Origin of the sequence: Pseudomonas piscis (assembly GCF_009380155.1) — a bacterium.
Taxonomy (GTDB): Bacteria; Pseudomonadota; Gammaproteobacteria; order Pseudomonadales; family Pseudomonadaceae; genus Aquipseudomonas; species Aquipseudomonas piscis.
Genome location: NZ_WHUV01000006.1, coordinates 57672 through 112613 on the forward strand (window position 1 = coordinate 57672; position 54942 = coordinate 112613).

A 54942-nucleotide genomic window follows, 5' to 3' on the forward strand; every position below is an offset into this window, starting at 1 on the left:
TGGAATGCGGAAGACCTGACCATCAGTATCCGCGACCACGGCGCCGGAGTACCCTTGGCCATCGCCGAGCAGATTGGCAAACCGTTTTTTACCACCAAGGGCAAAGGTTTCGGCCTGGGCCTGTTCTTGAGCAAGGCCAGCGTGACCCGCGCTGGTGGCTCAGTAAAACTCTACAGTCATGAGGAAGGCGGTACGCTCACCGAGCTGCGCCTGCCCCGTGCCGCCCGAGGAGACGACCATGAGTGAAGAGAACCAAGTCGAAGGCGAGGAACTGCCGCACCTGTTGCTGGTGGATGATGACGCTACCTTTACCCGCGTGATGGCGCGAGCCATGAGCCGTCGAGGCTTTCGCGTCAGCACCGCGGGTTCCGCCGAAGAGGGCCTGGCGCTGGCCCAGCAGGACCTGCCGGACTATGCCGCGCTGGACCTGAAGATGGACGGCGATTCCGGCCTGGTGCTGCTGCCCAAGCTGCTGGAACTGGACCCGGAGATGCGAGTGCTGATCCTCACCGGCTACTCGAGCATCGCCACCGCGGTGGAGGCGATCAAGCGCGGCGCCTGCAATTACCTGTGCAAGCCGGCGGACGCCGACGATGTACTGGCGGCGCTGCTGTCCGAGCATGCCGACCTCGACACCCTGGTGCCGGAAAACCCGATGTCGGTGGACCGCCTGCAGTGGGAGCACATCCAGCGGGTGCTGACCGAGCACGAAGGCAACATCTCCGCCACTGCCCGGGCCCTGGGCATGCACCGCCGTACCTTGCAGCGCAAGCTGCAGAAGCGCCCCGTCCGCCGCTGATCCGCGCCGGGCGCCGTGTCCTCCAGGACAGGTGAAAAAGCGAGCCGATCGACTATGATCGGCTCGATGCTTTCCCCCCTCTCAATCGAGCTCCAATGATGAATCAGAACGCTGAATACTCTGCGGTCAACGATGCCGTGCGCGGGCAATTCTTCCGTCGGGTGTGGGCCATGACCGTGCCCTACTGGCGCAGCGAGGAAAAGGGCAAGGCCTGGCTGCTGCTGATCGCGGTGATCGGCTTGTCGCTGTTCAGCGTAGCCATCTCGGTGTGGATCAACAGCTGGTACAAGGATTTCTACAACGCCTTGCAGAAGAAGGACGAAGCGGCATTCTGGCACCTGATCCTGTATTTCTGCGGCATTGCCGCGGTGGCGATCCTGGGCGCGGTGTACCGCCTGTACCTGACCCAGATGCTGACCATCCGCTGGCGGGCCTGGCTCACCGAGAAGCACTTCGCCCGTTGGCTGGACAACAAGAACTACTACCAGCTGGAGCAGGGCGGTTATACCGACAACCCCGACCAGCGGATTTCCGAGGACCTCAACAGCTTCACCACCAACACCCTGGCGCTGGGCCTGGGGCTGATCCGCAACCTGGTCAGCCTGGTGTCCTTTTCCATCATCCTCTGGGGCGTGTCCGGCAGCATCGAGGTGCTGGGCTATACCATTCCCGGCTACATGTTCTGGTGCGCCCTGGTGTACGCCCTGGTCGGCAGCTGGCTGACCCACCTGATCGGGCGCCGGTTGATCGGCCTGAACAACCAGCAGCAACGTTTCGAGGCCGACCTGCGTTTCTCCATGGTGCGGGTCCGGGAAAACGCCGAGAGCATTGCCCTGTATGACGGCGAGAAGAATGAGAACCAGCGCCTGAGCAGTCGTTTCGGCAAGGTCTGGCACAACTTCTGGGACATCATGAAGGTATCCAAGCGCCTGACCTTCTTCACGGCCGGTTATGGCCAGATCGCGATCATCTTCCCGTTCATCGTCGCGGCCCCACGTTACTTCGCCGGCAAGATCGAGCTGGGCGAGCTGATGCAGATCAACTCGGCCTTCGGCAACGTCCAGGAGAACTTCAGCTGGTTCATCACGGCCTATTCCGACCTCGCAGCCTGGCGCGCCACCTGCGACCGTCTGCTGAGTTTCCGCCAGGCCATGAGCGACAACGAGGAACGCCCCCCGGCCATCGACGTGCAAACCGAGGGCAAGCAGCTGCAAGTGCATGACCTGGGCCTGGACCTGGCCGATGGCCGGCACCTGCTGGCCGGTGCGCAGATGACCGTGAGCCCGGGCGAGCGGCTGATGCTCAGCGGTCGCTCCGGCAGTGGCAAGAGCACCCTGCTGCGGGCCATGGGACGCCTGTGGCCGGCGGGCCACGGCAATATCCGCTTGCCGGACCAGCGTGCGCTGTTCCTGCCGCAAAAACCCTACCTGCCCATTGGCAGCCTGCGTGAGGCCCTGAGTTATCCACAAGCGGGCGACAGCTATGCCCAGGAGCGCTACGAGCAAGTGCTGGATACTTGCCGTTTGGCGCATCTGGTACCGCGCCTGGATGAGCCCAATCACTGGCAGCGCATGCTTTCTCCGGGCGAACAGCAGCGCCTGGCCTTTGCCCGGGCGCTGTTGTATGCACCGCAGTGGCTGTACATGGACGAGGCCACCTCGGCCATGGATGAAGAAGACGAAGCAGCGTTGTACCAGGCGTTGATCGACCAGCTGCCGGGGTTGAGCATCGTCAGTGTCGGCCACCGCAGCAGCCTCAAGCGTTTCCATCCGCGGCATGTTCGCATCGACCAGGGCCAGCTGGTGGAGCAGCCCCTGAGCGCCTGATCACCGTCCGGATGTAAGAAGGCCCGCCCGGCAGTAGCTGCCGGGCGGGCCTTTTTTTCGCGGGTGTCAGCCGTTCTTGAGGATAGTGCGGTCGACTCGCACCGCCAGCTGGCCGCTGCCCGGCTTGGCGTTGAAGGCCACGTTGCCGCGTTCGTCGACGCTGGCCCGGGCGATGGGCGCGCCGTTGAGCAGCAGCTCCAGCGGAGCGCCCTTGAGGGATTGGCCGGAGGCCAGTTGCAGGTTCAGATTGATAGCCATGGTGATGTCCTTGTCAGGCGTTGCGGTCGATGAAGCGGGTGGCGTTCTTGTCGATGGAGCCGATCAGCTCCGGTGAGCCGCCACGGAACTGGCGGAACACATTGCGCCCGCTGGCGCCGCTGTTGCTGGTGCCGGCCGGGATCGCCAGGGTCGGCTGGAAGCTGTCGCCGAGCTCGACATAGGCCGACCAGGGGCCGATGTACGACTCGTTCAAGCCATTGGTTTCGCTGACGGCGTAGCGCACCGCGTGGCCTGGCAGCCAGTTCGGTTCGCTGGGGGTGTGGCTCTGCCAGCCATCGGCGACGATCGAAGGCATCGCACCGGGGGTTTCCAGGTAGCCCGCCGGCTTGTTGGGGCTGTAGTTCTTGAGCAGCAGGTAGGTGCTCCAGCCCCACCAGTTGTCGATGGTCTTGCTGTCGTTGAGGTTGTTGACGTCGCTGCGACGCAGCACCTGGTCGCCCTTGGTGACGAACAGTGGCGAGAAGTTGCCGCTCTTGGCGGCGTTCAGGTCCGGCGCCACTTTCAGCGCCGCATAGCTGGCCGGGGCCGGCAGGCTGCCGCTGAGGTAGCTGGCGAAGATCTCGTCGGCCGAGCGTTGGACCGCCAGTTTCACCAGCTGGCGATTGCGGTGGTCGACGCTGTCGAAATAGCGCTTGTCGCCGTAGGAGTGCCAGCGATCGCCCTGGGCGTTGCTGACATTGAGGCCGAACTTGCTGTCCTCGTCATGCATGAAACGGGTGATCAACGAACCCAGGTCGCTGGGAGTGACCACAGCCGCTACTTGCTTGCGCGGCACTCGTACATGGCCGGCGGAGAACAGGTCGGTGAGGAAGTGGTCGGCGAAGGCGCTCATCGCATAGGCCAGTTCCAGTTGCTTGTCATCCGCGGTCTTGCCTGCCTGCACCGCTTGTTGCAGGGCGGCGGTATGGCCGGCGGTGTAGGCCGCCAGGGCCCATTCGCCGAAATGGTCGGCGTTGTTGGCGGCCAGCTTCAGGTAGCGGCCCAGGGGGAACAGCGCGGATACCGCGCTGCCACCGCCGGTGATCTTGTTCCATTCCTCGGACAGGCTGTCGCCGAGGGCGTCATAGGCCTCGTGGGGTTGCTTGCCGTCACGGATGGCCTGGTTGGCGGCGGCGATTTCCTTCTGCATCACGGCCAGGATCTGCCGGGCCTCGTCCTTGGAAGCGGGGAGCACAGCCAGGGAGTTGAACGCGGCGATGAAGCGTTGCACCCGTTCGGCCGGGGTCGCGCCATCGCAGATCGGCTGGTCGGGAATACCGTAGAAGTCACCGCCCAGGGCGACGACCTGGCCGTAGGTCAGGGCCAGGCCGTTGGGCAGGTGCAGTTCGACTTGCCAGGCAGGAATGGCGGGGGCGTCCTTGGCGAAACGCAGCAGGGTGCTGTCGCCGATGGCGGTGTGTTCGCCGCCTTCGAAACGCAGCGATGGCTTGCCCGGCGCTACGGGCTTTGGCTCACGGGGCAGGTGTTCCGGGCGGTGGTACTTGATGGTGTGGTGGCCGTCGGCGACCAGTACCAGGTTGTCGCCATCGCCGTTGATGGCGATGCCTTGTTCGGTGAACAGGCGGTCCAGGTCGGCGATGATCTTGCCGGCATGTTGCGGTTGCTGCTTCTGTGCAGAGATTCCTGACATTTCTAGCTCCTTGATATGTCATGGGTTATTTGAATTTAACTGTATGTATATACAGTTGAAATCGAGAATAAACGAAAACCATTTCCCGTCAAGATGGCAAGCATTCGAAGCAGGATGTTTTTTCGCGTCGGCCGGAGTGATGGTTTGGCGAGGCCTCTGGCCCAAGGGTTGGCGGCTCGCTCCTCGAGCGGCCGCGGAATGATTGGATTACCATTGGCCGCCTTACGACAGGCTCAAGGTCCACCCGCCCATGCTGGCCATCTTTTTCGAAACGCTGACGATCACCGCGCCCGTCTTCGCCATGCTGTTGCTGGGTCTGTTGCTCAAGCGGGTGGGCTGGATCAACGACAACTTCATCCATACCGCCTCGGCCCTGGTGTTCAACGTCACCATGCCGGCGTTGCTGTTCCTGGGTATCGTCCACGCCGACCTGCGTTCGTCGCTCAAGCCCGGGGTGCTGGTGTATTTTTCCCTGGCCACCCTGGCGTGCTTCGCCCTGGCCTGGCTCTGGGCGATCTGGCGTTGTCCGCGGGAGGATCGCGGCATCTATACCCAGGGCGCGTTTCGCGGCAACAACGCGATCATCGGCCTGGCCCTGGCGGCCAGCATGTATGGCAGCTACGGCATTTCCCTGGGGGCGGTGCTGGCGGCGCTGGTGATCCTTTTCTACAACACCCTGTCGACCATCGTCCTGGCGGTCTACAGCCCGGTGATCAAGTCCGACCCCTGGAGCATCTTCAAGAACGTGATCAGCAATCCGCTGATCGTCAGCGTGCTGGTGGCCGGGTCATTCGCCTACTGGCAGATCGGCCTGCCTGGCTGGTTGCAGACCTCGGGCCAGTACCTGGCGCAGATGACCCTGCCGCTGGCGCTGATCTGCATCGGCGGCACCCTGTCCATGGCGGCCTTGCGCAACAGCGGGCGGATGGCTATCAGTTCCAGCTTGATGAAGATGATCAGCCTGCCGGCGCTGGCGACTTTCGGCGCCTGGCTTTGCGGCTTTCGCGGGGCCGAACTGGGAATCCTGTTCCTGTACTTCGGCAGCCCCACCGCGGCGGCAAGCTTCGTCATGGCCCGGGCGGCCAACGGCAATCATGAACTGGCAGCGGCAATCATCGTCATCACCACGGTGATGGCGGCAGTGACCACCAATATCGGGATCTTCCTGCTGCAGTGGGGAGGCTGGATCTAGGGGGGGGCACGCCGGCGCGCAGGGGCGACCGGCGACGAGATATCACTGGTCTTGCTGGTAGGCGTCTATCACTTCCTGGGCGGCGCGAAAGGCATCGACGGCCGCCGGCACCCCGGCATACACCGCGCAGTGCAGCAGCGCTTCGCGAATCTCTTCGACAGTGCAGCCGTTGTTCAGCGCGCCGCGTACGTGGCCCTTGAGTTCCTGCGGGCACTTGAGGGCGGTCAGGGCCGCCAGGGTGATCAGGCTGCGGGTCTTGAGCGGCAGGCCTTCGCGGTTCCACACGCCTCCCCAGGCATGTTCGTTGACGAAGTCCTGCAAGGGTTGGCTGAACTCGGTGGCGTTGCCCAGGGCTCGGTCGACGAAGGCATCGCCCATCACCTGGCGACGCATCTGCAGACCGCTTTTATTGTTCTCGCTCATGGCGTTTCCCTCTTGTGTTGGCGGCGCCAGGCCCGTAGCGAACTGAACAGCAGGAACGCCACCAGCGCCGGCAGGATGAAAAACAGCATCAGGCGCTCCAGCTTGCCCGCCAGGGGCATGCCGGTCGTGAAGGACATCACGTGCAGCCCGTAGGCCAGGTACAGGCCGAGCAGCAGCAGGCCCTCGGCCCGAGTCACACGGTAGCCGGAATAGAACACCGGCAGGCACAGGGTCGCGACACCGAGCAGCACCGGCAGGTCGAAGTCCAGGGCATTGGGCGAGACCGACAGCGGCGTGGGCGCCACCAGGGCGGTGAACCCCAGGACCCCCAGCAGGTTGAACAGATTGCCGCCGATCACGTTGCCCACGGCGATATCGCGCTGGCCGCGCAGGGCGGCCAGCAGCGAGGTGGCCAGCTGGGGCAGCGAGGCGCTGACGGCGATCACCGTCAGGCCCATGACCCGCTCCGACAGGCCCAGGTCGTCGGCCACGGTGATCGCGGCGCCCAGCAACAAGTGCCCGGCGAATACCAGCAGGCCCAGGCCAAGGAGGATCAGCAGCAGGCTACTGAGCCAGGGCGCCGGGTGCTTGCGCGCGGGTGGCGCGGGGGAGTGCAGGCGCGTGGCGTGGCGTGACTGGCGCGACAGCAGGGCCAGGTACAGCACCAGCGCCGCCAGCAGGATCGCGCCGTCGAGCGGGCCCAGGTGCTCGTTGTAGGCCAGGGCGAATACCAGCAGGCTGGCGCCGATCATCAACGGGATGTCCAGGCGCACCAGTTGCCGGGAAACCCGTAGCGGAATGATCAGCGCCGAGAGGCCCAGGGTCACCAGGATGTTGAAGATGCTGCTGCCGATCACGCTACCCACGGCGATATCGGTGCTGCCGCCCAGCGTCGCTTGCAGGCTGATGGCCAGCTGCGGGGCACTGCTGCCGAAGGCGACGATGGTCAGGCCGATGATCAGCGGCCGCACATGCAGGCGGACCACCAGGCGCACGGCCGCGCGGACCAGCAGCTCGGCACCGGCGACCAGCATCAGCAGGCCGCTGATGAGCTGGATCAGGCTGAGCAGGGGCAGTTCGGCGAAGGCGGTAATGATGAACTCCGGGAATCAGTCGCTGAGGGCTTGGACACGTACTTTCGCGGTTCCGCTGCGCAGCATGTCCAACTGCTGGGCGGCACCGCGGGATAGGTCGATCAGGCGGCCACGGGTGTGCGGGCCTCGATCGGTGATACGGACCACGACGCGCTTGTCGTTGGCCAGGTTGGTGACTTGCACCCGGGTGCCGAAGGGCAGTTGGCGATGGGCGGCGGTAAGGCCGTTCTGGTCGAAGGCTTCGCCGCTGGCAGTGCGCTTGCCGTGATGCCGGGCACCATAGTAGGAGGCGGTTCCGGTCTCGTCATAACCCCGGGGGTCGACCAGTTGGCTACTGGCGCAGCCGCTGAGCAGTGCCAGCAGGGCGCAGGCGCCGAGCCAGGATTGCAGGGGCGAACGCATGGGGAAAAGGGGAGCGGGCATCGATGGGGAAGGAGGGCTTGCCAGCGAGAACGGCGGTACGCGGACCACGTTTCGACTGGCAAGCCACGGCTTCATGTCCCGGTCAGCCTTCGAGCTTGCTTTTCAGCAACTCGTTGACCTGTTGCGGGTTGGCCTTGCCCTTGGAGGCCTTCATCGCCTGGCCGACGAAGAAGCCGAACATCTTGCCGCGCTTGGCTTCGTCAGCGGCGCGATATTGTTCGACCTGCTCGGCGTTGGCCGCGAGCATTTCGTCCAGTACCGCCGAGATCGCGCCGGTGTCGGTGACCTGCTTGAGGCCGCGCTTGTCGATGATCTCGTCGGCGTTGCCTTCGCCGTTGGCCATGGCTTCGAACACGGTCTTGGCGATCTTGCCGGAGATGGTGTTGTCCTTGATGCGCAGGAGCATGCCGCCCAGTTGCTCGGCCGATACCGGGGCTTGGTCGATCTCCAGGCCCTGCTTGTTCAGCAGGCTGCCCAGCTCGACCATGACCCAGTTGGCCGCCAGCTTGGCGTCGCCGGCGATGTTGGCGACCTTCTCGAAGTAGTCCGCCTGCTCACGGCTGGAGGCCAGCACGCTGGCATCGTAGACCGACAGGCCGAACTGTTCCTGGAAGCGCTCGCGTTTCTGCGGTGGCAGCTCCGGCAGGGTCGCGCGCACCTGGGCGAGGAAGGCGTCCTCGATGACCACCGGCAGCAGGTCCGGATCGGGGAAGTAACGATAGTCGTTGGCTTCTTCCTTGCTGCGCATCGGACGGGTCTCGTCCTTGTTCGGATCGTACAGGCGAGTCTGCTGGATCACCTTGCCGCCGTCCTCGATCAGGTCGATCTGGCGCTGGATCTCGGAGTTGATCGCCTTCTCGATAAAGCGGAACGAGTTGACGTTCTTGATCTCGCAGCGGGTGCCGAACTCGGCCTGGCCCTTGGGCCGGATCGAGACGTTGCAGTCGCAGCGCAGGGAACCTTCGGCCATGTTGCCGTCGCAGATCCCCAGGTAGCGCACCAGGGCGTGGATCGACTTGACGTAGGCCACGGCTTCCTTGGCGCTGCGCAGGTCAGGCTCGGAAACGATTTCCAGCAGCGGCGTGCCGGCGCGGTTCAGGTCGATGCCGGTGGCGCCGTTGAACTCTTCGTGCAGGCTCTTGCCGGCATCTTCCTCCAGATGCGCACGGGTGATGCCGATGCGCTTGACGGTGCCGTCTTCCAGGGGGATGTCCAGGTGACCCTTGCCGACAATCGGCAGGTCCATCTGGCTGATCTGGTAGCCCTTGGGCAGGTCCGGGTAGAAGTAGTTCTTGCGGGCGAACACGTTGTGCTGGCCGATCTGGGCGTCTACCGCCAGGCCGAACATCACCGCCATGCGCACCGCTTCCTGGTTCAGCACCGGCAGCACGCCGGGCATGCCCAGGTCCACCAGGCTGGCCTGGGTGTTGGGCTCGGCGCCGAAGGCAGTGGAGCTACCGGAGAAAATCTTCGATTGAGTGGTGAGCTGGGTATGGATCTCCAGCCCGATCACGACTTCCCATTGCATGTGTGTCTCCTCAGAAGCCGGTTGGGGTGCGGGTGTGCCAGTCGGTGTGCAACTGGTACTGGTGCGCAACGTTGAGCAAGCGGCCTTCCTGGAAATACGGGGCAAGCAGTTGCACGCCCACCGGCAGGCCATCGACGAAACCTGCCGGCATGGACAGGCCCGGCAGACCGGCGAGGTTGGCGGTGATGGTGTAGACGTCTTCCAGGTACGCAGCGACCGGGTCGCTGTTCTTGGCGCCGAGTTTCCAGGCCGGGTTCGGCGTGGTCGGGCCGAGGATGACGTCGACTTCGTTGAAGGCGTTCATGAAGTCGTTCTTCACCAGGCGCCGGATCTTCTGCGCCTTGAGGTAGTAGGCGTCGTAGTAGCCGGCGGACAGCGCGTAGGCGCCGACCATGATCCGGCGCTGCACTTCGCTGCCGAAGCCTTCGCCACGGGAACGGGTGTACAGGTCTTCCAGATCCTTGGGGTTCTCGCACCGGTAGCCGAAGCGCACGCCATCGAAACGCGACAGGTTGGAGGAGGCTTCCGCCGGGGCGATCACGTAGTACGCCGGGATCGCGTGCTGCATGTTCGGCAGGCTGATTTCCTTGATCACCGCACCGAGCTTCTCCAGCTCCTTGATGCTGGCGTGGATCAGGTCGGCGATGCGCGGGTCGAGGCCGGCGCTGAAGTACTCCTTCGGCACGCCGATGCGCAGGCCCTGCAGCGAGCCGTTGAGGCTGGCGCTGTAGTCGGGCACGGGTTCATCGATGCTGGTGGAGTCGTTCGGATCGAAGCCGGCCATGCCTTGCAGCAGGAGCGCGCAGTCTTCGGCTGTGCGTGCCAGCGGGCCGCCCTGGTCGAGGCTGGAGGCGTAGGCGATCATGCCCCAGCGGGACACGCGACCATAGGTCGGCTTCAGGCCGGTGAGGTTGGTGAAGGCCGCAGGCTGGCGAATCGAGCCACCGGTATCGGTGGCCGTTGCGGCCGGCAGCAGGCGTGCGGCCACGGCTGCGGCGGAACCGCCGGACGAACCGCCCGGCACGTGCTCGAGGTTCCACGGGTTCTTCACCGCGCCATACCAGCTCGACTCGTTGGCCGAGCCCATGGCGAATTCGTCCATGTTGGTCTTGCCCAGGGTCACGGTACCGGCGGCGGCCAGCTTGGAGACCACGGTGGCGTCGTAGGGCGCCTTGAAGTTGTCGAGCATCTTCGAGCCACAGCTGGTGCGGATGCCCTGGGTACAGAACAGGTCCTTGTGGGCGATCGGCGCGCCCAGCAGGGCACCGCTCTCGCCATTTGCGCGACGGGCATCGGCGGCCTTGGCCTGGGTCAGCGCGAGGTCTTCGGTGAGGCTGATGAAGCTGTTGATCTGCGGGTCGAGCTGGGCGATGCGCGCCAGCAGGGTCCGGGTCAGTTCTTCGGAGGAGAATTTCTTGTCGGCGAGTCCGCGGGCGATCTCGGCCAGGGTCATGTGGTGCATTGCAGGCTCTTTCCCTTTAGTCGATGACTTTCGGAACCAGGTACAGGCCGTTTTCGACCGCTGGCGCGATGGACTGGTAGGCCTCGCGATGATTGGACTCGGTCACAACGTCTGCGCGCAGGCGCTGGCTGGCTTCCAGGGGGTGGGCCAGCGGCTCGATACCGTCGGTATCGACTGCCTGCATTTCATCTACCAGCCCCAGAATGCTGTTCAGGGCGGAGGTGATGTGTGGAAGATCGCCTTCATTGAGCTTGATGCTGGCCAAATGAGCGATTTTTTCCACATCGGAGCGTTCAAGCGCCATGGGATTCTCCAGTGGAAAACAAAAGCGGAAATCGTCCGCGTGTCAGATTGTCGGAACACTACCGTATTTCTACGGTCTTACGGCCGCGATTGTGGGGGTTGGTGCACAGAAAAGGCGCCAATTTAACATATTGGCGCCTTGCCCAAAATCCCTGTCGTTGTTAGAGTTTGCCGCACTTTTTTACCCACGCGTTGCCTAGGGTCCCTTTCCCATGTTCAAGAAACTGCGTGGCATGTTTTCCAGCGATCTTTCCATTGACCTGGGCACTGCCAACACCCTTATTTACGTGCGCGAGCGCGGTATTGTCCTGAATGAACCATCTGTCGTAGCCATCCGGACCCACGGTAATCAGAAAAGTGTTGTGGCGGTTGGTACCGAAGCCAAGCGCATGCTCGGTCGTACTCCGGGCAACATTGCTGCCATTCGTCCGATGAAAGATGGCGTGATCGCCGATTTCAGCGTCTGCGAAAAGATGCTGCAGTACTTCATCAACAAGGTTCATGAAAACAGCTTCCTGCAGCCCAGCCCTCGTGTGCTGATCTGCGTTCCATGCAAGTCCACCCAGGTTGAGCGTCGTGCCATCCGTGAATCGGCCCTTGGCGCCGGTGCCCGTGAAGTGTTCCTGATCGAAGAACCGATGTCCGCCGCTATCGGCGCCGGCCTGCCGGTCGAGGAAGCCCGTGGCTCGATGGTCGTGGATATCGGTGGCGGTACCACCGAGATCGCCCTGATCTCCCTGAACGGCGTGGTCTATGCCGAGTCCGTCCGTGTCGGCGGCGACCGCTTCGACGAAGCCATCGTCACCTACGTGCGCCGCAACTACGGCAGCCTGATCGGCGAATCCACCGCCGAGCGCATCAAGCAGGAAATCGGTACCGCCTACCCGGGCGGTGAAGTGCGCGAAGTCGACGTGCGCGGCCGTAACCTGGCCGAGGGCGTGCCACGTGCCTTCACCCTGAACTCCAATGAAGTGCTGGAGGCTCTGCAAGAGTCCCTGGCCGCCATCGTTCAGGCAGTGAAGAGCGCCCTGGAGCAGTCGCCTCCGGAGCTGGCTTCGGATATCGCCGAGCGTGGCCTGGTGCTGACCGGTGGTGGCGCGCTGCTGCGTGACCTGGACAAGCTGCTGGCCCAGGAAACCGGCCTGCCGGTGATCGTCGCCGAGGACCCGCTGACCTGTGTCGCCCGCGGCGGTGGCCGTGCATTGGAAATGATGGACAAACACACCATGGACCTGCTCTCCAGCGAATAACTTCGCTGTCGGCATCTATGCTGTTGCGCTCACAGGCAGCACTTTGCAGTGCTGCCTGTCGCGTTTATCTTCTGTCAATCTGCACCCAGGCCGGTTCGACGCCTTATGAATAGACACAACATTTGCCCGGGAGGAGCGGCTTATTAAACCGCTTTTCGCCAAAGGCCCCTCATTGGGCGTGCGCCTCCTCGTGCTGGTCGTGCTGTCGATCACGCTGATGGTGGTCGACGCGCGCTTCACACTGCTCAAGCCGGTGCGTAGCCAGATGTCGCTGGTGCTGATGCAGTCCTACTGGATCACCGATCTGCCGCAACGGCTATGGCAAGGCGTGGCCAGCCAATTCGGCAGTCGCACCGAACTGGCCGCTGAAAACGAAAAACTCAAGACCGAGAACCTGCTGTTGCAGGGGCGCCTGCAGAAGCTTGCTGCCCTGACCGAGCAGAACGTACGTCTGCGCGAGCTGCTCAATTCCTCGGCACTGGTCAACGAAAAGGTCGAAGTGGCCGAGTTGATCGGCATGGACCCCAATCCCTTCACCCACCGCATCCTGATCAACAAGGGTGAGCGCGACGGCGTGTTCCTCGGCCAACCGGTGCTCGATGCCCGGGGCCTGATGGGCCAGGTAGTGGAGCTGATGCCCTATACCTCGCGCGTCCTGTTGCTCACCGACACCACCCACAGCATTCCCGTGCAGGTCAATCGCAACGGCTTGCGCGCCATCGCCAGCGGCACCGGCAATCCGGAGCGCCTGGAACTGCGCCATGTGGCCGATACCGCAGACATCAAGGAAGGCGACCTGCTGGTCAGCTCCGGCCTGGGGCAGCGTTTCCCCGCCGGCTACCCGGTGGCCACCGTCAAGGAAGTGATCCACGACTCCGGCCAGCCGTTCGCTATCGTTCGCGCGGTGCCCACCGCGGCGTTGAACCGCAGTCGCTACCTGCTGCTGGTGTTCAGCGATTCGCGTACCGCCGAAGAGCGCGCCAATGATGCGGCCCAGGCCCAGGAGGCCCAGGACCAGCAAGGTGGCGTCGTTGTGCCGGCCACGGTCGCCAAGCCCGCGGCAGCGCCTGCACCTGCAGCGGCCGCACCGGCCAACGCTCCTGCGGCAACTCCGGCGACCCCGGTCAAGCCCGCGGCCCATGCTCCGGCCAAGCCGGTCCACAAACCCGTGGTGAAACCGGCAGCCGCCAAGCCGCCAGCCGCAGCGCCGGCCACCACCGGAGGAAGAGAATAATGGCGGGCACTACCTATTCGAATAACGGCTGGATCGTCTGGCTGACATTCCTGGTGGGCATGTTGCTCAGCGTGTCGCCGATGCCGCAGTTCATGGAGATCCTGCGGCCCCTGTGGCTGGCCTTGCTGCTGGCATTCTGGAGCCTGGCCCTGCCGCACAAGGTGGGCATGGTCACTGCCTGGTGCCTGGGGCTGGCCATGGATGTGCTGTATGGCACGTTGCTGGGACAGAACGCGTTGATCCTGACCCTGATCACCTTCCTGGTGCTGTCCTTGCAGCAGCGCCTGCGGATTTTCCCGATGTGGCAGCAGAGCCTGGTGATCCTGGTGATCTTCGGCCTGGCGCAGCTGGTGCAACTCTGGCTCAGTGCCCTGACCGGCAACCGCCAGCCGACCCTGGCGGTGGTCCTGCCAGCCCTGGTCAGCGCCCTGTTGTGGCCTTGGGTCAGCTTCGGCCTGCGCGGTTTGCGCCGGCGTTTCAAGATCAACTGAGCCGGTCAGGCATTGGCCCGCACCTCGACAGGGAGATGTCTTGATGAATCCGCTCTACCTCGCTTCTGGTTCACCGCGTCGGCGTGAACTGCTCACCCAGATCGGCGTGCCGTTCACTGTCATCGGCGCGGACATCGATGAAACCCCGCTGGCCGCCGAAGCCCCTGCCGCCTATGTCGAACGCCTGGCCCGTGGCAAGGCGGCGGCCGGTCGCGCGGCACTGGCCAGCGATTCCACGGCCTGTGTCCTGGGCGCCGATACCGCAGTGGTGCTCGATGGCCGCATCCTCGGCAAACCGCGGGACCAGGCCGACGCCCTGGAGATGCTCATGGCGCTTTCCGGGCGCGAGCACGAGGTACTGACGGCAGTCGCCCTGCTCGACGGTCAGCGCAGTCAGGCGCGGGTGGTGCGCAGCCTGGTGCGGTTGCGCTCGATCAGCGAACAGGAGGCGACGCGCTACTGGGCCAGCGGCGAACCCCGGGACAAAGCCGGCGGTTATGCGATCCAGGGGCTTGCAGCGGTGTTTGTGGCAGGGCTCAATGGCAGCTATTCCGCCGTGGTCGGCTTGCCAGTGTGCGAAACCGCAGAGCTGCTCGGTGATTTCGGCATTTCCTGCTGGCAAGACGTTCCAGCGCAATAAGGCATTCAATCCGACCCATGCGGCCCTCCATGAACACGTCCGAACGAGACCTTGCCATGAGTGAAGAGATCCTGATCAACATCACACCGATGGAGTCGCGGGTGGCGGTGGTCGAAAACGGCGTGCTGCAGGAGGTCCACGTCGAGCGTACCCAGCGTCGCGGAATCGTCGGCAATATCTACAAGGGCAAGGTGGTGCGGGTCCTGCCCGGCATGCAGGCGGCCTTCGTCGACATCGGCCTGGACCGCGCGGCCTTCATCCATGCCTCGGAAATCTCCAGCCGCGAGGGCACGGCGGTGGAGAGCATCAGCGCCCTGGTCCATGAGGGGCAGAGCCTGGTGGTACAGGTCACCAAGGACCCCATCGGCACCAAGGGCGCGCGCCTGACCACCCAGCTGTCAATCCCGTCGCGCTACCTGGTGTACATGCCGCGTACCGCCCATGTCGGCATTTCGCTGAAGATCGAGGACGAGGCCGAGCGCGAGCGCCTCAAGCAGGTGGTCAGCGATTGCGTGGCCCAGGAGGGAATCCAGGAGGCCGGCGGCTTCATCCTGCGCACCGCCGCCGAAGGCGCCGGCGCCGACGAGATCATGATGGACATCCGCTACCTGCGCAGGCTCTGGGACCAGATTGGCGCACAGATCAAGACCATCGGTGCACCCAACGTGATCTACGAGGACCTGGGCCTGGCCCTGCGTACCTTGCGTGACCTGGTGAGCCCGAAGATCGAGAAGATCCGTATCGACTCCCGGGAAACCTTCCAGAAGACCACGCAGTTCGTTGCCGAGTTGATGCCGGAAATCGCCGACCGCCTGGAGCACTATCCGGGCGAACGGCCGATCTTCGACCTGTACGGGGTCGAGGACGAAATCCAGAAGGCCCTGGAGCGCAAGGTACCGCTCAAGTCCGGCGGCTACCTGGTGGTGGACCCGGCCGAGGCCATGACCACCATCGACGTCAACACCGGTGCGTTCGTCGGCCATCGCAATCTGGAAGAGACCATCTTCAAGACCAACCTGGAGGCGGCGACAGCCATCGCCCGCCAGCTGCGCCTGCGCAACCTGGGTGGGATCATCATCATCGACTTCATCGACATGGAAGACGAAGAGCACCAGCGCCAGGTGTTGCGGACCCTGGAGAAACAGCTGGAGCGCGATCACGCCAAGACCAACATCATCGGCATCACCGAGCTGGGACTGGTGCAGATGACCCGCAAGCGCACTCGGGAAAGTCTGGAACAGGTACTCTGCGAGCCCTGCAGCAGCTGTCAGGGGCGGGGTAAGTTGAAAACCCCGGAAACCGTCTGTTACGAGATATTCCGCGAAATCCTCCGTGAGGCCCGGGCCTACCAGGCCGAAGGTTATCGGGTACTGGCCAACCAGAAGGTGGTCGACCGCCTGCTCGATGAAGAGTCGGGCAATGTCGCGGAGCTGGAAGGTTTCATCGGTCGCACCATCAGGTTCCAGGTCGAAACCATGTATTCCCAGGAACAATACGACGTGGTGCTGCTCTGATTCCGCGTGTTCTACATGATTGGAAACGGCTGGCTTCAGCTTTTTGCATGACATTTGCCATGGGAGCCAACTGACATGGAGCGGCTGATCCGCTTGTTCACCACACTGGTCCGCTGGGGACTGGGCCTCTGTACGCTGGCACTGGTGGCGACCGCCCTGTACGTCAGCCTGGGCCGGGAACTGACGCCGCTGGTAGCCGAGTACCAGGCCGAGGTCGAGGCCAAGGTCCAGGACGCCGTCGGCCTGCCGGTGCATATCGGCAGCCTGGAGGGGCGCTGGAGCGGCCTGTCGCCGATCCTCCTGGCCCATGACGTGATGGTGGGCGAGGGCGCCAATGCCCTGCGCCTGGATCGGGTCAGCGTCGCCCCGGACATGCTCGGTAGCCTCTTGGCCCGCGACTTGCGGATCGGCCACCTGGAGCTCAGCGGCCTGAGCCTGAGCTTCAAGGAAGGCGCGGACGGCCAATGGCAGCTCGAAGGCCTGCCGGTGCAGCAAGACCAGCCCATGGAGCCGGAGCAACTGTTGTCGCGCCTGCAGCAACTGGCGGAACTCTCGGTGCTGGACAGTCAGGTCACCCTGTTGCCCCGTGACCACCAGCCCATCGCCTTGTCGTATGTCGGCCTCAATTTGCGCAGCGGATCCAGCCGCCAACGCCTGGACCTGCGCCTGAACCTGCCGGACGGCCAGCCCCTGGCCCTGAGCTTGCGCACGCGGATCCGCGCCGAGGCCTGGCGCGATGCCCAGGCCGACCTGTACCTGAGCCTGCCGCAGAGCGACTGGGCGCGTTGGCTGCCACCGCGCCTGACCCAGCAATGGAAGTTCTCGGAGCTCAAGGCCGGCGGCGAGCTATGGCTCAGCTGGGGCCAGCGCACCGTGCAGAGCGCAGCGCTGCGCCTCAATGCACCGCAACTGACCGGTGCCTACGCCGCGCGTACCCCGGTGACCCTGAAGAACCTGGCGCTCAACGCCAATCTGCAGCGCAATGCCCAGGGCCTCGAGGTGCAGTTGGACTCCCTGGCCTTGAACCTGGGCCAGACCCGCTGGGAGTCGCGCCTGCAATTGCAACAGCGCAATACCGGCGAGCAGAACGAAGAACTCTGGCACCTGCAGGCCGACCGCCTGGACCTGGCGCCCATCACCCCGATCCTCGATGCGCTGGCACCTTTGCCCGAGGGCGTAGCCACGGCTGTCGACCACCTGAAGGTCACGGGCGGGCTGCGCAATGTACTGCTGGACTACCGGCCCCAGGCCACGGGCGATGAGCGCCTGAGTTTCGCCGCCAACCTCGATCGTGTCGGTTTCGATGCCTATCACGGCGCTCCTGCTGCACGTAACGTCAGCGGCAGCATCAGCGGCAACCTGGGCAAGGGCGAGCTGCGCATGGACAGCAAGGACTTCTCCTTGCACCTGTACCCGATCTTCGCCAAGCCTTGGCAGTACATCCAGGCCAACGCGACGCTGACCTGGAAGCTCGACCAGGAAGGCTTCACCCTGATCGCTCCGTATCTCAAGGTGCTGGGCGAGGAAGGCAAGATCGCCGGCGACTTCCTGATCCGCCTGCACTTCGATCATGCCCAGGAAGACTACATGGACCTGCGGGTCGGCCTGGTGGACGGCGATGGGCGCTATACCGCCAAGTACCTGCCCCAGGTGCTCAACCCGGCGGTGGATGAATGGCTGCGCACGGCGATCCTCAAGGGTGCGGTGGACCAGGGGTTCTTCCAGTACCAGGGCTCGCTGAACCACGACGCCATCGAGGCCGCGCGCAGCATCAGCCTGTTCTTCAAGGTGCATGATGCCGAGCTGGCCTTCCAGCCGGGCTGGCCGCACCTGACCAAGGTCAACGGCGACGTGTTCATCGAAGGCAGCCGGGTGCGCATCGTCGCCAGCAAGGGCCAGTTGCTCGATACCAAGGTGCACGATGTGTTCGTCAACATCCCCCATGCGCCGGACGGGCAAAGCTCGCACATGTACATCGACGGCGATTTTGCCGGTGGCCTGGGCGATGGCCTGAAGATCCTCCAGCAGGCTCCGATCGGCACCGCCTCGACCTTCGCAGGGTGGCAGGGCGAGGGCGACCTGCAAGGCAAGGTGGACCTGGATATCCCCCTGGCCAAGGGCGAAGAGCCGAAGATCGTGGTGGATTTCAAGACCGACAAGGCCCGTCTCAAGCTCAGCGAACCGCCGCTGGAGCTGACCCAGCTCAAGGGCGACTTCCGCTTCGACAGCGCCAAGGGCTTGAGTGGCGAAGGGATCAGTGCCCAGGCATTCGAGCGGCCGCTGACGGCGCAGATCTTCGCCGATGGCCGCGCCGGCAAGCTCAATACCCGGGTGGTGGCCAAGGGACAGGTGGCGGTCAAGAAGCTTACCGACTGGTTGCAGGTCAGCCAGCCATTACCGGTGTCTGGCGAGTTGCCGTTCCAGTTGCAGCTGAACCTCGATGGCGCCGATAGCCAGCTGATGGTCAGTTCCAGCCTCAAGGGCGCCGCGGTGGACCTGCCGGCACCATTCGGCATGTCCGCCAATACCGGGCGCAACAGCGTGTTTCGCATGACCTTGCAAGGTGCCGAGCGTCGCTACTGGTTCAGTTACGGCGACCTGGCGGGCTTCACCTTCGCCGCCCCCAATGGCAAGTTCGCCGAAGGCCGGGGGGAGTTGTTCCTCGGTGGCAGCGAAGCCCAGTTGCCGACGGTCAAGGGCCTGCGGGTGCGAGGCGTGTTGTCGGAGCTGGATGTCGAGCCCTGGAAGGCCCTGGCCGACCGCTATGCCGGGCAAGACCCAGGAGGCAGCGCCAAGCAGCTGCTCAGCAGTGCGGACTTCAAGGTCGGCAAGCTCACGGCCTTCGGCAGCACCCTGGACCAGGTCAACTTGTTGCTGACCCGCAAGTCCAGCGCCTGGGAGCTGCAGATCGATAGCCAGCAGGCCAAGGGCAATGTCGGTATTCCCGATGCCAAGGCGGCGCCCATGGCCATCGACATGCAGTACGTCCGCCTGCCGGCTGTCGACCCGACGGTCCAGGCCGATGAAAACGCCCCTGACCCCCTGGCATCGGTGGATCCCAAGAATGTGCCGCCGCTGGACATCTCCATTGCCCAGCTGTTCCAGGGCCCGGACCTGATTGGCCGTTGGGCGCTCAAGGTCCGGCCTACACCCAAGGGCATGTCGTTCAATGGCTTGAACCTTGGACTCAAGGGTATGTTGCTCGAAGGCGAGGGTGGCTGGGAGGGGCAGGCGGGTGCCAGCAGCAGTTGGTACCGGGGACGCATCGGCGGCAAGAACCTGGCTGATGTACTCAAGGGCTGGGGCTTTGCCCCTACCGTCACCAGCGAGGACTTTCACTTGGACGTCGATGGCCGTTGGCCCGGTTCGCCGGCCTGGGTTGGCTTGAAGCGTTTCTCCGGCAGCCTCGATGCGACCCTGAACAAGGGGCAGTTCGTCGAGGTCGAGGGCGGCGCCCAGGCCCTGCGGGTATTCGGCTTGCTCAATTTCAACTCCATTGGCCGGCGCTTGCGCCTGGACTTCTCCGACCTGTTCGGCAAGGGCCTGAGCTACGACCGGGTACGGGGCGTGCTGGCGGCCAGCAACGGGGTGTATGTCACCCGTGAGCCCATCGCGCTCACCGGGCCATCGAGCAACCTGGAGCTCAACGGCACCCTGGACATGGTGGCCGACCGGGTGGACGCCAAGCTGCTGGTGACCCTGCCGGTGACCAACAACCTGCCGATCGCCGCCCTGATCGTCGGGGCGCCGGCGGTGGGTGGCGCGCTGTTCCTGATCGACAAGCTGATCGGCGATCGCGTGGCGCGGTTCGCCAGCGTCAAGTACAACGTCAAGGGGCCGTGGAAAGAGCCGAAGATCACCTTCGACAAGCCGTTTTGAGCATCTGCGGCTTGCGTCCATGGAGTAGCATGGCGCTCTACCCAATATGGAGTTCGCCATGTCCCTTGCGGTGATTCAAATGGTCAGCCAGAGCGATGTGCTGGCCAATCTGGCACAGGCTCGCGGCCTGTTGGAGCGAGCCGCTGCCGGCGGGGCGAAGCTGGCGGTGCTGCCGGAAAACTTCGCCGCCATGGGCCGCCGGGACATGGCCGCCGTCGGGCGTGCCGAAGCCCTGGGCGAAGGTCCGATCCTGCCCTGGTTGAAACAGGCCGCCCGCGACCTCAGGTTATGGATAGTCGCCGGTACCTTGCCGTTGCCACCCCAGGACCAGCCCGAGGCCAAATCCAATGCCTGCTCGCTACTGGTGGATGACCAGGGGCAAGTGGTGGCTCGCTACGACAAGCTGCACCTGTTCGATGTCGACGTGGCGGACAATCGCGGGCGCTATCGCGAATCCGATGACTATGCTCATGGGAACCGGGTGGTGGTGGCGGATACGCCGGTGGGGCGTTTGGGGCTGACAGTCTGCTACGACCTGCGTTTTCCCGAGCTCTACAGCGAATTGCGCGCTGCCGGGGCAGAGCTGATCACCGCACCCTCGGCCTTTACCGCCGTGACCGGGGCCGCCCATTGGGAGGTGCTGGTACGAGCCCGGGCCATCGAGACCCAGTGCTACGTGCTGGCGGCGGCCCAGGGCGGAGTGCACCCCGGCCCCCGCGAGACCTACGGGCATGCGGCGATCGTCGACCCTTGGGGGCGGGTGCTGGCCGAGCAGGAGCAGGGCGAAGGCGTGCTGCTGGCCGAGCGTGACAGCAGCGAACAGGCGTCCATCCGGGCGCGGATGCCGGTGTTCAGCCACCGGCGCATTTTCTCGCAAGGCGTTCAACGGCTTGCATAAGTACGACGAATTTAAGGCCAAAGCATATGAGCGGGTTGTTGTCCTCAGTCAGTGAACATCTTCTAGCCCCTGGCGGCGTGACCATCGAAAGCCTGCAAGGCGTGCTGGGCGACCTGGCAGGTCCGGGCATCGATGCTGCCGACCTGTACTTCCAGGGGCAGATCTCCGAGTCCTGGTCCCTGGAGGACGGGATCGTCAAGGAAGGCAGCTTCAACCTCGACCAGGGTGTCGGGGTGCGCGCCCAGTCCGGCGAGAAGACCGGTTTTGCCTATAGCAACGCCATCACCCTGGAGGCCCTGGGCCAGGCCGCTCGCGCGGCGCGTTCGATTTCCCGGGCCGGGCAGAACGGCAAGGTGCAGGCGTTTTCTACCCAGGACGTGGCACAACTGTATGCCCCGGACAATCCGCTGGAGGTCATCAGTCGTGCCGAGAAGGTCGAACTGCTCAAGCGCGTTGACGCTGCGACCCGAGCCCTGGACCCACGTATCCAGCAGGTCAGCGTGAGCATGGCCGGGGTCTGGGAACGGATCCTGGTGGCTTCCACCGATGGTGGTTTGGCGGCGGACGTACGGCCGCTGGTGCGCTTCAACGTCAGCGTCATCGTCGAGCAGAACGGCCGGCGCGAGCGCGGTGGCCATGGCGGTGGCGGGCGTACCGACTACCGTTATTTCCTCAGCGAGGACCGGGCCATGGGTTACGCCCGCGAGGCGCTGCGCCAGGCGCTGGTCAACCTGGAAGCGATTCCGGCTCCAGCCGGCACCTTGCCCGTGGTACTGGGCTCCGGTTGGTCCGGGGTGCTGCTGCACGAAGCCGTGGGCCACGGCCTGGAGGGCGACTTCAACCGCAAGGGCAGTTCGGCCTACAGCGGCCGGATTGGCGAGATGGTCGCCTCCAAGCTGTGCACCATCGTCGACGACGGCACCCTGGCCGAGCGCCGTGGCTCGCTTAGCGTGGACGATGAAGGCACTCCCACCCAGTGCACCACGTTGATCGAGAACGGCGTGCTCAAGGGCTACATGCAGGACAAGCTCAACGCGCGCTTGATGGGCGTGGCGCGCACCGGCAACGGTCGCCGCGAGTCCTACGCACACCTGCCGATGCCACGCATGACCAACACCTACATGTTGGGTGGCGAAAGCGATCCGGCGGAAATCATCGCCTCGGTGAAGAAGGGCATCTACTGCGCCAACCTCGGCGGCGGCCAGGTGGATATCACCAGCGGCAAGTTCGTGTTCTCCACCAGCGAGGCGTACCTGATCGAGGACGGCAAGATCACCGCGCCGGTCAAGGGGGCGACCCTGATCGGCAATGGCCCGGAAGCCATGAGCCGGGTATCGATGGTGGGCAACGACCTGTCCCTGGACAGTGGCGTCGGCACCTGCGGCAAGGACGGGCAGTCCGTACCGGTAGGCGTCGGCCAGCCAACTTTGAAGATCGATGCGATCACGGTGGGTGGCACAGGGGCGTGATTGGGCAAGGGACGGCTGGGCTGCCTGGGCTGCCTGGGCGGCCCAGCCGGAGCGGCTCAGCGCAGGCCGCGCTGGGTCTCGTCGATGTCGCGGATGTACTTGAAGATCTTGCGGCTGGTGGCAGGGGGCTTGTTATGGGCCACCTCATGCTGGGCCTGGCGGATCAGCGAGCGCAGTTGCTGGCGATCGGCCTCGGGATACTCGCTGACGAACTTGTCCAGCACGTCGTCGCCGCCGGCGATCAGGCGATCGCGCCAACGTTCCAGGTTATGGAAGCGTTCGTTGTACTGCCGGGTGGAGGCATCGAGTTGATCGAGCAACTGCAAGATGGCGTCGATGTCCTGGTCCCGCATCAGCTTGCCGATGAATTGCAAGTGGCGTTTACGGGCGATATGGGCGACATGCTTGGGGGCTTCCGCCAGGGCCCGGCGCAGGGCGTCGGTCAATGGCAGTTTGGCCTGCAGATCGGGTTTGAGAGTGGTAAGGCGCTCGCCGAGATCAACCAGAGCATGCAGCTCGCGTTTGACCTGGGTTTTGCTTTTCTCCCCATCGAGGGAGTCGTCGTAAGAATCAACCATGGTGGCAGTCCGCAAAGAAACGCCGCCATGATAACCAGTCGAGGGCCGCTTGTCCGGCCCGGTCGCTCGCCGGCCTTAATCGAAAGCAGAATTTGAGTGGAGAACACCATGAGTGCAGCACAAAGCGTCGGCCCACAAGCTTTGCCGGCCCTGCAGGAGCAAGTGGAGCAGATCATCGCCGAAGCGCGGCGCCAGGGAGCCAGTGCCTGTGAAGTGGCAGTATCCCTGGAACAGGGACTGTCGACCTCGGTGCGCCAGCGGGAAGTGGAGACCGTGGAGTTCAATCGCGACCAGGGCTTTGGCATCACCCTCTATGTAGGCCAGCGCAAGGGCTCGGCCAGCACCTCCGCCAGTGGTCCGGACGCTATCCGTGAAACCGTGGCCGCGGCCCTGGCGATCGCCAAGCACACTTCCGAGGACGAGGCCTCGGGCCTGGCCGATGCGTCCCTGATGGCTAGCGAGGTGCGGGACTTCGATCTGTTCCATGCCTGGGACATCACTCCCGAGCAGGCCATCGAGCAAGCCCTGGCCTGCGAGGCGGCGGCGTTCGCTGCCGATGCGCGAATCAAGAATGCCGACGGCACTACCCTGAACACCCACCAGGGTTGCCGGGTATATGGCAACAGCCATGGCTTCATCGGTGGCTACGCCTCTACCCGTCATAGCCTGAGCTGCGTGATGATCGCCGAGGCCGATGGCCAGATGCAGCGCGACTACTGGTATGACGTCAATCGCCAGGGCCAGTTGCTGGCGGATCCGGCGAGCATCGGCCAGCGCGCCGCCCAACGTGCCGCCAGTCGCCTGGGCGCTCGCCCGGTGCCTACCTGCGAAGTGCCGGTGCTGTTTTCCGCCGAGTTGGCCGGTGGTCTGTTCGGCAGCTTCCTGGGGGCGATTTCCGGCGGCAACCTGTACCGCAAGTCTTCGTTCCTGGAAGGCGCCCTGGGCCAGCAACTGTTCCCGCAATGGCTGACCATCGACGAGCGTCCGCACCTTCTGCGCGCCATGGGCAGCTCGGCCTTCGATGGCGACGGCCTGGCCACCTACGCCAAGCCTTTCGTCAAGGATGGCGAGTTGGTGTCCTATGTGCTTGGCACCTATTCGGGGCGCAAACTGGGTATGCCGAGCACCGCCAACGCCGGTGGGGTGCACAACCTGTTCGTCACCCATGGCGATGAAGACCATGCCGCCTTGCTGCGGCGCATGGGTCGAGGGCTGCTGGTCACCGAGCTGATGGGCCATGGCCTGAACATGGTCACCGGCGACTATTCCCGCGGTGCCGCCGGTTTCTGGGTCGAGAATGGTGAAATCCAGTTCCCGGTGCAGGAGGTGACCATTGCCGGCAACCTGCGGGACATGTTCAAGCAGATCGTGGCCGTGGGTAATGACTTGGAACTGCGCAGCAACATCCGCACCGGCTCGGTACTGATCGAACGCATGACCGTCGCTGGCAGCTGATCATCGTTTGTGTCTTCAGAACGCGCCGCCCTTTGGGTGGCGCGTTTTTTTATGCCTGGCATTTCCATGGCGGTGCAGGAGCTGGACAAAACCTGTACAAGCCAGATTGATTTGATTCTCAATATCATTTAATAATGAAAATCATTATTCAATGAGCCCAGGTCATGAGTTCTGCCTTGCACGAGCAGCCTTACCTTGAAAGCTGGCGCTGGATGAGCCGCCAGATCCGTTGCGCACTGGACCCGGACGAACCCCGTCTGATCGAGCATTACCTGGCCGAGGGGCGATATCTGGCCTGTTGCACGGCCATATCCGCCTGGACCGTTGCCGAAACCTCCTTCCGTTTGTTGATCGATACCGCGACCGATACCGCGTTGCCCTGGCACTGGCGCAGCTTGTGCCTGGACCAGGCGTGGCGACCTCTGCGCGATATGGAGCGGTTGTCGTTGTGCAAGTGCCGGCTCAAGCGCTGGCAAAGCCATGCCTGGCGACTGGCGACCTGTTCGCTGTTGCCTTCCATTCCCCTGATTGAACTGGTGCAAGGATTTCCCGATGAGTAATACCCGTATCGAACGCGACAGCATGGGCGAGTTGCAGGTCCCGGAGCAGGCGTTGTATGGCGCGCAGACCCAGCGTGCGGTGGATAACTTTCCTATCAGCGGGCAGCGCATGCCGCGGGCTTTCATCCGGGCGCTGATCCTGGCCAAGGCCGCGGCGGCCAGGGCCAACGTCGAGCTGGGCCAGATCAGCCAGTCCCAGGGCAAGGCCATCGTCGATGCCGCCCAGGGGCTGCTGGAAGGCGACTTCATGCAGCACTTCCCGGTGGATGTGTTCCAGACCGGTTCCGGTACCAGCTCCAACATGAATGCCAACGAAGTGCTGGCGACCCTGGCCAGCCGGTTGCTGGGCGAGGTGGTCAACCCCAATGACCATGTGAACTGTGGCCAGAGCAGCAACGACATCATTCCCACCACCATCCATGTCAGTGCCGCCCTGACCTTGCATGAGCAACTGTTGCCAGCCTTGGTGCACCTGGTCGAGGTCATCGAGCGCAAGGCGTTGGAGGTGCACTCGTTCGTCAAGACCGGCCGCACCCACCTGATGGATGCCATGCCGGTACGCATGAGCCAGGTGCTGGAGGGCTGGGCACAGCAGCTCAAGGCCAACATCGCGCATCTGCAGGATTTGCTGCCGAGCCTGCAGGCCCTGGCCCAGGGGGGGACTGCGGTAGGTACGGGAATCAACGCGCATCCGGAGTTCGCCGCGCGTTTCAGCCGGCAACTGAGCGAGCTGACCCAGGTGCAGTTCACCCCTGGCAAGAACCTGTTCGCCCTGATCGGCTCCCAGGACACCGCGGTAACCGTCTCCGGGCAACTGAAGGCAACGGCGGTTTCGCTGATGAAGATCGCCAACGACTTGCGTTGGATGAACTCGGGACCACTGGCCGGATTGGGGGAGATCGAGCTGGAGGGCTTGCAACCTGGTTCGTCGATCATGCCTGGCAAGGTCAATCCGGTGATTCCGGAGGCGACAGCGATGGTGGCGGCCCAGGTGATCGGCAACGACAGCGCCATTACCGTGGCCGGGCAGTCGGGTAACTTCGAGCTCAACGTAATGCTGCCGATCATTGCCCAGAACCTGCTGAGCAGTATCGAGTTGCTGGCCAACTCCAGCCGCCTGCTGGCAGACAAGGCCATCGCCAGCTTCAAGGTCAATGAAGCGAAGCTCAAGGAAGCGCTCTCGCGCAACCCGATCCTGGTGACCGCCCTCAACCCGATCATCGGTTACCAGAAGGCCGCGGAGATCGCCAAGACCGCCTACAAGCAGGGGCGTCCGGTGATCGATGTGGCACTTGAACACACCGATCTGTCGCGCAGCCAGCTGGAGGTCCTGTTGGATCCGGAGAAGCTCACCGCAGGTGGCGTGTAACCCCCGTTAGCGCTTTGGAGGTCGATCATGGAGCACTGGAAACGCACGATTGAAAGGGCCAATCGCCTGTTCATGCAGGATGAGCTGGTGGATGCCCGTGAGTTCTACCTGCAAGCGCTGGCATTGGCCCAGGTGCTGTTCGAGCGCTGGCCTGATGCCGACGAAGCGGTGGCGGCCTGCGTGATCTCCCACCACAACCTGGCGGACCTGCATTTACGCCTGAACCAGCCGGAGGAGAGCGCGGAATATCTCTGCGCTATCCACCAGCGGTTGTTGCAGACCATGCAAGACAACCGCTTGCCCCTGGCGCTGCGTGAAGCGGCCTTGCGCCAAAGCAGCAAGACCTACCTCGAGCTGCTCAATTTCATCGGTGAGCACGGCGCATATCCCCGTTCCCACCGCTTGCTGGACAACAACATTGAGTGCCTGTCTGCGGATAGGCACGGCAGCCCCTCTCATGGAGTGCACTGACATGTCCTTTACCTTGCCTGTTCTGCCGTATGCATACGATGCCCTGGAACCGCATATCGATGCGCAGACCATGGAAATCCACTACACCAAGCACCACCAGACCTACGTCAACAACCTCAACGCGGCGATAGAAGGTACCGAATGGGCCGAGTGGGGGGTGGAGAGACTGGTGGCGAGCATCCAGCAGTTGCCGGAGGGGTTGCGTGCCGCGGTGATCAACCAGGGCGGCGGGCACGCGAACCATTCGCTGTTCTGGGCGGTGATGACGCCTGCTGGCGGGGGCAAGCCCGATGGCGCACTGGCACAGGCCATTGACCGGCATTTGGGTGGGTTCGAGAGCTTCAAGGAGGCTTTCACCAAGGCCGCGCTGACCCGTTTTGGCAGCGGCTGGGCCTGGCTCAGCGTGACTCCGGAGAAAACCCTGGTAGTGGAGAGCAGTGGTAACCAGGACAGTCCGCTGATGAATGGCAATACACCGATTCTTGGCCTGGATGTGTGGGAACACGCCTACTACCTGCGCTACCAGAATCGCCGGCCCGAATACATCAATGCCTTCTATAACGTGATCAATTGGCCAGAAGTCGCCCAGCGTTACCACGCCGCGATGGCCTGATTTTTCCTTGGATAATAAATAAGGTCGACTATGGGCACAGAGACATTGGCGATCAGCAGCGGACGGATGTTTCGTTATGCCTTCGGTTCGCTGCTGCTGTTGGCGGGTACCGCATTGCTGGTGGCTCAGGGGCTCAACTGGCTGAACCTGGAACCGCGTTTGTTGCGTGCCTTGCAGGGCGGCGCGATCTGCGCCTTGGGCACTGCGCTGGGAGCGGTGCCGGTGCTGGTGATCCGCAAGATGCCGATCGCGGTGAGTGATACCTTGCTTGGCTTTGGCGCCGGAGTGATGTTGGCGGCGACGGCGTTTTCGCTGATCGTGCCGGGCATCGCAGCGGCCCAGGAGCTGGGACTGTCGGCCTGGGGCGCCAGTGGCCTGGTCTGTACCGGGATCATGCTGGGTGCCCTCGGCCTGTTCCTGGTGGACCTGAAGATTTCCGGCGGCAGTTCGGAGACCCTGGTGGGCACGCCGGAGCATCCAGTCATCGCACCGCGGATCTGGTTATTCGTCTTCGCCATCATTGCCCACAACATTCCCGAAGGCATGGCGGTCGGAGTGTCGGCCGGCGGCGGCATGGCCGATGCGGATAGCCTGGCCATGGGTATCGCGCTGCAGGATGTGCCGGAAGGGCTGGTGATCGCTCTGGTGTTGGCAGGTGCTGGAATGTCGCGAGTCAGGGCGTTCCTGATCGGCGCTGCTTCTGGCCTGGTAGAGCCAGTGTTCGCCCTGCTTTGTGCCTGGCTGGTGAGCTTGGCACAGGTGCTGTTGCCTTTGGGGTTGGCCCTGGCGGCCGGAGCCATGCTGTTGGTGGTGACTCATGAGGTGATCCCCGAGTCCCGGCGCAATGGTCACGAAAAGCTTGCCAGTCTTGGCTTGTGTATCGGCTTCTGCCTGATGATGGTAATGGACACGGCACTCTCCTGAGTGCCGGCTGGGCATTTCCCGGGCAGGCTTACTCGCCTTCGTCGAAGTAGTTGTTGATCAAGGCGACCAGGGCATCCAGCGCTTGCTGTTCCTGTTCGCCCTCGGTCTTGAGATGGATCTTGGTGCCCTTGCCGGCGGCGAGCATCATCATGGCCATGATGCTCTTACCATCGACCATGGATTCCGGCGTCCGGCCAGCGCGAATCTGGCAGGGGAACTGGCCGGCGACGCCGACGAACTTGGCTGAAGCGCGGGCATGCAGGCCCAGTTTGTTGATGATCTCGATTTCCAGAGCTGGCATCGCGGGGTAGATCCTTTCAGCTAAGGTCGCGGTGGCGAACCTGGACGTTCTTCAGGGATTTTTGCAGGACCTGGCCCAGGCGCTCGGTCAGGTACACGGAACGATGGTGCCCGCCGGTACAGCCGATGGCGATGGTCACGTAGGCGCGGTTGCTGGCGGCGAAGCGTGGCAACCACTTGAGCAGGTAGCTGGAGATGTCCTGGAACATCTCTTCGACATCCGGTTGCGCAGCCAGGTATTCGGCCACGGGAGCGTCCAGTCCGGATTGGGCGCGCAGTTCGGGTTTCCAGTACGGGTTGGGCAGGCAACGCACATCGAACACCAGGTCGGCGTCCACCGGCATGCCACGCTTGAATCCGAAAGATTCCACCAGGAAGGCAGTGCCTGGCTCGGGCTGGTTCAACAGCCGCAGCTTGATGGTATCCCGCAGTTGGTAGAGATTGAGGTTGGTGGTGTTGACCTTGAGGTCGGCCAGGTCGACGATCGGCCCCAATAGTTGGGTCTCGTCATGGATGGCCTCGGCCAGCGAGCGGTTGGCGCTGCTCAAGGGATGGCGCCGGCGGGTTTCCGAAAAGCGCTTGAGCAGGGTTTCCTCGTCGGCGTCCAGGTACAGCACATCGCACTGGATGTGCCGGCTGCGAACCTCTTCCAGCAGCTCCGGAAAGCGCGACAGGTGGCTTGGCAGGTTGCGGGCGTCGATGGACACCGCCACCAGCGGTTGCGCCAACTCGGTATGGATCAACGCGCGTTCGGCCAGCTCGGGCAGCAGGCCGGCTGGCAGGTTGTCGATGCAGTAGTAGCCGTGGTCCTCCAGAACATCGAGGGCGGTGCTTTTACCTGAGCCGGAACGGCCGCTGACGATGATCAAACGCATGGTTACCGACCGTTCTGTTCGTCCAGCACGACCTGGTACAAGGCTTCGTTGCTGGTGGCGCTGCGCAGCCGCTCACGAACTTCCTTGCGATCGAGCATGCTGGCGATCTGACGCAGCAGTTCCAGGTGCGCGTCGGTGGCGGCCTCCGGGACCAGCAGTACGAATAGCAGGTCCACGGGAGCGCCGTCGATGGCATCGAAGTCGATCGGAGCGTCCAGGTGCATCAGCGCGCTGATGGGGGACTCGCAGCCTTTGAGGCGGCAGTGGGGAATAGCGATGCCGTTGCCGAACCCGGTGGAGCCGAGTTTCTCGCGGGCGATCAGGCTCTCGAATACGTCCTGCATCTCCAGATCAGGCACTTCACGGCTGATCAGGTTGGCAATTTGTTCGAGGGCGCGTTTTTTACTGCCGCCCGGCACGTTCACCAGGGAACGGCCGGGGGTCAGGATGCTTTCAAGTCGGATCATGGGAGGGGAGTATCAGCGACCCGTGCCTTGGAGAAGGTGGAGTTGCTTTTCCTTATGCTTTTTCAGTTGGCGGTCAAGCTTGTCCGTGAGCAGGTCGATTGCGGCATACATATCGTCATGTTCTGCATTGGCGACGACCTCCCCACCGTGGATGTGCAGGGTCGCCTCGATTTTCTGCTTCAGCTTCTCGACGGCCATGGTGACCTGCACATTGGTGATCTTGTCGAAATGGCGTTCCAGTCGGTCGAGCTTCTCGCCGATGTAGACGCGCAGAGGTTCAGTCACTTCGAGTTGGTGTCCACTGATGTTGACTTGCATACAGCTTCTCCTTCGTTGCCAGTGCATAACGCGGCAGGCCGTTTTGCCTGCCACCTAGACTGTGTCTGAAACCAGCCTGCACATCGATCGGGCTACCTTGCCCGGTCATCGCTCGGCGGGTTTCAAGCACACTCCGAAACGCTGTGGCCAGCCCGGCGGCTACATCAACCGCTTGCGTTCGCTGGAAGGCGCGATCCCAAGGGATTCGCGGTACTTGGCGACGGTCCGGCGGGCTACCTGGATACCTTGTGCCTCCAGTAAACCAGCGATCTTGCTGTCACTCAACGGCTTTTTCTGATTTTCCGCAGCCACCAGTTTCTTGATGATCGCGCGGATCGCCGTGGACGAGCATTCACCGCCTTCGGAGGTGCTGACGTGGCTCGAGAAAAAGTATTTCAGCTCATATATGCCCCGTGGGGTATGCATGAATTTCTGCGTGGTCACCCGGGAAATCGTCGACTCGTGCATGCCCACCGCTTCGGCGATATCGTGCAGGACCAGGGGCTTCATCGCTTCGTCGCCGTACTCGAGGAATCCGCGTTGGTGCTCGACGATCTGGGTGGCGACCTTCATCAGGGTTTCATTGCGGCTCTGCAGGCTCTTGATGAACCAGCGGGCTTCCTGCAACTGGTTGCGCATGAAGGTGTTGTCCGCACTGGTATCGGCGCGGCGCACGAACCCGGCGTACTGGGCGTTGACCCGCAGGCGTGGCACGGATTCCTGGTTCAGCTCCACCAGCCAGCGTTCGTTGTCCTTGCGCACGATGACGTCAGGAACCACGTACTCGGCTTCGCTGGACTCGATCTGCGAACCCGGGCGCGGGTTGAGGCTCTGGACCAGTTCGATGACCTGGCGCAGTTCGTCTTCCTTGAGCTTCATGCGGCGCATCAGTTGGCTGTAGTCGCGGCTGCCCAGCAGGTCGATGTAGTCGTTGACCAGGCGCTGGGCCTCGGCCAGCCAAGGGGTTCTCGCCGGCAACTGGCGCAGTTGCAGCAGCAGGCATTCGCCCAGGCTGCGGGCGCCGATGCCGGCCGGCTCGAATTGCTGGATGCGATGCAGCACGGCCTCGACCTCATCCAGCTCGATATCCAGCTCGGGGTCGAAGGCTTCGAGAATCTCTTCCAGGGTTTCGTCCAGGTAGCCCTGGTTGTTGATGCAGTCGATCAGGGTCACTGCGATCAGGCGGTCGGTGTCCGACATCGGGGCCAGGTTCAGCTGCCAGAGCAGGTGGCTCTGCAGGCTTTCGCCAGCCGAGGTGCGGGTGGTGAAGTCCCACTCGTCATCATCGCTGCTGGGCAGGCTGCTGGCGCTGGTCTGGTACACATCTTCCCAGGCGGTATCCACCGGCAGCTCGTTGGGGATGCGTTCGTTCCATTCGCCGTCCTCGAGACTGTCCACCGTCTGGGTGGTTTCCTGGTAGGAGGGTTCCTGGATCTCGGTGTTGGGTTTGGACTCGGTGTTGTCGGCCAGGGGGTCGCTGTTGTCGAAGTCGTCGCCGTCTTCCTGGCGTTCGAGCATCGGGTTGGACTCCAGGGCTTCCTGGATTTCCTGTTGCAGGTCCAGGGTCGACAGTTGGAGCAGGCGGATGGCCTGTTGCAGCTGCGGTGTCATCGTCAGCTGCTGGCCCATTCTCAGGACTAGCGATGGTTTCATGGCAGGGGCTTAACACCTTAATTGCCGGCGCACATGCGCCATCCACTACAGGGCGCCGGAGCGCCAAACATAAGCAAATTATATGCCTGAAACTGAAGTGTTTGCCTAGAGCGCTGTAACAATAAAGTTTGTGGGGTTTTATCGTTCCCAGCGCCCAGGCAATGGGTCCAGCACCTCAGCCCTTACAGGCGGAACTCATGGCCCAGGTAGACTTCCTTGACCAGTTCGTTGGCCAGGATGGTCTGGGAGTCGCCTTCGGCGATCAGTTGTCCGTCGTTGACGATATAGGCGGTCTCACAGATGTCCAGGGTTTCGCGGACGTTGTGGTCGGTGATCAGCACGCCGATCCCCTTGGCCTTGAGGTGGTGGATGATCTGCTTGATGTCGCCGACCGAGATCGGGTCCACGCCAGCGAAAGGTTCGTCCAGCAGGATGAACTTGGGGGCGGTAGCCAGGGCGCGGGCGATTTCCACGCGACGGCGCTCACCACCGGACAGGCTCATGCCGAGGTTGTCGCGGATGTGGTTGATGTGGAATTCCTGCAGCAGGCTTTCCAGCTCCTGGCGGCGGCCGGCCTTGTCCAGCTCCTTGCGGGTCTCGAGGATGGCCATGATGTTGTCGGCCACCGACAGCTTGCGGAAGATCGAGGCTTCCTGGGGCAGGTAGCCGATACCGGCACGGGCGCGGCCGTGCATCGGCTGGTGGCTGACGTCCAGGTCGTCGATCAGGACTCGGCCCTGATCGGCTTGGACCAGGCCCACGATCATGTAGAAGCAGGTGGTCTTGCCGGCACCGTTGGGGCCAAGCAGGCCGACGATCTGGCCGCTGTCGATGGACAGGCTGACATCACGTACGACCTGGCGGCTCTTGTAGCTCTTGGCCAGGTGCTGGGCTTTGAGAGTTGCCATTACTGGGCCTTTTGCTCGTCGGTTTTCTTTTTCGGCTGGATGACCATGTCGATTCGCGGACGTGGCGCGGTAACCGAGCTGCCGTTGGCGCGACCGGCGTTGGCCACTTGCTTGACGGTGTCGTAGACGATCTTCTCGCCTTCGGTAGTGTTGCCGTCGTTGATGACCTTGGCCTTGTCGATCAGCACGATGCGGTTTTGCTGGGCATGGTACTGGATGGTCACGGCATAGGCCTGGACCGGCTTCGGATCGGTCTGCTTCTGCAGTTGCTCGAAGTAGGCCAGGTTGCCCACCGAGGTCACTACGTCGATTTCACCGGTTTTGGCCCGGGTGATGGTCACGGTGTTGCCGGTGATCTTCATCGAGCCCTGGGTGATGATTACGTCGCCCTTGTAGGTGGCCACGCCATTCTTGTCGTCGAGCTGGGCGTCATCGGCCTGGATACGGATCGGCTGTTGGCTATCGTTCGGCAGAGCCCAGGCGCTCACGCTTCCCAGTGCTGCGCCCAGACTGAGCAAAATAGGGAGGGTTTTAACGAGCCTCATACTGTCCTCTTACGTTCGATAGCAGGTTCATCCTGCCGTCTTTCAAATACGCTTTCATTCCCTTGGCAGTGGTCACGCCGTCGGCGCCGTCGATTCTAACGGCTTGCTCGGTCTGCGCATATTGCTTCTGCGGGAATACTGTCATGCGGCTGGTGGTGATCAGCAGGTTGCGATTTCTCTCGTCGGTTCGGGCCACGCGGACGGAGTCGATCAGCTCGACTTCGGTGCCATCGGGGTTGACCTCGCCACGCTCGCTCTGGACATGCCACGGATAGGTGGTGCCGCGATACATCTGCAGGTCAGGCTTGGTCAGCAGGGTCACTTCGCTGGCCTTGACGTGCTCGACCTTGTCCGAGGTCATCTCGTACTGCAGCTTGCCATCGGGCAGGTACTGCACGCTGTGGGCGTTGATCACGAAATAGTCGATGGCGCTTTCATCGACCTGCACCACTGGCTTGTCGAGAAACCGCTCAGGGCTGATGTTCCAGTAACCGACCGCCGCGAACAGCAGGGCGATGGTCCCGAAGATCAGGATGTTGCGAATCTTTTTGCTCAGCATCGGTGGGACCCTATAAATAAGCAGCGTTGGCTGCTTCGAGGCGGTCCTGGGCATGCAGGATCAGTTCGCAGAACTCGCGGGCAGCGCCTTCGCCGCCCCGTGCCGTTGTAGTGCCGTGGGCATGCTCGCGGACGAACGGGGCCGCGTTGGCGACCGCCATGCCCAGGCCGACGCGGCGGATCACCGGCAGGTCGGGCAGGTCATCGCCCAGATAGGCGACCTGTTCATAGCTTAGGCCCAGTTGGGCGAGAAGCCCGTCCAATACCACCAGTTTGTCTTCGCGGCCCTGGTACAGGTGAGGGATTCCCAGGTTCTTGGCCCGGCGCTCCACTACTGGCGTCTTGCGACCGCTGATGATGGCGGTTTGTACTCCGGCTGCCATGAGCATCTTGATGCCCTGGCCGTCGAGAGTGTTGAAGGTCTTGAATTCGCTGCCATCCTCGAGGAAGTACAGGCGCCCGTCGGTCAGCACGCCATCGACGTCGAAGACCGCCAGCTTGATGTGCTTGCCGCGTTGCAGCAGGTCGTCGTTCATTTACATCACTCCCGCGCGCAGCAGGTCGGACAGGTTGAAGGCGCCGATCGGGCGATCCTCGTTATCCACCACGATCAGTGCGTTGATTCGATTGTCTTCCATGATCTTCAAGGCTTCGGCTGCCAGCATTTCGGCGCGTGCGGTCTTGCCGCGCAGGGTCATGACTTCATCGATGGTGGTGTGATGGATGTCGATGTTGCGGTCCAGGGTGCGGCGCAAGTCGCCGTCGGTGAAGACCCCGGCCAGGCGCCCGTCGGCCTCGGCGATAGCGGTCATGCCCAGGCCCTTGCGGCTCATCTCCATCAGGGCGTCCTTGAGCAGGGTGCCGCGCTGGACCTGGGGCAGCTGTTCGCCGGCATGCATGATGTTTTCGACCTTCAGCAGCAGGCGACGCCCCAGTGCACCACCAGGGTGGGAGAAGGCGAAGTCTTCGGCGGTGAAGCCGCGCGCCTCCAGCAGCGCCACGGCCAGGGCATCGCCCATGACCAGGGCGGCGGTGGTCGAGGAGGTCGGTGCCAGGTTCAGCGGGCAGGCCTCATGTTCGATATGGGCGTTGAGGTTGACGTCGGCGGCTTTGGCCAGCGGTGAATCAGGGTTGCCGGTAATACTGATCAGTTGGATGCCCAAGCGCTTGATCAGTGGCAGCAGGGTCACGATTTCATTGGTGGAGCCGGAGTTGGAGAGGGCGAGGATCACATCGTCGCGGGTGATCATGCCCATGTCGCCATGGCTGGCTTCGGCCGGGTGGACGAAGAACGCCGTGGTGCCGGTGCTGGCCAGGGTGGCGGCGATCTTGTTGCCGATATGCCCGGACTTGCCCATGCCGACCACTACTACTCGACCTTTGCTGGCCAGAATCATCTCGCAAGCACGAACGAAATCTGCGTCGATATGGGGCAGCAAGCTCTCTACTGCCTGGATTTCGAGGCGAATTGTGCGTTGTGCCGATTGAATCAGGTCGCTGGATTGACTCATGTCTGAAATCGTATAGCCCGATGAAAAGGCGGCGATTATAGCGGTAATGATCGAATCCCTCACGCAAGTTCGTCAGCCTTTGTCTACTTGCGCAGAGAATCCGGCGATTTTGCCTGTCCTATACCTGAACGGTCATGGCTTCGGCCTTGGGGGCTCTGCATCAGCAGTGATATAGTTCGCCGCCAGTTCGGCCTGCCCAGGGGCACGTGCTCTCGGGAGAGAGCCTAGCGTCCGAGTGTTAGGCTGCATCGCAAGGAGTTTAGATGAGTGCCGACAACGCTTACGCGGTCGAGCTGAAGGGCGTTTCCTTCAAGCGCGGTGCGCGCAGCATATTCAATAACGTGGATATCCGTATTCCGCGGGGCAAGGTCACCGGCATCATGGGGCCTTCCGGCTGTGGGAAAACTACCCTGTTGCGCTTGATGGGCATGCAGTTGCGGCCTAGCAGCGGCGAGGTCTGGGTCAATGGCCAGAACCTGCCGACGCTCTCGCGCAGCGATCTGTTCGATGCTCGCAAGCAGATGGGCGTGCTGTTCCAGAGCGGTGCGCTGTTCACCGATCTGGATGTCTTCGAGAACGTGGCCTTTCCGCTGCGGGTGCACACCCAGCTGCCTGACGAAATGATTCGTGACATTGTCCTGCTCAAGCTGCAGGCGGTGGGGCTGCGTGGGGCCGTCGACCTCATGCCTGATGAGCTTTCAGGCGGCATGAAGCGCCGGGTCGCCCTGGCCCGGGCCATCGCCCTGGATCCGCAGATCCTCATGTACGACGAGCCTTTCGTGGGCCAGGACCCGATCGCGATGGGGGTGTTGGTGCGCCTGATTCGCCTGCTCAACGATGCCCTGGGCATCACCAGCATCGTGGTGTCCCATGACCTGGCGGAAACCGCGAGCATCGCCGACTACCTCTATGTAGTGGGTGATGGCCAGGTGTTGGGCCAGGGAACTCCTGCCGAGTTGATGGACTCCGACAATCCGCGTATCCGGCAATTCATGAAGGGCGATCCCGACGGCCCGGTACCGTTTCACTTTCCAGCGCCGGACTACCGCGCAGATCTTCTGGGGAAGCGCTGATGCGCAAGATATCGCTAATCGAGAGGATTCGCCTCTTCGGTCGCTCAGGCATCGATGTCCTGGCGGTACTGGGGCGTTCCACCCTGTTCCTGTTCCATGCGCTGCTCGGTCGCGGCAGCATCGGCGGTGGTTTCGGCCTGTTGGTCAAGCAACTGCATTCAGTGGGCGTCATGTCCCTGGTGATCATCGTCGTGTCGGGGATCTTCATCGGCATGGTGCTGGCGCTGCAGGGCTTCAACATCCTCTCCAGCTACGGTTCGGAGCAGGCGGTAGGCCAGATGGTCGCCCTGACTCTGCTGCGCGAGCTGGGGCCGGTAGTCACCGCGCTGCTGTTCGCCGGGCGCGCCGGTTCGGCACTGACCGCCGAGATCGGCAACATGAAATCCACCGAGCAGCTCTCCAGCCTGGAGATGATCGGTGTCGATCCGCTCAAGTACATCATCGCCCCGCGCCTGTGGGCCGGTTTCATCTCCTTGCCCCTGCTGGCCATGATTTTCTGCGTGGTGGGTATCTGGGGGGGCTCGTGGGTGGCCGTCGACTGGCTGGGAGTCTATGAAGGCTCCTACTGGGCGAACATGCAGAACAGCGTGAATTTCAGCAGTGACGTGCTCAATGGCGTGATCAAGAGCATCGTCTTTGCCTTTGTAGTGACCTGGATCGCCGTATTCCAAGGCTACGACTGTGAGCCCACCTCAGAGGGGATCAGCCGTGCCACTACCAAGACCGTGGTGTACGCCTCGTTGGCCGTACTGGGCTTGGACTTTATTCTGACCGCCTTGATGTTTGGAGATTTCTGATGCAAAACCGCACCCTGGAAATCGGTGTCGGCCTTTTCCTGCTGGCCGGCATCCTGGCTTTGCTGTTGCTTGCCCTGCGGGTCAGTGGCTTGTCTCCGACCGCGAGCACCGATACTTATAAACTTTATGCCTATTTCGACAATATCGCCGGTTTGACGGTCAGAGCTAAGGTGACCATGGCCGGGGTGACCATCGGCAAGGTCACGGCAATCGATCTGGACCGCGACAGCTTCACTGGCCGGGTGACGATGCAGCTGGAAAAGCGCGTGGATAACCTGCCGACCGACTCCACTGCATCTATCCTGACTGCTGGCCTGTTGGGTGAGAAATACATCGGTATCAGCGTGGGTGGGGAAGAGGCCCTGCTCAAGGATGGTGGAACCATCCACGACACCCAGTCGTCGCTGGTATTGGAAGACCTGATCGGTAAATTCCTGCTCAATACCGTTAGCAAAGACGCCAAATGAGGAGTTTTTCGATGATTTCTATCTTGCGACGTGGCCTGCTGGTGCTATTCGCTGCGCTGCCGTTGCTGGCCAATGCGGCGAGCCCGACCTCCGCCCATGACCTGGTGCAGGACACTACCAACCGCCTGCTGGCCGATCTTGCCGCCAATAAAGAGAAGTACAAGCAAAGCCCGAACGACTTCTACAACTCCCTGAACGGTATTGTCGGCCCGGCGGTGGATGCCGATGGCATCTCCCGCAGCATCATGACCGTCAAGTATTCGCGCAAGGCCACCCCGGAGCAGATGGCGCGCTTCCAGGAGAACTTCAAGCGCAGCCTGATCCAGTTCTATGGCAACGCGCTGCTGGAATACAACAACCAGGGCATCACCATTTCTCCTCCCAAGGATGAAAGCGGTACCCGTACCAGCGTCGACATGCAGGTCAAGGGCAACAACGGGGCGATCTACCCGGTGTCCTACACCCTGGAGAAGATCAGCGGCGAGTGGAAAATTCGTAACGTGATCATCAATGGCATCAATATCGGCAAGCTGTTCCGCGATCAGTTCGCCGATGCCATGCAGCGCAACGGCAACAACCTGGACAAGACCATCGACGGCTGGGCCGGCGAAGTGGCCAAGGCCAAGGAAGCTACCGACAACGCCGCGCCAAAGGCCGAGCAATGAGCGAGGCGGGCGTACGCCTCGGTACCGCCGGGGAGCTGTTGATCAGCGGCGTGCTGGACTATCGCAGCGGCCCGGGCCTGCGCAAGCAGGGCCAGGCGCTGATCAAGTCGAGCCAGGCCCCGGCGCTGGTGCTCGACTGCTCGGCGGTAGAGCGCTCCAGCAGTGTCGGCCTGGCCTTGTTGCTGGCCTTCATGCGTGACGCCCAGGCGCTGGGCAAGGCCGTGAGCGTGCATGCGCTTCCGGACGGCATGAAGGAAATCGCCGAGGTGTCCGGGGTGACCGAGATCCTCGCGCAGCCCTAGTCGCCACAGGGTCACGCAAAGCCCCCCGTCAGAGTCCTGCTTATGCGGGGTTCGCAGGCGCGGGGCTTTTTTGTATGATGTCCGACCCGCGCGCACAGGGCGCCGATTGAGGTTGAGCATGCAGGCCAACGAAGTGAAGAGCTTTCTCGAGGGAAAGCTGCCCGGAACTCAGGTAGAAGTTGAGGGCGAAGGCTGCAACTTTCAGCTGAACGTGATTAGCGACGAACTGTCGGCCTTGAGCCCGGTTAAGCGTCAGCAGAGCATCTATGCCCATTTGAATCCATGGATTGCCAATGGCAGCATCCACGCGATCACCATGAAATTTTTCAGCCGCGCGGCCTGGGCCGAGCGCACCTGAGCCCAAGGGCGTCGAGACTCTTATGGATAAATTGATTATTACCGGCGGTGCTCGCCTCGATGGCGAGATCCGCATTTCCGGGGCCAAGAACTCCGCGCTGCCTATCCTGGCGGCAACCCTGCTGTGCGATGGCCCGGTCACCGTGGCCAACCTGCCGCACCTGCACGACATCACCACCATGATCGAGCTGTTCGGTCGCATGGGCATCGAGCCTGTGATCGACGAGAAACTCAGCGTCGAGATCGACCCGCGCACCATCAAGACCCTGGTGGCGCCTTACGAGCTGGTCAAGACCATGCGTGCCTCGATCCTGGTGCTGGGCCCGATGGTCGCGCGCTTCGGTGAAGCCGAAGTGGCCTTGCCTGGCGGCTGCGCCATCGGCTCGCGTCCGGTGGACCTGCACATCCGCGGCCTGGAAGCCATGGGCGCGCAGATCGACGTCGAAGGCGGCTACATCAAGGCCCGTGCCCCCGAAGGCGGCCTGCGTGGCGCGAACTTCTTCTTCGATACCGTGAGCGTGACCGGTACCGAGAACATCATGATGGCCGCTGCCCTGGCCAAGGGCCGCAGTGTGCTGCAGAACGCCGCCCGCGAACCCGAAGTCGTCGACCTGGCGAACTTCCTGATCGCCATGGGTGCGAAGATCTCCGGCGCCGGCACCGACACCATCACCATCGATGGCGTCGAGCGCCTGCACTCGGCCACCTACAAGGTCATGCCCGACCGTATCGAGACCGGCACCTACCTGGTGGCCGCCGCCGTTACCGGTGGCCGGGTCAAGGTCAAGGATACCGATCCGACCATCCTTGAAGCCGTATTGGAAAAACTCAAGGAAGCGGGCGCCGAAGTCACCACCGGCAGCGACTGGATCGAGCTCGACATGCACGGCAAGCGCCCCAAGGCGGTCAACGTGCGTACCGCTCCATACCCGGCGTTCCCGACCGACATGCAGGCGCAGTTCATTTCCCTGAACGCGATTGCCGAGGGCACTGGCGCGGTGATCGAGACCATCTTCGAGAACCGCTTCATGCACGTGTACGAGTTGCACCGCATGGGCGCCAAGATCCAGGTCGAAGGCAACACCGCCATCGTTACCGGCGCCGACCTGCTCAAGGGCGCGCCAGTGATGGCCACCGACCTGCGGGCCTCGGCCAGCCTGGTGATTTCGGCCCTGATGGCCGAAGGCGATACCCTGATCGATCGCATCTACCACATCGACCGTGGCTACGAGTGCATCGAAGAGAAGCTGCAGATGCTGGGCGCGAAGATCCGCCGCGTACCGGGCTAGCCTGCCGTGGGCACAGGGAGGTGCCACAGATTCTTGTTCCACGTCGAGCCTGTCTTCAGGCTCGACGCATGTCTGGCGCCGTTTGCGTCCGGGCATCAGTCGCCGCATAAGGACTTACGTTACTCATGTTGACCATCGCACTGTCCAAGGGCCGTATCCTCGACGACACGCTGCCGCTTCTGGCTGAAGCGGGCATCGTGCCAACCGAGAATCCGGACAAGAGCCGCAAACTGATCATCCCCACGACCCAGGACGATGTACGCCTGCTGATCGTGCGTGCCACCGACGTGCCGACCTATGTCGAGCATGGCGCCGCTGATCTCGGGGTGGCCGGCAAGGACGTCCTGATGGAGTACGGCAGCCAGGGCCTGTACGAGCCGCTGGACCTGCAGATCGCCAAGTGCAAGTTGATGACTGCCGGCGCCGTCGGTGCCCAGGAGCCCAAGGGCCGCCTGCGGATCGCCACCAAGTTCGTCAACGTGGCCAAGCGCTACTACGCCGAGCAGGGTCGCCAGGTGGACATCATCAAGCTCTATGGTTCCATGGAGCTGGCACCGCTGATCGGCCTGGCGGACAAGATCATCGACGTGGTCGATACCGGCAATACCCTGCGAGCCAATGGCCTGGAACCCCAGGAACTGATCGCTACCATCAGCTCCCGCCTGGTGGTCAACAAGGCATCCATGAAGATGCAGCACGCCCGCATCCAGTTGCTCATCGATACCCTGCGCAAGGCAGTGGAATCGCGACACCGCGGCTGACTCACATGCGTGGCCCCCGAGCCGCGCCCATCTATCCGCGTCATACCCAGCATGCTCAGGTGCCCACGCGGATGGCCTGGTAGTCTTGCGGCGCCTGAGTCATGCAAAACCAAGCTTGTCCTTTTGTGCATTCGCCAATCAATGAGGCCTTCGCTATGACCGCTCCCACTGCAATTCGCCGACTCAACGCTGCCGATGCGGATTTCGCCCGACATCTGGATCATCTGCTGAGCTGGGAAAGCGTGTCCGACGACGCGGTCAACCAGCGTGTGCTCGACATCATCAAGGCCGTGCGCGAGCGCGGTGATGCGGCGCTGGTGGAGTTCACCCAGCGTTTCGATGGCGTCCAGGCCAAGGCCATCGATGACCTGATCCTCGACCGTGCCCGCCTGGAGCTGGCCCTGACCCGCATCACCCCGGTACAGCGCGAGGCCCTGGAAAAGGCCGCCAACCGCGTGCGCGTCTACCATGAGCGGCAGAAGCAGGACTCCTGGCAGTACACCGAGGCCGATGGCACCGTGCTCGGCCAGAAGGTCACGCCCCTGGACCGTGCCGGCCTGTATGTGCCGGGCGGCAAGGCGTCGTATCCGTCTTCGGTGCTGATGAACGCCATCCCGGCGAAAGTTGCCGGCGTCTCCGAGGTGGTGATGGTGGTGCCGACTCCTCGTGGCGAGGTCAACGAGCTGGTGCTGGCCGCAGCCTGCATCGCCGGGGTCGACCGGGTGTTCACCATCGGTGGCGCCCAGGCCGTGGCCGCGCTGGCCTATGGCACCCAGAGCGTGCCCCAGGTGGACAAGATCGTCGGTCCGGGCAACATCTATGTGGCCACCGCCAAGCGGCATGTATTCGGCCAGGTCGGTATCGACATGATCGCCGGTCCCTCGGAGATCCTGGTGGTGTGCGATGGCCAGACCGATCCGGACTGGATCGCCATGGATCTGTTTTCCCAGGCCGAGCATGATGAGGATGCCCAGGCGATCCTGGTCAGCCCGGATGCCGAGTTCCTCGATCGGGTAGCCGCCAGCATCGCCAAGCTGCTACCGACCATGGAGCGGGCCGAGATCATCAACACCTCGATCAATGGCCGGGGCGCGCTGATCCAGGTCCGCGACATGCAGCAAGCCATCGAGGTGGCCAACCGCATCGCCCCCGAGCACCTGGAGCTATCGGTGGCCGACCCGCAAGCCTGGTTGCCGCAGATCCGCCACGCCGGGGCGATCTTCATGGGCCGCCACACTTCGGAGGCCTTGGGCGACTACTGCGCCGGCCCGAACCACGTGCTGCCGACTTCCGGCACCGCGCGTTTTTCCTCGCCGCTGGGGGTGTATGACTTCCAGAAGCGCTCGTCGATCATCTTCTGTTCCGAGCAGGGCGCATCCGAACTGGGCCGTACGGCCTCGGTGCTGGCCCGTGGCGAGTCGCTGACCGCCCACGCCCGCAGCGCTGAATACCGTATTGTCGACGACCAAGATCAGGGGCAATGAGCATGAGCAAATTCTGGAGTCCGTTCGTCAAGAACCTGGTGCCCTACGTACCGGGCGAACAACCCAAGCTGACCAAGCTGGTCAAGCTCAACACCAACGAAAATCCCTATGGCCCGTCGCCCAAGGCCCTGGCCGCAATGCAGGCCGAGCTCAACGACAACCTGCGGCTGTACCCCGATCCCAACAGCGACCTGCTCAAGCAGTCGGTGGCCAGCTACTACGGGGTGAAGGCCAACCAGGTGTTCCTCGGCAACGGTTCCGACGAAGTCCTGGCGCACATCTTCCATGGCCTGCTGCAACAGGACCTGCCGCTGCTATTCCCGGACATCAGCTACAGCTTCTATCCGGTGTATTGCGGCCTGTATGGCATCGATTTCGACGCGGTGCCGCTGGACGAGCAATTCCAGATCCGCGTGGCCGACTACGCCAAGCCCAATGGCGGCATCATTTTCCCCAACCCGAATGCGCCTACCGGTTGCCTGTTGGCCCTGGAGGCGGTGGAGCAGATCCTCAAGGCCAGCCCCGATTCGGTGGTGGTCGTGGATGAGGCCTACATCGATTTCGGTGGCCAGACCGCCATCAGCCTGGTGGACCGCTACCCGAACCTGCTGGTGACCCAGACCCTGTCCAAGTCCCGTTCCCTGGCGGGTTTGCGGGTGGGCCTGGCGGTAGGGCATCCGGACCTGATCGAGGCCCTGGAACGGGTCAAGAACAGCTTCAACTCCTACCCCCTGGATCGCCTGGCGATTGTCGGTGCGGCCGCGGCTTTCGCAGATCGCGAGTACTTCCAGAAGACTTGCCAGCAGGTAATTGAAAGTCGCGAATGGCTGGTGGCGCAGTTGCAGGCCAAGGGTTTCGAAGTGCTGCCTTCGGCGGCCAACTTCATCTTTGCCCGCCACCCGCAACACGATGCCGCGGGCCTGGCAGCCAAGCTGCGGGAGCAAGGCGTGATCGTGCGTCACTTCAAGCAGCAGCGGATCGCCCAGTTCCTGCGGATCAGCATCGGCACGCCGGAGCAGAACCAGGCCCTGGTCGACGGATTGGGGCAGCTCTAAGCGGCAAGCTGGAAGCCCTGAGCATGTGCCTGGGGCTTCTCGCTTGCAGCTAAAGGCTTGCCGCTTTGCCACTGCAGCCTGCGGCTGCGCTTATTCGTGGTGCGGTTGTCCCAGGAATGTCAGGGAGCTGAACAGGCCGCGGGAGGCCGCGTCGGGGTTGTCCTTGAGCGGCACCTCGACCTGCGCGGCGATCACGTTCAAGCCCTCGTTGCGCACCAGTACCTGGGCGCGGCCCTGGGCATCGGTCTCGGTGCTCAGGGTATTGGGTGCATTGCGGTAATCCCCCACCAGCTTCACTCCCGCCGCCGGCTGGCCGTCGAGCAGGACCCGTACCGGCAGGCTCTTGCCGGGCCCCACCAACAGCGGATCGGTCTCGGGCAGGATCACCAGCTTGAGCTGATCGAGGCTGGGTAGCTTCGCTCCGGGCTGATAGATCGCCAGGCTGTACTTGAAGGTATGGGTCGAGGCGATGGCGCCAGGCACCTGGCTACGTCCCTGGTTGATCCACTGTTTGTCGGCGGTTTGCGACCAGGGCCCGTTGTCCAGGGCGACCGCCAGCACAGCTGGAGGCTTGAGCGGTTGCAGCCGGGCGTGATCGGCAAGGCGTTGCACCGTCACCGGGATCATCCTTCCCAGGCTGTCATAGGCCCAGGCGCCGCTGATCTTGCGCGGCTTGAAGGCATCATCCTCGGCGCCATGGCCGTACACCACCTCGATGTTGCCGCGTCGCTGTTCGGTCCACAGGCCATGGGCCACGGCCTGGGTGGTGCCCAGGGTGCCGAGCAGGCCCAGCAGGACAATGGTTTGCATCGATTGCATGGTGGTTCCCTTCTACAGGTTGAGTGTCAGGCTGACGGTGAAGTTGCGCGGTTCTCCCGGGGTGACCCAGTAGTTGCTGTAGGAGCGCTCGTAGTACTTCTCGTCGAACAGGTTGTTCAGGTTCAGGCCCAGGGTCAGGTTGTCGCTGGCTTTGTAGTGGGCCAGCAGGTCCAGGGTACGGTAGGCGGGAAGTTCGAAGCGGCCTCCGGCCTCGCCCGAACGGTCGCCGACATAAGTCAGGGCCGCGCCGATATCCGAGCCCTTGAGGCGACCGTCCTGGAATTCATAGACTCCCAGCAGGCTGCCACTGTGCTTGGCGACCCCGAGAATGCGGCTGCCGGTGGGAATTGCCTGGTCGCCCTTGGTGACTTCGGCATCGATCAGCGCATAGGCGCCAATCACCCGTACCGCGTCGCTCAGCTGCCCACTGAATTGCAAATCGAAGCCCTGGCTGCGTGCCTTGCCCATGGCGCGGCTGGAATCGGTGCCGGGATCCAGGGCCAGGACGTTTTCCTTGTCGATGTGGAAGGCGGCAAGAGTGGCGCTCAGGCGTTCGTCGAACAGCTCGCTCTTGATCCCCACTTCATAACCGACGCCTTCCTCGGGATTGAAGGTCTTGCCGGCAGCATCCACCCCATTGTTGGGCTTGAACGAGGTGGAGGCGTTGGCGAACAGGCCGAACTGCGGAGTCAGTTGATACAGGAGCCCGGCGCGTTGGGTCAGGGCATCGTGGTTCTGGCGGCTGCGCTTGCCGGTGGCGTGGTCGTCGATCCGTTGCTCGAAATGTTCGAAACGCGCGCCCAGCATGCCGCGCAGGCGTTCGCTGAAGACGATCTGGTCCTGGAGGTTCAAGGCGCGGCTTTCGACGTGCTCGAAAAAGTCAGTGCCGGAGCGCTTGCCGTCGGGCTTGGCCTGGCCGTAGACCGGGTTGTAGATATCGATGGCATAGGGGCTGCCAGCAATGGCGGTGACCCGCTCGTTCTTGCGGTAGTTCTCGTACTCGCTACCGATTAGCAGCTCATGCTGCCAACTGCCGAGGTCGAACAGGCCCCGCAGTTCCAGCTGGGTGATGCTGTCGTGCCAGTTATTGTCGCGCTCGCGGTAGCGCCGGTCGACGGTATGCCGGTCGGCATTCAAGGGGCGGGTTTCCGAGGCGAAGCCCCACAGCTTGCCCTCCTTGTAGTGGCTGGCCAGGCGCAGCTTCCAGTTGTCGTCGAGGTGATGTTCCAGGCTGGCCTGAAGCATGCTGTTGTGGTTGTCGATGTTGCCGTCGCTGGGCTCGCCGAGAAAGGTCGAGCGCGAGACGCCATTCCAGCGGTTGCCGGGGGCGACGATGCCGCGGTCGAAGGTCGAGCTGTGGCGAACGAACTCGCTTTCCAGCAGCAGGCTGGTATCCGGGTTCAACTGCCAGCTCAAGGAGGGGGCGACGAACACCCGGCGACTGTCGACGTGCTCGCGAAAGCTGTGGTTGTCCTCCACCGCCAGGTTGACCCGCGACAGCAGGTTGCCCTGGGCATCCAGCGGGGTGTTGAGGTCCAGTTCGGTGCGGTAGCGATCCCAGCTACCGGCACTGGTGCGCAGGGTGGTGAATGCCTGCGGCTGGGGCTTCTTGGTGACGATGTTCACCGTGCCCCCGGGGTCGCCGCGGCCGTAGAGGCTGGCGGCCGGGCCCTTGAGCACTTCGATGCGTTCGATGCTGGCGGCGTCCGGGGTGCTGGGGTAGCCACGATTGGCGCTGAAGCCGTCCTTGTAGAACTCCGAGGTGGTGAAGCCGCGGATGCTGTATTCATACAAGGTCAGGCCGCCGAAGTTGTTCTGCTTCGAGACGCCTCCGGCGAAGTCCAGGGCCCGCTCGACGTTACTGCTGCCCAGGTCCTGGAGCACGCTGGTGGGGATCACGCTGATGGACTGCGGGATCTCGCGAATCGCCGTATCGGTCTTGGTGGCGCTGGCGGAGCGGGTGGCGCGGTAGCCTTTCACCGGGCCCGTGGCGGATTCGGACTCGCCGCTGATGCGGATGGTCTCCAGTTCCACCGGCTGCGGTTCTTCGGCGTATACGGGATCGGCCAGCAGGCCCAGGGCCAGGCCTGCCAGGGTGAAGATTCTTCGGGGCGTCATGGGGCTGTTCCAATAGCGATATTGAAACAATATAACATGACCAATGAGAGTGTATATTGTTAGCCCGGCATGGCCGGGCTCACATCATTCCTCTTCCTTGACTGGCGCGGGAGGCGGTCGCAGGCCGATCTCGGCAGTCAGCTTGAGTTCCTTGCCGTTGCGCATGACCTGGATCGCCACCTTCTCGGTGGGCTTGATCCGGGCCACCTGGTTCATCGAGCGGCGGCCGTCGCCGGCAGGTTCGCCATCGATGCTGAGGATCACGTCGCCCAGTTGCATGCCGGCCTTTTGCGCCGGGCCATCGCGGAAGATCCCCGCCACCACGATGCCCGGGCGCCCGGCCAGCCCGAAGGACTCCGCCAGCTCCTGGGTCAGCGGCTGCACCTCGATTCCCAGCCAGCCACGGATGACCTGGCCGTGTTCGATGATCGACTTCATCACTTCCATGGCCAGCTTGATCGGGATGGCGAAGCCGATGCCCTGGGAGCCGCCGGACTTGGAGAAGATCGCGGTGTTGATGCCGGTCAGGTTGCCGTTGGCGTCCACCAGGGCGCCGCCGGAGTTGCCCGGGTTGATCGCCGCATCGGTCTGGATGAAGTCTTCGTAGTTGTTCAGGCCCAGCTGGTTGCGGCCAGTGGCGCTGATGATGCCCATGGTCACGGTCTGGCCTACCCCGAACGGGTTGCCGATGGCCAGGGCGACGTCGCCAACGCGGACGTTTTCCGAGCGGCCGACGGTGATCGAGGGCAGGTTCTTCAGATCGATCTTGAGTACCGCCAGGTCGGTTTCCGGGTCGCTGCCGATGACCCGGGCCAGGGTTTCCCGGCCGTCCTTGAGGGCCACCACGATTTGCTCGGCGCCGGAGGTCACGTGGTTGTTGGTCAGCAAGTAGCCTTCGGGGCTCATGATCACCCCGGAACCCAGGCTCGACTCCATGCGCTGCTGCTTGGGCAGGTTGTCACCGAAGAAGCGTCGGAACTGCGGGTCCTCGAACAGCGGGTGGGCCGGCCGGTTGATCACCTTGGTGGTGTACAGGTTGACCACCGCAGGGGCGGCGATGATCACCGCATCAGCGTAGGACACTGGTCCCTGTTGGGTACCAGTGGTTTGCGGCGCTTGCTGCAGGTTCACATCCAGGCTGGGCAGGCCGACCCATTGCGGGTAACGCTGAATAATCAACAACGCGATAAGCACGCCGGCCAGTAGTGGCCAGCCGAAAAAACGCAGAGCCTTGAGCATCGGGCAAGTCCTGGGTGGTTACGAAGGGCTGCGCACGGCCCCATAATGTCGCGCATTATACGAGGCCGCACGCGCCTCTGGACGGGATATTTAGGAGTCTTTCATGGCCGTTGCCCTGAGCACACTGGTAGAAGAAGCGGATCGCTACCTGGGCAGTTCGCGTATCGCCGACTATTGCCCCAATGGCCTGCAGGTCGAAGGGCGTCCACAGGTCATGCGCATCGTCAGCGGAGTCACCGCCAGCCAGGCGTTGCTGGACGCGGCAGTAGAGGCCAAGGCCGACTTGGTGCTGGTCCACCATGGCTATTTCTGGAAAGGCGAGAACCCTTGCATCACCGGCATGAAGCAGCGCCGCTTGAAGACCCTGCTCAAGCATGACATCAGCCTGCTGGCCTATCACCTGCCCCTGGACCTGCATCCGGAAGTGGGCAACAACGTGCAATTGGCCCGGCAACTGGACATTACCGTGGAAGGCCCGCTGGATCCGGAGAACCCCAAGGTCGTGGGGCTGGTGGGTTCCCTGGACGAGCCCGTCACTGCGCGGGACTTCGCCCGCCGGGTACAGGAGGCGATGGGCCGTGAACCGCTGCTGGTGGAAGGCAGCGAGATGATCCGCCGGGTCGGCTGGTGCACCGGCGGTGGCCAGGGTTACATCGATCAGGCGGTGCAGGCCGGGGTCGACCTGTACCTGAGTGGCGAGGCTTCGGAACAGACCTTCCACAGCGCCCGGGAGAACGACATCAGTTTCATCGCTGCCGGCCACCATGCCACCGAGCGTTACGGCGTGCAGGCGCTGGGTGACTACCTGGCCCGGCGCTTCGCCCTGGAGCACCTGTTCATCGATTGCCCGAACCCGATCTGACGGCATTTCGTCAGGTCTTTCCCGGTGGGCCCCGCCGGTGTCGATCGCCGTTTGCGGCCGCATCGGCAGGGCCCGGAACCAGCGAACGGGCGGGTATATTCATATACCGTTTCGTTCTAGTTGGCTCCCTGATTAGAAGAAGGCCGCTGTGCTAGCATGCCCCGCTCGAACACGGCCCGCAGGCCGTCCATAAGAAAGCTTTCGTGAGTAGCCATGGTCGACAAACTGACGCATCTGAAACAGCTGGAGGCGGAAAGCATCCACATCATCCGCGAGGTGGCGGCCGAGTTCGACAATCCGGTGATGCTGTACTCCATCGGCAAGGACTCTGCGGTGATGTTGCATCTGGCCCGCAAGGCGTTCTTCCCCGGCAAGCTGCCATTCCCGGTGATGCACGTCGATACCCGGTGGAAATTCCAGGAGATGTACAAGTTCCGCGATCGCATGGTCGAGGAAATGGGCCTGGACCTGATCACCCACGTCAACCCCGATGGCGTGGCCCAGGGCATCAACCCCTTCACCCACGGCAGTGCCAAGCACACCGATATCATGAAGACCGAGGGCCTCAAGCAGGCCCTGGACAAGCACGGCTTCGACGCCGCGTTCGGCGGGGCTCGCCGCGATGAAGAGAAGTCCCGCGCCAAGGAGCGCGTCTACTCGTTCCGCGACAGCAAGCACCGCTGGGACCCGAAGAACCAGCGTCCCGAGCTGTGGAACGTGTACAACGGCAAGGTCAACAAGGGCGAGTCGATCCGTGTGTTCCCGCTGTCCAACTGGACCGAGCTGGACATCTGGCAATACATCTACCTGGAAGGTATCCCGATCGTGCCGCTGTACTTCGCCGCCGAGCGTGAAGTGATCGAAAAGAACGGCACCCTGATCATGATCGACGATGAGCGCATCCTCGAGCACCTCAGCGATGAGGAGAAGGCGCGCATCGTCAAGAAGAAAGTGCGTTTCCGTACCCTGGGCTGCTACCCGTTGACGGGCGCGGTCGAGTCCGAAGCCGAGACCCTGACCGACATCATCCAGGAAATGCTCCTGACCCGTACGTCGGAGCGCCAGGGCCGGGTCATCGACCACGATGGCGCAGGCTCGATGGAAGACAAAAAACGCCAAGGCTACTTCTAATTTCAGGGTTTCATCATGTCGCACCAATCCGATCTGATCAGCGAGGACATCCTCGCCTACCTGGGCCAGCACGAACGCAAGGAACTGCTGCGCTTCCTTACCTGCGGCAACGTGGATGACGGCAAGAGCACCCTGATCGGGCGCCTGCTGCACGACTCGAAGATGATCTACGAAGATCACCTGGAAGCCATCACCCGTGACTCGAAGAAGGTCGGCACCACCGGTGACGACATCGACCTGGCCTTGCTGGTGGATGGCCTGCAGGCCGAGCGCGAGCAGGGCATCACCATTGACGTGGCCTACCGTTACTTCTCCACCGCCAAGCGCAAGTTCATCATCGCCGACACCCCGGGCCATGAGCAGTACACCCGCAACATGGCCACCGGCGCCTCCACCTGCGACCTGGCGATCATCCTCGTGGACGCCCGCTACGGTGTGCAGACCCAGACTCGCCGGCACAGCTACATCGCTTCCCTGCTGGGGATCAAGCACATCGTCGTGGCCATCAACAAGATGGACCTCAAGGGGTTCGACCAGGACGTGTTCGAGTCGATCAAGGCCGACTACCTGCAGTTCGCCAAGGGCCTGAAGATCCAGCCCACCAGCCTGCACTTCGTGCCGATGTCGGCGCTCAAGGGCGACAACGTAGTGAACCGCAGCGAGCGTTCGCCGTGGTACACCGGCCAGTCGCTGATGGAAATCCTCGAGACCGTGGAGGTTTCCGGCGATCGCAATTTCACCGACCTGCGTTTCCCGGTGCAGTACGTCAACCGTCCGAACCTGAACTTCCGTGGTTTCGCCGGCACCCTGGCCAGCGGCATCGTGCACAAGGGCGACGAAGTGGTGGTGCTGCCTTCGGGCAAGAGCAGCCGGGTCAAGTCCATCGTCACCTTCGAAGGCGAACTGGAGCAGGCCGGTCCCGGCCAGGCCGTGACCCTGACCATGGAGGACGAGATCGACATCTCCCGGGGCGACCTGTTGGTGCATGCCGACAATGTGCCGCCGGTGACCGAGAACTTCGAAGCCATGCTGGTATGGATGGCCGAGGAGCCGATGCTGCCGGGCAAGAAATACGACATCAAGCGCGCCACCAGCTATGTGCCGGGTTCGATCGCCAGCATCGTTCACAAGGTCGATGTGAACACCCTGGAAGAGGGTGCAGCCAGCGCCCTGCAACTGAACGAGATCGGTAAGGTCAAGGTCAGCCTCGACGCGCCGATCGCCCTGGATGGTTATGAAAGCAACCGCACCACGGGCGCGTTCATCGTCATCGATCGCCTTACCAACGGCACCGTTGGCGCCGGCATGATCATCGCCCAGCCTGTGGCCCACGGCAGCGCCTCCCAGCATGGCAAGCTGGCCCATGTCGCCACCGAGGAGCGTGCCCAGCGCTTCGGCCAGCAGCCGGCCACCGTGCTGTTCAGCGGCCTGTCGGGCGCAGGCAAGAGCACCTTGGCCTATGCCGTGGAGCGCAAGCTGTTCGATATGGGGCGGGCGGTGTTCGTCCTCGACGGCCAGAACCTGCGTCACGACCTGAACAAGGGCCTGCCCCAGGATCGCGCCGGGCGTACCGAAAACTGGCGGCGTGCGGCTCACGTTGCCCGTCAGTTCAACGAGGCGGGCTTGTTGACCCTGGCGGCGTTCGTGGCGCCCAGTGCCGAAGGTCGCGAGCAGGTCAAGGGGCTGATCGGCAAGGAGCGTCTGCTGACGGTCTATGTCCAGGCTTCGCCAGCCGTATGCGCCCAGCGTGATCCCCAGGGCCTCTATGCCGCCGGTGGCGACAACATTCCGGGCGAGTCCTTCCCCTATGACGTGCCGCTGGATGCCGACCTGGTGATCGACACCCAGTCCGTGTCGCTGGAGGAGGGCGTCAAGCAAGTGCTGGATCTGCTGCGCAAGCGCGGCGCGATCTAAGGTAAGGGCAGCGGCGAGCTTCTAGCTTCAAGCTGCAAGAAAAAGCCCGCGGACAGGTGACTGTCTGCGGGCTTTTTTGTGTCTGTTCGAACGCGAAGCGGCCCTTGCAGGCGCTTCATCGCTTGCCCGGATACTCCCGGTGCAGTTGCTCGAGCAGCGCGTCCTTGGCTTGCCAGCGCTGGTTGATCCAGTCCTGGAAGGCCTGCCGATAAACCGCGTCCTGTTCGTAGTTGCGCCCGATGAACTGCTGGGGAATCGACACTTCTTCGAAACGCACCACCACGTCCTTGAGCTTGCCGCTGAGCAAGTCCCAGAACCCCGGGCGGCCGGCCGGATAGTGGATGCTCACGTCGACGATCGATTGCAGCTGCTCGCCCATGGCATCCAGCACGAAGGCGATGCCGCCGGCCTTGGGCTTGAGCAGGTACTTGAATGGCGATTGCTGCTGGGCATGCTTGGCCTCGGTGAAGCGCGTGCCCTCGACGAAGTTGAAGATACCTACCGGATTGCTGCGGAATTTCGCGCAGGTCCTGCGGGTGGTTTCCAGGTCCTTGCCCTTTTTTTCCGGATGCTTTTCCAGGTAGGCCTTGGAGTAGCGCTTCATGAAGGGAAAGCCCAGGGCCCACCAGGCCAGGCCGATCACCGGCACCCAGATCAGTTCCTGCTTGAGGAAGAACTTCAACGGGCGGATACGCCGGTTGAGCACGTACTGCAGCACCAGGATATCGACCCAGCTCTGGTGGTTGCTGGTGACCAGGTAGGAGTGCTGGTAATCCAGGCCTTCAAGGCCCTGCACGTGCCAGCGGGTGCGGCAGACCAGCTGCATCCAGGCCTTGTTGTTGCTGATCCAGGCCTCGTGGGTGTGGTTCATCAACCAGTGGCTGAAACGCTGGGTGAGGCGCAACGGCAAGGCCTTGAAGAGCGCCACGCAGAACAGGAACGAGCACAGCAAAATAGTGTTGAGCGCCAGCAGCAGCGAGGCGATGGTGCCGCGTACGGCACCCGGTAGAAAGTCCAGCATTCAGGCATCCATGGGTCGGTTGGCAGCTTGGATCGCAGTCAGGGCGATGGTGTAGACGATATCGTCCACCTGGGCGCCGCGCGGCAGGTCGTTCACCGGCTTGCGCAGGCCTTGCAGCATCGGCCCCAGGCTCACGCAATCGGCGCTGCGTTGCACCGCCTTGTGGGTGGTGTTGCCGGTGTTCAGGTCGGGGAACACGAACACCGTGGCCTTGCCCGCGACCTGGCTGTTGGGGGCCAGTTGCCGGGCGACGTTCTCGTTGGCGGCGGCGTCGTACTGCAACGGGCCGTCGATCAACAGCGAGCGCTGGGCTTCATGGGCCAGCAGGGTGGCCTCGCGGACCTTCTCCACTTCTTCGCCGCTGGCCGAGTCGCCACTGGAGTAGCTGATCATCGCCACCCGTGGCGAGATGCCGAAGGCCGCTGCCGAATCGGCGCTCTGCAGGGCGATCTCCGCCAGTTCGCTGGCGCTGGGGTGGGGGTTCATCACACAGTCGCCGTAAACCAGCACCTGCTCGGGAAACAGCATGAAGAACACCGAGGACACCAGGGTGCAGCCCGGTGCGGTCTTGATCAATTGCAGGGCCGGGCGGATGGTGTTGGCGGTGGAATGGACGAGCCCGGAAACCAGGCCGTCGACCTCATCCAGGGCCAGCATCACGGTGCCGATCACCACCGGGTCTTCCAGTTGCTGCTCGGCCATCGGCGCGTTCAGGCTCTTGCTCTTGCGCAGGGCTACCATGGGCTCGACATATCGCTCGCGGATCAGGTCCGGATCAAGGATCTCCAGGCCCTCGGGCAGCTCGATGCCCTGGGCCCGAGCCACGGCGTGGACGTCGTCCGGCTTGGCCAGCAGCACGCAGCGGGCGATGCCGCGGGCCTGGCAGATGGCGGCGGCCTGCACGGTCAGGGGCTCGCTGCCCTCGGGCAGGACGATGCGCTTGTCGGCTTGCTGGGCGCGCTGGATCAACTGGTAGCGGAACACCGCCGGCGACAGGCGCATTTCCCGCGGGGTGCCACAGCGCTGGTGCAGCCAGTCGGCGTCCAGGTGACTGGCCACGAAGTCGGTGATGATTTCCGCACGCTCGCGGTCATCGATGGGGATTTCCTTGTTCAGGCCGTTGAGCTGGTTGGCGGTGTCGTAGGAGCCGGTGCTTACCGACAGCACCGGCAGGCCGGCATTCAGCGCTCCACGGCACAGGTCCATGATCTTCGGGTCGGGCAGGGTGCCGCTGGTCAGCAGAAGGCCGGCCAGCGGTACGCCGTTGATCGCCGCGAGACTCACGGCGAGGATGATGTCGTCACGGTCGCCCGGGGTCACCACCAGCACTCCGGGCTTGAGCAGCTCCACGGTGTTGCGCATGGTGCGCGCGCAAATGATGATCTTGGTCATGCGCCGGGTTTCGTAGTCCCCGGCGTTGAGTACCTGGGCGCCCATCAGATCGGCCACGTCGCGGGTGCGCGGGGCATTGAGCTCCGGCTGGAACGGAATGCAGCCCAGCAGGCGGAAGTCGCCACTGCGCAACAGCGGCGAATGTTCTTTCAGGCGGGCGCTGAACGCCTCGATGCTTTCGTCGGTGCGTACCTTGTTGAGGATCACCCCCAGCACCTTCGGATCCCGTGGGCCACCGAACAACTGCGCCTGCAACTCGACCCGCCCGGACAGCTCGGTGAGCACTTCGTTTTCCGGGGCCGAGACCAGGATCACCTCGGCATCCAGGCTCTTGGCCAGGTGCAGGTTGACCCGGGCCGCGTAGCTGGCGGCACGGGTCGGCACCATGCCCTCCACGACCAGTACATCCTTGCCGATGGCCGCCTGCTGGTAGAGGGTGATGATTTCTTCCAGCAGCTCGTCCAGCTGGCCATCGCCCAGCATCCGCTCCACATGGGCCAGGCCCAGGGGTTGTGGTGGTTTCAGACCGTGGGTGCGGGCCACCAGCTCGGTGGAGCGTTCGGGGCCGGTGTCGCCCGGATGCGGTTGGGCGATGGGCTTGAAGAAACCGACCTTGAGGCCGGCGCGTTCCAGGGTGCGTACCAGCCCGAGGCTGATGGAGGTCAGGCCCACACCAAAATCGGTGGGTGCGATGAAGAAAGTTTGCATGCGAATTCTCGAAGGGTGCATGGCAAGGGCGACGGTCTTTGGCCGTCTG

The 54942-nt window shown here is 63.1% G+C and carries 55 protein-coding genes (1 of these 55 cut by a window edge); 31 read left to right on the forward strand and 24 right to left on the reverse strand.

Going from position 1 to position 54942, the window contains the following annotated elements; genetic code table 11:
• From GDH07_RS27560 to GDH07_RS27570, 3 genes are all read left to right on the forward strand, one after another.
• Nucleotides 1-246: the 3' portion of an ATP-binding protein gene (locus GDH07_RS27560; RefSeq protein WP_022642298.1), read on the forward strand. 1017 nt of this gene lie to the left of the window's left edge; the window shows 246 of its 1263 coding nt (coding positions 1018-1263); its start codon lies off the left edge, out of view; it ends in the stop codon at nucleotides 244-246.
• Nucleotides 239-799 (forward strand): response regulator transcription factor, encoded by a 561-nt coding sequence (locus GDH07_RS27565; protein WP_053138573.1) that lies wholly within the window; start codon nucleotides 239-241, stop codon nucleotides 797-799. Before GDH07_RS27560 ends, GDH07_RS27565 begins: the two co-directional genes overlap by 8 nt.
• A gap of 98 nt (nucleotides 800-897) precedes the next feature.
• Nucleotides 898-2625: an ABC transporter ATP-binding protein/permease gene (locus GDH07_RS27570; protein WP_152896635.1), complete on the forward strand. Its 1728-nt coding sequence runs from the start codon at nucleotides 898-900 to the stop codon at nucleotides 2623-2625.
• 66 nt (nucleotides 2626-2691) lie between these two features.
• On the opposite strand, the gene GDH07_RS27575 is transcribed toward GDH07_RS27570, so the two are convergent.
• Together GDH07_RS27575 and GDH07_RS27580 are read right to left on the reverse strand one after the other, a co-directional pair.
• Nucleotides 2692-2883: a hypothetical protein gene (locus tag GDH07_RS27575; RefSeq protein WP_022642299.1), complete on the reverse strand. Its 192-nt coding sequence runs from the start codon at nucleotides 2881-2883 to the stop codon at nucleotides 2692-2694.
• A 13-nt stretch (nucleotides 2884-2896) separates the two neighbouring features.
• On the reverse strand, nucleotides 2897-4534 hold the full coding sequence (locus tag GDH07_RS27580) for a phospholipase (protein ID WP_152896636.1): 1638 nt from the start codon (nucleotides 4532-4534) through the stop codon (nucleotides 2897-2899).
• 250 nt (nucleotides 4535-4784) lie between these two features.
• Here GDH07_RS27580 and GDH07_RS27585 point away from each other — a divergent pair, with 250 nt between their 5' ends.
• On the forward strand, nucleotides 4785-5726 hold the full coding sequence (locus GDH07_RS27585) for an AEC family transporter (protein WP_152896637.1): 942 nt from the start codon (nucleotides 4785-4787) through the stop codon (nucleotides 5724-5726).
• A 42-nt stretch (nucleotides 5727-5768) separates the two neighbouring features.
• Here GDH07_RS27585 and GDH07_RS27590 read toward each other — a convergent pair whose 3' ends face one another.
• From GDH07_RS27590 to gatC, 6 genes are all read right to left on the reverse strand, one after another.
• Complete coding sequence (locus tag GDH07_RS27590; RefSeq protein WP_022642302.1) at nucleotides 5769-6149, reverse strand: carboxymuconolactone decarboxylase family protein; 381 nt, start codon at nucleotides 6147-6149, stop codon at nucleotides 5769-5771.
• A complete protein-coding gene (locus GDH07_RS27595) occupies nucleotides 6146-7210 on the reverse strand; it encodes a calcium/sodium antiporter (RefSeq protein ID WP_152896638.1) in 1065 nt (354 codons plus the stop codon). The genes GDH07_RS27590 and GDH07_RS27595 overlap by 4 nt, the downstream gene beginning before the upstream one ends.
• 48 nt (nucleotides 7211-7258) lie before the next feature.
• On the reverse strand, nucleotides 7259-7633 hold the full coding sequence (locus GDH07_RS27600) for a septal ring lytic transglycosylase RlpA family protein (RefSeq protein WP_031320891.1): 375 nt from the start codon (nucleotides 7631-7633) through the stop codon (nucleotides 7259-7261).
• 115 nt (nucleotides 7634-7748) lie between these two features.
• Nucleotides 7749-9194, reverse strand: a complete 1446-nt coding sequence (gene gatB / locus GDH07_RS27605) for an Asp-tRNA(Asn)/Glu-tRNA(Gln) amidotransferase subunit GatB (RefSeq protein WP_053134116.1) — start codon at nucleotides 9192-9194, stop codon at nucleotides 7749-7751.
• A gap of 10 nt (nucleotides 9195-9204) precedes the next feature.
• A complete protein-coding gene (gene gatA, locus GDH07_RS27610) occupies nucleotides 9205-10656 on the reverse strand; it encodes an Asp-tRNA(Asn)/Glu-tRNA(Gln) amidotransferase subunit GatA (protein WP_085596324.1) in 1452 nt (483 codons plus the stop codon).
• 16 nt (nucleotides 10657-10672) lie between these two features.
• The gene (gene gatC, locus GDH07_RS27615) at nucleotides 10673-10960 is read right to left on the reverse strand and encodes an Asp-tRNA(Asn)/Glu-tRNA(Gln) amidotransferase subunit GatC (RefSeq protein ID WP_022642307.1); all 288 of its coding nucleotides are present in this window, start codon (nucleotides 10958-10960) and stop codon (nucleotides 10673-10675) included.
• Between the two features lie 211 nt (nucleotides 10961-11171).
• Here gatC and mreB point away from each other — a divergent pair, with 211 nt between their 5' ends.
• The 8 genes from mreB (at nucleotide 11172) to tldD (ending at nucleotide 22334) form a co-directional block, all read left to right on the forward strand.
• Entirely contained in the window at nucleotides 11172-12209 is a 1038-nt protein-coding gene (gene mreB, locus GDH07_RS27620; protein WP_022642308.1) for a rod shape-determining protein MreB, read from the forward strand.
• A gap of 142 nt (nucleotides 12210-12351) precedes the next feature.
• On the forward strand, nucleotides 12352-13443 hold the full coding sequence (gene mreC / locus GDH07_RS27625; RefSeq protein ID WP_343038209.1) for a rod shape-determining protein MreC: 1092 nt from the start codon (nucleotides 12352-12354) through the stop codon (nucleotides 13441-13443).
• Nucleotides 13443-13934, forward strand: a complete 492-nt coding sequence (mreD, locus tag GDH07_RS27630; RefSeq protein WP_022642310.1) for a rod shape-determining protein MreD — start codon at nucleotides 13443-13445, stop codon at nucleotides 13932-13934. The genes mreC and mreD overlap by 1 nt, the downstream gene beginning before the upstream one ends.
• Before the next feature lie 43 nt (nucleotides 13935-13977).
• Nucleotides 13978-14574, forward strand: coding sequence for a Maf family protein (locus GDH07_RS27635; RefSeq protein WP_152896640.1), 597 nt, complete (start codon nucleotides 13978-13980; stop codon nucleotides 14572-14574).
• 56 nt (nucleotides 14575-14630) lie between these two features.
• Nucleotides 14631-16088, forward strand: a complete 1458-nt coding sequence (gene rng, locus GDH07_RS27640; RefSeq protein ID WP_022642312.1) for a ribonuclease G — start codon at nucleotides 14631-14633, stop codon at nucleotides 16086-16088.
• Between the two features lie 75 nt (nucleotides 16089-16163).
• The gene (locus GDH07_RS27645; RefSeq protein WP_152896641.1) at nucleotides 16164-19967 is read left to right on the forward strand and encodes a YhdP family protein; all 3804 of its coding nucleotides are present in this window, start codon (nucleotides 16164-16166) and stop codon (nucleotides 19965-19967) included.
• Nucleotides 19968-20025: 58 nt separating this feature from the next.
• Complete coding sequence (locus tag GDH07_RS27650; protein WP_152896642.1) at nucleotides 20026-20865, forward strand: carbon-nitrogen hydrolase family protein; 840 nt, start codon at nucleotides 20026-20028, stop codon at nucleotides 20863-20865.
• Between the two features lie 26 nt (nucleotides 20866-20891).
• The gene (gene tldD, locus GDH07_RS27655) at nucleotides 20892-22334 is read left to right on the forward strand and encodes a metalloprotease TldD (RefSeq protein ID WP_031320895.1); all 1443 of its coding nucleotides are present in this window, start codon (nucleotides 20892-20894) and stop codon (nucleotides 22332-22334) included.
• Between the two features lie 56 nt (nucleotides 22335-22390).
• On the opposite strand, the gene yjgA is transcribed toward tldD, so the two are convergent.
• Entirely contained in the window at nucleotides 22391-22912 is a 522-nt protein-coding gene (yjgA, locus tag GDH07_RS27660) for a ribosome biogenesis factor YjgA (protein ID WP_022642316.1), read from the reverse strand.
• A 108-nt stretch (nucleotides 22913-23020) separates the two neighbouring features.
• On the opposite strand from yjgA, the gene pmbA reads away from it, so the two are divergent.
• The 6 genes from pmbA to GDH07_RS27690 all read left to right on the forward strand — a co-directional run bounded on the left by pmbA (nucleotide 23021) and on the right by GDH07_RS27690 (nucleotide 28304).
• Entirely contained in the window at nucleotides 23021-24367 is a 1347-nt protein-coding gene (gene pmbA / locus GDH07_RS27665) for a metalloprotease PmbA (RefSeq protein WP_152896643.1), read from the forward strand.
• Between the two features lie 164 nt (nucleotides 24368-24531).
• A complete protein-coding gene (locus tag GDH07_RS27670) occupies nucleotides 24532-24927 on the forward strand; it encodes a hypothetical protein (RefSeq protein WP_053134134.1) in 396 nt (131 codons plus the stop codon).
• Nucleotides 24920-26296, forward strand: coding sequence for a class II fumarate hydratase (locus tag GDH07_RS27675; RefSeq protein WP_022642319.1), 1377 nt, complete (start codon nucleotides 24920-24922; stop codon nucleotides 26294-26296). The genes GDH07_RS27670 and GDH07_RS27675 overlap by 8 nt, the downstream gene beginning before the upstream one ends.
• A gap of 27 nt (nucleotides 26297-26323) precedes the next feature.
• Nucleotides 26324-26767: a hypothetical protein gene (locus tag GDH07_RS27680; RefSeq protein WP_022642320.1), complete on the forward strand. Its 444-nt coding sequence runs from the start codon at nucleotides 26324-26326 to the stop codon at nucleotides 26765-26767.
• A gap of 1 nt (nucleotide 26768) precedes the next feature.
• Complete coding sequence (locus GDH07_RS27685) at nucleotides 26769-27380, forward strand: superoxide dismutase (protein WP_152896644.1); 612 nt, start codon at nucleotides 26769-26771, stop codon at nucleotides 27378-27380.
• A 30-nt stretch (nucleotides 27381-27410) separates the two neighbouring features.
• Complete coding sequence (locus tag GDH07_RS27690) at nucleotides 27411-28304, forward strand: ZIP family metal transporter (protein WP_031320901.1); 894 nt, start codon at nucleotides 27411-27413, stop codon at nucleotides 28302-28304.
• Between the two features lie 28 nt (nucleotides 28305-28332).
• On the opposite strand, the gene GDH07_RS27695 is transcribed toward GDH07_RS27690, so the two are convergent.
• The 10 genes from GDH07_RS27695 to GDH07_RS27740 form a co-directional block, all read right to left on the reverse strand.
• Nucleotides 28333-28605 carry an HPr family phosphocarrier protein gene (locus GDH07_RS27695; protein ID WP_022642323.1) on the reverse strand — a complete coding sequence of 91 codons (273 nt, stop codon included), beginning with the start codon at nucleotides 28603-28605 and terminating at the stop codon, nucleotides 28333-28335.
• Nucleotides 28606-28621: 16 nt separating this feature from the next.
• Nucleotides 28622-29479 (reverse strand): RNase adapter RapZ, encoded by an 858-nt coding sequence (rapZ, locus tag GDH07_RS27700; RefSeq protein ID WP_011059266.1) that lies wholly within the window; start codon nucleotides 29477-29479, stop codon nucleotides 28622-28624.
• Nucleotides 29480-29481: 2 nt separating this feature from the next.
• A complete protein-coding gene (ptsN, locus tag GDH07_RS27705) occupies nucleotides 29482-29946 on the reverse strand; it encodes a PTS IIA-like nitrogen regulatory protein PtsN (RefSeq protein WP_022642324.1) in 465 nt (154 codons plus the stop codon).
• A 12-nt stretch (nucleotides 29947-29958) separates the two neighbouring features.
• Complete coding sequence (gene hpf / locus GDH07_RS27710; protein WP_011059268.1) at nucleotides 29959-30264, reverse strand: ribosome hibernation-promoting factor, HPF/YfiA family; 306 nt, start codon at nucleotides 30262-30264, stop codon at nucleotides 29959-29961.
• Nucleotides 30265-30423: 159 nt separating this feature from the next.
• Nucleotides 30424-31917: an RNA polymerase factor sigma-54 gene (locus tag GDH07_RS27715; protein WP_152896645.1), complete on the reverse strand. Its 1494-nt coding sequence runs from the start codon at nucleotides 31915-31917 to the stop codon at nucleotides 30424-30426.
• A 182-nt stretch (nucleotides 31918-32099) separates the two neighbouring features.
• Nucleotides 32100-32825, reverse strand: a complete 726-nt coding sequence (gene lptB / locus GDH07_RS27720; protein WP_022642325.1) for an LPS export ABC transporter ATP-binding protein — start codon at nucleotides 32823-32825, stop codon at nucleotides 32100-32102.
• Nucleotides 32825-33370, reverse strand: a complete 546-nt coding sequence (lptA, locus tag GDH07_RS27725) for a lipopolysaccharide transport periplasmic protein LptA (protein ID WP_053134140.1) — start codon at nucleotides 33368-33370, stop codon at nucleotides 32825-32827. The genes lptB and lptA overlap by 1 nt, the downstream gene beginning before the upstream one ends.
• Complete coding sequence (gene lptC / locus GDH07_RS27730; protein ID WP_085596309.1) at nucleotides 33357-33929, reverse strand: LPS export ABC transporter periplasmic protein LptC; 573 nt, start codon at nucleotides 33927-33929, stop codon at nucleotides 33357-33359. Before lptC ends, lptA begins: the two co-directional genes overlap by 14 nt.
• A gap of 10 nt (nucleotides 33930-33939) precedes the next feature.
• Nucleotides 33940-34464, reverse strand: coding sequence for a KdsC family phosphatase (locus GDH07_RS27735; RefSeq protein WP_022642327.1), 525 nt, complete (start codon nucleotides 34462-34464; stop codon nucleotides 33940-33942).
• A complete protein-coding gene (locus GDH07_RS27740) occupies nucleotides 34465-35439 on the reverse strand; it encodes a KpsF/GutQ family sugar-phosphate isomerase (protein WP_031320905.1) in 975 nt (324 codons plus the stop codon).
• A 263-nt stretch (nucleotides 35440-35702) separates the two neighbouring features.
• Between GDH07_RS27740 and GDH07_RS27745 the strand changes: the two genes are divergently transcribed.
• The 10 genes from GDH07_RS27745 (at nucleotide 35703) to hisC (ending at nucleotide 43689) form a co-directional block, all read left to right on the forward strand.
• Nucleotides 35703-36512, forward strand: a complete 810-nt coding sequence (locus GDH07_RS27745; protein WP_022642329.1) for an ATP-binding cassette domain-containing protein — start codon at nucleotides 35703-35705, stop codon at nucleotides 36510-36512.
• A complete protein-coding gene (gene mlaE, locus GDH07_RS27750) occupies nucleotides 36512-37309 on the forward strand; it encodes a lipid asymmetry maintenance ABC transporter permease subunit MlaE (RefSeq protein WP_022642330.1) in 798 nt (265 codons plus the stop codon). Before GDH07_RS27745 ends, mlaE begins: the two co-directional genes overlap by 1 nt.
• Nucleotides 37309-37776: an outer membrane lipid asymmetry maintenance protein MlaD gene (mlaD, locus tag GDH07_RS27755; RefSeq protein WP_011059277.1), complete on the forward strand. Its 468-nt coding sequence runs from the start codon at nucleotides 37309-37311 to the stop codon at nucleotides 37774-37776. The genes mlaE and mlaD overlap by 1 nt, the downstream gene beginning before the upstream one ends.
• Nucleotides 37777-37787: 11 nt before the next feature.
• Nucleotides 37788-38441 carry an MlaC/ttg2D family ABC transporter substrate-binding protein gene (locus tag GDH07_RS27760; protein ID WP_103325013.1) on the forward strand — a complete coding sequence of 218 codons (654 nt, stop codon included), beginning with the start codon at nucleotides 37788-37790 and terminating at the stop codon, nucleotides 38439-38441.
• Nucleotides 38438-38743, forward strand: a complete 306-nt coding sequence (locus GDH07_RS27765; RefSeq protein WP_085596302.1) for an STAS domain-containing protein — start codon at nucleotides 38438-38440, stop codon at nucleotides 38741-38743. Before GDH07_RS27760 ends, GDH07_RS27765 begins: the two co-directional genes overlap by 4 nt.
• A 118-nt stretch (nucleotides 38744-38861) precedes the next feature.
• Nucleotides 38862-39101, forward strand: coding sequence for a BolA family protein (locus GDH07_RS27770; protein WP_022642333.1), 240 nt, complete (start codon nucleotides 38862-38864; stop codon nucleotides 39099-39101).
• A 22-nt stretch (nucleotides 39102-39123) separates the two neighbouring features.
• Nucleotides 39124-40389, forward strand: coding sequence for a UDP-N-acetylglucosamine 1-carboxyvinyltransferase (gene murA, locus GDH07_RS27775; RefSeq protein ID WP_022642334.1), 1266 nt, complete (start codon nucleotides 39124-39126; stop codon nucleotides 40387-40389).
• Nucleotides 40390-40514: 125 nt separating this feature from the next.
• Nucleotides 40515-41150, forward strand: coding sequence for an ATP phosphoribosyltransferase (gene hisG / locus GDH07_RS27780; protein ID WP_152896646.1), 636 nt, complete (start codon nucleotides 40515-40517; stop codon nucleotides 41148-41150).
• A gap of 155 nt (nucleotides 41151-41305) precedes the next feature.
• On the forward strand, nucleotides 41306-42634 hold the full coding sequence (gene hisD, locus GDH07_RS27785; RefSeq protein ID WP_022642335.1) for a histidinol dehydrogenase: 1329 nt from the start codon (nucleotides 41306-41308) through the stop codon (nucleotides 42632-42634).
• Between the two features lie 2 nt (nucleotides 42635-42636).
• Nucleotides 42637-43689: a histidinol-phosphate transaminase gene (gene hisC / locus GDH07_RS27790; protein WP_152896647.1), complete on the forward strand. Its 1053-nt coding sequence runs from the start codon at nucleotides 42637-42639 to the stop codon at nucleotides 43687-43689.
• 90 nt (nucleotides 43690-43779) lie between these two features.
• Here hisC and GDH07_RS27795 read toward each other — a convergent pair whose 3' ends face one another.
• From GDH07_RS27795 to algW, 3 genes are all read right to left on the reverse strand, one after another.
• Nucleotides 43780-44499 (reverse strand): DUF4198 domain-containing protein, encoded by a 720-nt coding sequence (locus GDH07_RS27795; RefSeq protein ID WP_178124025.1) that lies wholly within the window; start codon nucleotides 44497-44499, stop codon nucleotides 43780-43782.
• 21 nt (nucleotides 44500-44520) lie between these two features.
• On the reverse strand, nucleotides 44521-46626 hold the full coding sequence (locus tag GDH07_RS27800) for a TonB-dependent siderophore receptor (RefSeq protein WP_152896649.1): 2106 nt from the start codon (nucleotides 46624-46626) through the stop codon (nucleotides 44521-44523).
• A gap of 84 nt (nucleotides 46627-46710) precedes the next feature.
• The gene (algW, locus tag GDH07_RS27805) at nucleotides 46711-47865 is read right to left on the reverse strand and encodes a Do family serine endopeptidase AlgW (protein ID WP_022642338.1); all 1155 of its coding nucleotides are present in this window, start codon (nucleotides 47863-47865) and stop codon (nucleotides 46711-46713) included.
• A gap of 103 nt (nucleotides 47866-47968) precedes the next feature.
• Here algW and GDH07_RS27810 point away from each other — a divergent pair, with 103 nt between their 5' ends.
• From GDH07_RS27810 to cysN, 3 genes are all read left to right on the forward strand, one after another.
• Nucleotides 47969-48727, forward strand: a complete 759-nt coding sequence (locus tag GDH07_RS27810; protein WP_022642339.1) for a Nif3-like dinuclear metal center hexameric protein — start codon at nucleotides 47969-47971, stop codon at nucleotides 48725-48727.
• A 213-nt stretch (nucleotides 48728-48940) separates the two neighbouring features.
• On the forward strand, nucleotides 48941-49858 hold the full coding sequence (cysD, locus tag GDH07_RS27815; RefSeq protein ID WP_022642340.1) for a sulfate adenylyltransferase subunit CysD: 918 nt from the start codon (nucleotides 48941-48943) through the stop codon (nucleotides 49856-49858).
• Nucleotides 49859-49873: 15 nt separating this feature from the next.
• On the forward strand, nucleotides 49874-51772 hold the full coding sequence (cysN, locus tag GDH07_RS27820; RefSeq protein ID WP_152896650.1) for a sulfate adenylyltransferase subunit CysN: 1899 nt from the start codon (nucleotides 49874-49876) through the stop codon (nucleotides 51770-51772).
• A 115-nt stretch (nucleotides 51773-51887) separates the two neighbouring features.
• Here the strand turns inward: cysN and GDH07_RS27825 are convergent, their stop codons facing one another.
• Complete coding sequence (locus GDH07_RS27825) at nucleotides 51888-52793, reverse strand: acyltransferase (protein ID WP_152896651.1); 906 nt, start codon at nucleotides 52791-52793, stop codon at nucleotides 51888-51890.
• The gene (gene pta, locus GDH07_RS27830) at nucleotides 52794-54893 is read right to left on the reverse strand and encodes a phosphate acetyltransferase (protein ID WP_022642344.1); all 2100 of its coding nucleotides are present in this window, start codon (nucleotides 54891-54893) and stop codon (nucleotides 52794-52796) included.
• Nucleotides 54894-54942: the final 49 nt, after the last annotated feature.

Coding starts and splice junctions, on each gene's coding strand:
- GDH07_RS27565 (WP_053138573.1), top strand. CDS start 239: ATGAGTGAAGAGAACCAAGTCGAAGGCGAGGAACTGCCGCACCTGTTG.
- GDH07_RS27570 (WP_152896635.1), top strand. CDS start 898: ATGAATCAGAACGCTGAATACTCTGCGGTCAACGATGCCGTGCGCGGG.
- GDH07_RS27575 (WP_022642299.1), bottom strand. CDS start 2,883: ATGGCTATCAATCTGAACCTGCAACTGGCCTCCGGCCAATCCCTCAAG.
- GDH07_RS27580 (WP_152896636.1), bottom strand. CDS start 4,534: ATGTCAGGAATCTCTGCACAGAAGCAGCAACCGCAACATGCCGGCAAG.
- GDH07_RS27585 (WP_152896637.1), top strand. CDS start 4,785: ATGCTGGCCATCTTTTTCGAAACGCTGACGATCACCGCGCCCGTCTTC.
- GDH07_RS27590 (WP_022642302.1), bottom strand. CDS start 6,149: ATGAGCGAGAACAATAAAAGCGGTCTGCAGATGCGTCGCCAGGTGATG.
- gatB (WP_053134116.1), bottom strand. CDS start 9,194: ATGCAATGGGAAGTCGTGATCGGGCTGGAGATCCATACCCAGCTCACC.
- gatA (WP_085596324.1), bottom strand. CDS start 10,656: ATGCACCACATGACCCTGGCCGAGATCGCCCGCGGACTCGCCGACAAG.
- gatC (WP_022642307.1), bottom strand. CDS start 10,960: ATGGCGCTTGAACGCTCCGATGTGGAAAAAATCGCTCATTTGGCCAGC.
- mreB (WP_022642308.1), top strand. CDS start 11,172: ATGTTCAAGAAACTGCGTGGCATGTTTTCCAGCGATCTTTCCATTGAC.
- mreD (WP_022642310.1), top strand. CDS start 13,443: ATGGCGGGCACTACCTATTCGAATAACGGCTGGATCGTCTGGCTGACA.
- GDH07_RS27635 (WP_152896640.1), top strand. CDS start 13,978: ATGAATCCGCTCTACCTCGCTTCTGGTTCACCGCGTCGGCGTGAACTG.
- rng (WP_022642312.1), top strand. CDS start 14,631: ATGAGTGAAGAGATCCTGATCAACATCACACCGATGGAGTCGCGGGTG.
- GDH07_RS27645 (WP_152896641.1), top strand. CDS start 16,164: ATGGAGCGGCTGATCCGCTTGTTCACCACACTGGTCCGCTGGGGACTG.
- GDH07_RS27650 (WP_152896642.1), top strand. CDS start 20,026: ATGTCCCTTGCGGTGATTCAAATGGTCAGCCAGAGCGATGTGCTGGCC.
- tldD (WP_031320895.1), top strand. CDS start 20,892: ATGAGCGGGTTGTTGTCCTCAGTCAGTGAACATCTTCTAGCCCCTGGC.
- yjgA (WP_022642316.1), bottom strand. CDS start 22,912: ATGGTTGATTCTTACGACGACTCCCTCGATGGGGAGAAAAGCAAAACC.
- pmbA (WP_152896643.1), top strand. CDS start 23,021: ATGAGTGCAGCACAAAGCGTCGGCCCACAAGCTTTGCCGGCCCTGCAG.
- GDH07_RS27670 (WP_053134134.1), top strand. CDS start 24,532: ATGAGTTCTGCCTTGCACGAGCAGCCTTACCTTGAAAGCTGGCGCTGG.
- GDH07_RS27675 (WP_022642319.1), top strand. CDS start 24,920: ATGAGTAATACCCGTATCGAACGCGACAGCATGGGCGAGTTGCAGGTC.
- GDH07_RS27680 (WP_022642320.1), top strand. CDS start 26,324: ATGGAGCACTGGAAACGCACGATTGAAAGGGCCAATCGCCTGTTCATG.
- GDH07_RS27685 (WP_152896644.1), top strand. CDS start 26,769: ATGTCCTTTACCTTGCCTGTTCTGCCGTATGCATACGATGCCCTGGAA.
- GDH07_RS27690 (WP_031320901.1), top strand. CDS start 27,411: ATGGGCACAGAGACATTGGCGATCAGCAGCGGACGGATGTTTCGTTAT.
- GDH07_RS27695 (WP_022642323.1), bottom strand. CDS start 28,605: ATGCCAGCTCTGGAAATCGAGATCATCAACAAACTGGGCCTGCATGCC.
- rapZ (WP_011059266.1), bottom strand. CDS start 29,479: ATGCGTTTGATCATCGTCAGCGGCCGTTCCGGCTCAGGTAAAAGCACC.
- ptsN (WP_022642324.1), bottom strand. CDS start 29,946: ATGATCCGACTTGAAAGCATCCTGACCCCCGGCCGTTCCCTGGTGAAC.
- hpf (WP_011059268.1), bottom strand. CDS start 30,264: ATGCAAGTCAACATCAGTGGACACCAACTCGAAGTGACTGAACCTCTG.
- GDH07_RS27715 (WP_152896645.1), bottom strand. CDS start 31,917: ATGAAACCATCGCTAGTCCTGAGAATGGGCCAGCAGCTGACGATGACA.
- lptB (WP_022642325.1), bottom strand. CDS start 32,825: ATGGCAACTCTCAAAGCCCAGCACCTGGCCAAGAGCTACAAGAGCCGC.
- lptA (WP_053134140.1), bottom strand. CDS start 33,370: ATGAGGCTCGTTAAAACCCTCCCTATTTTGCTCAGTCTGGGCGCAGCA.
- lptC (WP_085596309.1), bottom strand. CDS start 33,929: ATGCTGAGCAAAAAGATTCGCAACATCCTGATCTTCGGGACCATCGCC.
- GDH07_RS27735 (WP_022642327.1), bottom strand. CDS start 34,464: ATGAACGACGACCTGCTGCAACGCGGCAAGCACATCAAGCTGGCGGTC.
- GDH07_RS27740 (WP_031320905.1), bottom strand. CDS start 35,439: ATGAGTCAATCCAGCGACCTGATTCAATCGGCACAACGCACAATTCGC.
- GDH07_RS27745 (WP_022642329.1), top strand. CDS start 35,703: ATGAGTGCCGACAACGCTTACGCGGTCGAGCTGAAGGGCGTTTCCTTC.
- mlaE (WP_022642330.1), top strand. CDS start 36,512: ATGCGCAAGATATCGCTAATCGAGAGGATTCGCCTCTTCGGTCGCTCA.
- mlaD (WP_011059277.1), top strand. CDS start 37,309: ATGCAAAACCGCACCCTGGAAATCGGTGTCGGCCTTTTCCTGCTGGCC.
- GDH07_RS27760 (WP_103325013.1), top strand. CDS start 37,788: ATGATTTCTATCTTGCGACGTGGCCTGCTGGTGCTATTCGCTGCGCTG.
- GDH07_RS27765 (WP_085596302.1), top strand. CDS start 38,438: ATGAGCGAGGCGGGCGTACGCCTCGGTACCGCCGGGGAGCTGTTGATC.
- GDH07_RS27770 (WP_022642333.1), top strand. CDS start 38,862: ATGCAGGCCAACGAAGTGAAGAGCTTTCTCGAGGGAAAGCTGCCCGGA.
- murA (WP_022642334.1), top strand. CDS start 39,124: ATGGATAAATTGATTATTACCGGCGGTGCTCGCCTCGATGGCGAGATC.
- hisG (WP_152896646.1), top strand. CDS start 40,515: ATGTTGACCATCGCACTGTCCAAGGGCCGTATCCTCGACGACACGCTG.
- hisD (WP_022642335.1), top strand. CDS start 41,306: ATGACCGCTCCCACTGCAATTCGCCGACTCAACGCTGCCGATGCGGAT.
- hisC (WP_152896647.1), top strand. CDS start 42,637: ATGAGCAAATTCTGGAGTCCGTTCGTCAAGAACCTGGTGCCCTACGTA.
- GDH07_RS27795 (WP_178124025.1), bottom strand. CDS start 44,499: ATGCAAACCATTGTCCTGCTGGGCCTGCTCGGCACCCTGGGCACCACC.
- GDH07_RS27800 (WP_152896649.1), bottom strand. CDS start 46,626: ATGACGCCCCGAAGAATCTTCACCCTGGCAGGCCTGGCCCTGGGCCTG.
- algW (WP_022642338.1), bottom strand. CDS start 47,865: ATGCTCAAGGCTCTGCGTTTTTTCGGCTGGCCACTACTGGCCGGCGTG.
- GDH07_RS27810 (WP_022642339.1), top strand. CDS start 47,969: ATGGCCGTTGCCCTGAGCACACTGGTAGAAGAAGCGGATCGCTACCTG.
- cysD (WP_022642340.1), top strand. CDS start 48,941: ATGGTCGACAAACTGACGCATCTGAAACAGCTGGAGGCGGAAAGCATC.
- cysN (WP_152896650.1), top strand. CDS start 49,874: ATGTCGCACCAATCCGATCTGATCAGCGAGGACATCCTCGCCTACCTG.
- GDH07_RS27825 (WP_152896651.1), bottom strand. CDS start 52,793: ATGCTGGACTTTCTACCGGGTGCCGTACGCGGCACCATCGCCTCGCTG.
- pta (WP_022642344.1), bottom strand. CDS start 54,893: ATGCAAACTTTCTTCATCGCACCCACCGATTTTGGTGTGGGCCTGACC.